General features: G+C 64.6%; 30 protein-coding genes, 1 tRNA gene and 1 pseudogene. 12 read left to right on the forward strand and 20 right to left on the reverse strand.

What is annotated here, in order from left to right:
• From LDN95_RS19445 to LDN95_RS19455, 3 genes are all read right to left on the reverse strand, one after another.
• The coding region (locus LDN95_RS19445; protein ID WP_226019226.1) for a sugar phosphate nucleotidyltransferase at window positions 1-389 on the reverse strand (389 nt) is incomplete at its 3' end.
• 117 nt (window positions 390-506) lie between these two features.
• A complete protein-coding gene (locus LDN95_RS19450) occupies window positions 507-1,694 on the reverse strand; it encodes a glycosyltransferase family 4 protein (RefSeq protein WP_226019227.1) in 1,188 nt (395 codons plus the stop codon).
• A 20-nt stretch (window positions 1,695-1,714) separates the two neighbouring features.
• Entirely contained in the window at window positions 1,715-2,107 is a 393-nt protein-coding gene (locus LDN95_RS19455; protein WP_226019228.1) for a hypothetical protein, read from the reverse strand.
• Window positions 2,108-2,624: 517 nt separating this feature from the next.
• On the opposite strand from LDN95_RS19455, the gene LDN95_RS19460 reads away from it, so the two are divergent.
• Complete coding sequence (locus LDN95_RS19460) at window positions 2,625-3,005, forward strand: hypothetical protein (protein WP_226019229.1); 381 nt, start codon at window positions 2,625-2,627, stop codon at window positions 3,003-3,005.
• A gap of 28 nt (window positions 3,006-3,033) precedes the next feature.
• Here the strand turns inward: LDN95_RS19460 and LDN95_RS19465 are convergent, their stop codons facing one another.
• Window positions 3,034-4,152, reverse strand: a complete 1,119-nt coding sequence (locus LDN95_RS19465) for a carbohydrate porin (protein ID WP_226019230.1) — start codon at window positions 4,150-4,152, stop codon at window positions 3,034-3,036.
• Between the two features lie 426 nt (window positions 4,153-4,578).
• On the opposite strand from LDN95_RS19465, the gene LDN95_RS19470 reads away from it, so the two are divergent.
• Window positions 4,579-7,929: a PAS domain-containing hybrid sensor histidine kinase/response regulator gene (locus LDN95_RS19470; protein ID WP_226019231.1), complete on the forward strand. Its 3,351-nt coding sequence runs from the start codon at window positions 4,579-4,581 to the stop codon at window positions 7,927-7,929.
• On the opposite strand, the gene LDN95_RS19475 is transcribed toward LDN95_RS19470, so the two are convergent.
• Window positions 7,903-8,526 carry a response regulator transcription factor gene (locus tag LDN95_RS19475; RefSeq protein WP_226019232.1) on the reverse strand — a complete coding sequence of 208 codons (624 nt, stop codon included), beginning with the start codon at window positions 8,524-8,526 and terminating at the stop codon, window positions 7,903-7,905. The genes LDN95_RS19470 and LDN95_RS19475 overlap by 27 nt on opposite strands.
• A 119-nt stretch (window positions 8,527-8,645) precedes the next feature.
• Window positions 8,646-10,595, reverse strand: coding sequence for an acetate--CoA ligase (gene acs / locus LDN95_RS19480; protein ID WP_226019233.1), 1,950 nt, complete (start codon window positions 10,593-10,595; stop codon window positions 8,646-8,648).
• 175 nt (window positions 10,596-10,770) lie between these two features.
• Here acs and LDN95_RS19485 point away from each other — a divergent pair, with 175 nt between their 5' ends.
• From LDN95_RS19485 to LDN95_RS19500, 4 genes are all read left to right on the forward strand, one after another.
• On the forward strand, window positions 10,771-12,279 hold the full coding sequence (locus tag LDN95_RS19485) for a DcaP family trimeric outer membrane transporter (RefSeq protein WP_226019234.1): 1,509 nt from the start codon (window positions 10,771-10,773) through the stop codon (window positions 12,277-12,279).
• 34 nt (window positions 12,280-12,313) lie between these two features.
• Window positions 12,314-14,062, forward strand: a complete 1,749-nt coding sequence (locus LDN95_RS19490) for an MFS transporter (protein ID WP_226019235.1) — start codon at window positions 12,314-12,316, stop codon at window positions 14,060-14,062.
• A gap of 99 nt (window positions 14,063-14,161) precedes the next feature.
• Window positions 14,162-16,045, forward strand: coding sequence for an AMP-binding protein (locus tag LDN95_RS19495; protein WP_226019236.1), 1,884 nt, complete (start codon window positions 14,162-14,164; stop codon window positions 16,043-16,045).
• A gap of 90 nt (window positions 16,046-16,135) precedes the next feature.
• The gene (locus LDN95_RS19500) at window positions 16,136-17,185 is read left to right on the forward strand and encodes a hypothetical protein (RefSeq protein ID WP_226019237.1); all 1,050 of its coding nucleotides are present in this window, start codon (window positions 16,136-16,138) and stop codon (window positions 17,183-17,185) included.
• A 46-nt stretch (window positions 17,186-17,231) separates the two neighbouring features.
• On the opposite strand, the gene LDN95_RS19505 is transcribed toward LDN95_RS19500, so the two are convergent.
• The 4 genes from LDN95_RS19505 to LDN95_RS19520 all read right to left on the reverse strand — a co-directional run bounded on the left by LDN95_RS19505 (window position 17,232) and on the right by LDN95_RS19520 (window position 21,962).
• The gene (locus LDN95_RS19505; protein ID WP_226019238.1) at window positions 17,232-18,299 is read right to left on the reverse strand and encodes a PotD/PotF family extracellular solute-binding protein; all 1,068 of its coding nucleotides are present in this window, start codon (window positions 18,297-18,299) and stop codon (window positions 17,232-17,234) included.
• A 50-nt stretch (window positions 18,300-18,349) separates the two neighbouring features.
• Window positions 18,350-19,708 carry a glutamine synthetase family protein gene (locus LDN95_RS19510; protein ID WP_226019239.1) on the reverse strand — a complete coding sequence of 453 codons (1,359 nt, stop codon included), beginning with the start codon at window positions 19,706-19,708 and terminating at the stop codon, window positions 18,350-18,352.
• A gap of 87 nt (window positions 19,709-19,795) precedes the next feature.
• Window positions 19,796-21,124 carry an FAD-binding oxidoreductase gene (locus tag LDN95_RS19515; RefSeq protein WP_226019240.1) on the reverse strand — a complete coding sequence of 443 codons (1,329 nt, stop codon included), beginning with the start codon at window positions 21,122-21,124 and terminating at the stop codon, window positions 19,796-19,798.
• 64 nt (window positions 21,125-21,188) lie between these two features.
• Window positions 21,189-21,962: an SDR family NAD(P)-dependent oxidoreductase gene (locus LDN95_RS19520; RefSeq protein WP_226019241.1), complete on the reverse strand. Its 774-nt coding sequence runs from the start codon at window positions 21,960-21,962 to the stop codon at window positions 21,189-21,191.
• 248 nt (window positions 21,963-22,210) lie between these two features.
• Here LDN95_RS19520 and LDN95_RS19525 point away from each other — a divergent pair, with 248 nt between their 5' ends.
• Window positions 22,211-23,956, forward strand: coding sequence for a DEAD/DEAH box helicase (locus LDN95_RS19525; protein ID WP_226019242.1), 1,746 nt, complete (start codon window positions 22,211-22,213; stop codon window positions 23,954-23,956).
• 83 nt (window positions 23,957-24,039) lie between these two features.
• On the opposite strand, the gene LDN95_RS19530 is transcribed toward LDN95_RS19525, so the two are convergent.
• A complete protein-coding gene (locus LDN95_RS19530; RefSeq protein WP_226019243.1) occupies window positions 24,040-26,532 on the reverse strand; it encodes a TonB-dependent receptor domain-containing protein in 2,493 nt (830 codons plus the stop codon).
• Between the two features lie 354 nt (window positions 26,533-26,886).
• On the opposite strand from LDN95_RS19530, the gene LDN95_RS19535 reads away from it, so the two are divergent.
• The 3 genes from LDN95_RS19535 to LDN95_RS19545 are packed head-to-tail and all read left to right on the forward strand — an operon-like array spanning window position 26,887 to window position 29,463.
• On the forward strand, window positions 26,887-27,669 hold the full coding sequence (locus tag LDN95_RS19535) for an energy transducer TonB (RefSeq protein ID WP_226019244.1): 783 nt from the start codon (window positions 26,887-26,889) through the stop codon (window positions 27,667-27,669).
• A 10-nt stretch (window positions 27,670-27,679) separates the two neighbouring features.
• Window positions 27,680-28,360 carry a Fe2+-dependent dioxygenase gene (locus LDN95_RS19540; protein WP_226019245.1) on the forward strand — a complete coding sequence of 227 codons (681 nt, stop codon included), beginning with the start codon at window positions 27,680-27,682 and terminating at the stop codon, window positions 28,358-28,360.
• Window positions 28,361-28,377: 17 nt separating this feature from the next.
• Entirely contained in the window at window positions 28,378-29,463 is a 1,086-nt protein-coding gene (locus LDN95_RS19545) for an alpha-hydroxy acid oxidase (protein WP_226019246.1), read from the forward strand.
• Between the two features lie 16 nt (window positions 29,464-29,479).
• On the opposite strand, the gene LDN95_RS19550 is transcribed toward LDN95_RS19545, so the two are convergent.
• Window positions 29,480-30,817: a glycoside hydrolase family 130 protein gene (locus tag LDN95_RS19550; RefSeq protein WP_226019247.1), complete on the reverse strand. Its 1,338-nt coding sequence runs from the start codon at window positions 30,815-30,817 to the stop codon at window positions 29,480-29,482.
• A 373-nt stretch (window positions 30,818-31,190) separates the two neighbouring features.
• On the opposite strand from LDN95_RS19550, the gene LDN95_RS19555 reads away from it, so the two are divergent.
• Window positions 31,191-32,681, forward strand: coding sequence for a glycosyltransferase family 4 protein (locus LDN95_RS19555; RefSeq protein ID WP_226019248.1), 1,491 nt, complete (start codon window positions 31,191-31,193; stop codon window positions 32,679-32,681).
• Window positions 32,682-32,687: 6 nt separating this feature from the next.
• On the opposite strand, the gene LDN95_RS19560 is transcribed toward LDN95_RS19555, so the two are convergent.
• The 4 genes from LDN95_RS19560 to LDN95_RS19575 all read right to left on the reverse strand — a co-directional run bounded on the left by LDN95_RS19560 (window position 32,688) and on the right by LDN95_RS19575 (window position 37,404).
• A tRNA-Val gene (locus LDN95_RS19560) sits at window positions 32,688-32,763 on the reverse strand.
• A gap of 183 nt (window positions 32,764-32,946) precedes the next feature.
• Window positions 32,947-34,266: an AAA-associated domain-containing protein gene (locus LDN95_RS19565; RefSeq protein WP_226019249.1), complete on the reverse strand. Its 1,320-nt coding sequence runs from the start codon at window positions 34,264-34,266 to the stop codon at window positions 32,947-32,949.
• A gap of 18 nt (window positions 34,267-34,284) precedes the next feature.
• Window positions 34,285-36,030 carry an ABC transporter permease subunit gene (locus LDN95_RS19570; protein ID WP_226019250.1) on the reverse strand — a complete coding sequence of 582 codons (1,746 nt, stop codon included), beginning with the start codon at window positions 36,028-36,030 and terminating at the stop codon, window positions 34,285-34,287.
• Between the two features lie 42 nt (window positions 36,031-36,072).
• Entirely contained in the window at window positions 36,073-37,404 is a 1,332-nt protein-coding gene (locus LDN95_RS19575; protein ID WP_370631720.1) for a carbohydrate porin, read from the reverse strand.
• A gap of 390 nt (window positions 37,405-37,794) precedes the next feature.
• Here LDN95_RS19575 and LDN95_RS19580 point away from each other — a divergent pair, with 390 nt between their 5' ends.
• The gene (locus tag LDN95_RS19580) at window positions 37,795-38,073 is read left to right on the forward strand and encodes a metal/formaldehyde-sensitive transcriptional repressor (RefSeq protein WP_226019252.1); all 279 of its coding nucleotides are present in this window, start codon (window positions 37,795-37,797) and stop codon (window positions 38,071-38,073) included.
• A 181-nt stretch (window positions 38,074-38,254) separates the two neighbouring features.
• Here the strand turns inward: LDN95_RS19580 and LDN95_RS19585 are convergent, their stop codons facing one another.
• From LDN95_RS19585 to LDN95_RS19600, 4 genes and pseudogenes are all read right to left on the reverse strand, one after another.
• Window positions 38,255-39,172: a helix-turn-helix domain-containing protein gene (locus LDN95_RS19585; protein ID WP_226019253.1), complete on the reverse strand. Its 918-nt coding sequence runs from the start codon at window positions 39,170-39,172 to the stop codon at window positions 38,255-38,257.
• Window positions 39,173-39,202: 30 nt separating this feature from the next.
• Window positions 39,203-40,432: a cytochrome P450 gene (locus LDN95_RS19590; RefSeq protein ID WP_226019254.1), complete on the reverse strand. Its 1,230-nt coding sequence runs from the start codon at window positions 40,430-40,432 to the stop codon at window positions 39,203-39,205.
• Between the two features lie 2 nt (window positions 40,433-40,434).
• Window positions 40,435-42,591, reverse strand: coding sequence for a TonB-dependent receptor (locus LDN95_RS19595; RefSeq protein WP_226019255.1), 2,157 nt, complete (start codon window positions 42,589-42,591; stop codon window positions 40,435-40,437).
• Window positions 42,592-42,756: 165 nt separating this feature from the next.
• Window positions 42,757-42,862 (reverse strand): annotated as a pseudogene (locus LDN95_RS19600) (IS5/IS1182 family transposase); the annotation flags it as partial.

The following is a 42,862-nucleotide window of genomic DNA, read 5'->3' on the forward strand; positions in this document are numbered from 1 at the left end:
GCGGCCAGCGCGGCCGCTGCCTGCGCCGCTGCGCGAAACGCCGCCGCATCGCCGATGTGGTGGTCGCTCGGACACACCAGCATCACCGCATCGGCAGGCAAGCGCAGCGCCGCCAGCGCGATCGCCGCCGCCGTATTGCGCCCTTGCGGCTCGACGATGATCCGGCTGTTGGCCGCATCGGGAACTTGCGCCTCGACATGTTCAAGATGCACCGCGCCGGTCACGATCACCGGCGCACCGAACCCGGCAAAACCGTGGCAACGCAGCAACGTCGCTTCGAACAGCGTCGTGTCACCCACCAGCGGCAGAAACGGCTTCGGCTTCACCTTGCGCGAACGCGGCCACAACCGCGTCCCGCTACCACCGCACAATACTACCGGGATGACCATGGCATTCACCTTGTTGTCTCCAATCGGGCTGTTTTCGCAGACCAGGCGGCGTGCGTCCCGATCCATTGTAACTCACGTTCTGTGATCAAGGGTGCGATCTAGAGTCCTTGTGTGGCACTATGCCGACTTGGTGAGGGACGGTAAGAGTTCGGGACGGTCAAGCAGCGCGCTGACTTCGGCCATGATCGCTTCCTTGAAGCTTTTCGGGCTGAACCGAAGCGCGTTCTTCCGGCAGTTTTCCTGCGTGAAGCGATCGGACGCTGCCTCGAACCGCGCGACGGCATCGACGATCGCGGGGACGGTCTGCTGGTTGAAGAACAGCCCGGTCGGTGCAGGCGCATCAAGCCCGCGCACGGTTTCAAGTGCACCACCGCGGCCATAGGCGATGACCGGCGTGCCACACGCCTGCGCTTCGAGTGGAACGATGCCGAAGTCCTCCTCGGCAGCAAAGACGAATGCCTTGGCCCGCTGCATGTGGTCGATCATGACCTGCTCGCTTTGATATCCCAGGATTTCGACGTTCGGTCCCGCCTTCGCGCGCACTTTGGCCATTTCCGGGCCATCGCCGATGATCACCAGCTTGCGGTCGGGCATGCTGGCAAACGCTTCGGCGATCAGCGGGATCATCTTGTAGGGAACCATCCGCGAAGCGGTGAGGTAGAAGTCGTCCTTGCCCGTGCCCAAGCTGAAGCGATCGATTTCGGCCGGCGGGTAGACAATCTTGGCCTCATAGCCATAAATCTTGCGGATGCGCCGCGCCACAAAGTCGGAATTGGCGAGATACCGATCGACGCCGTGCGATGTGCGAACATCCCACATCCGGAAATAGTGCAGCATGATGCGCGCCAACATGCCCTTGAGCCCCTTTTCCATGCGGGCTTCGCGCAAATAGACGTGCTGGAGATCCCACGCATAGCGCGCCGCGCTGTGCACGTAGGACAAATGCTTCTGGTCGGGGCCGGTCAGAACGCCCTTGGCAACGCAATACGAAGAACTGATCACCAGATCATAGCCCGACATGTCCAGCTGCTCGATCGCCAGCGGCATCAGCGGCAGATACGTCCGGTACTTGGTCTTGCCGAAGGGCAGCTTCTGGATGAACGTGGTTCTGGGCGTTTTTCCCCGCAGAAACGAGGCCTGTTCGGGGGGTACGTCATAAACCGTGGCATAGACGTCGGCGTCGGGGAACAGGTCCAGAAACTGGGCGAGCACGCGCTCTGCCCCGCCAAAAACCACCAGCCAGTCATGGATGATCGCGACTTTGAGCGGAGGGAGCGACGGTGAAGGTAGCGTCATGTCGTTCATGATGTCGTTTGTGCAACCTGTCATAATTGTGCAGCAAAAACGGCCTGAACGGCAAACGAACAATCGTCATTTACCTGTTGCGATGCAGCAAATCTAGCGGCGGCCACGCGAAATTGCCTTTGCGTTGCTTTCCAAAACTCCTTCACCAGCCGATCAAACGAGCGACCGGCGGCCAAGAAGTTGGCGGCAACGTCAAGGAGCATCGAACGTCTCACTACGATTTTGATGGCAGTAAATGCTGCTTTGCACAACCAGAATCTTCGCCGCGAACAGTGAGGAAAATCCAGCGAGGATCCCGTCGAATGTTCAACAACCGCGCGGCCGCTGATCGTTTGATAAAGGGCCTGCACATGCTTTGGCCCAAGCCCTGACCGGTGCTTGCGCGGCGCGAACTGCAATGGCCCGTCAAACATCGGTGCACCTTCCAGACTTGATGCTCGCGGTTGCTCTACTCTACGGCTGGCTAGCCTAAAAGGCTTGGTTAATCACGGTGATGCGACTGCCTCGCTGCCATCGCGGTCAGAAGTTTGGTGTCCTGACCGGTCAGACATGATTGTTTGATCATGTCCGGGCAAATGCGATTCGGACCAGACCAGTGGGGCGAAAACGCGGCTTGCCGGGTCGATTTTCGGACGAAGTGTGCACTTGCAGCATGAAATGGGCCGGGCAACGGCAGGCTCCGGTCCCATCCAGTCCGGGCTTTGCCGCGTGCCGGTCATGTCCCGATTCAGGGCGATGGGTTCGGTCGGTCTTCACCATTTATGCTGCGCGGGAGGTGCACTGCGGCAATTGCTGCTATGCAGCATGGTTACCGGGTGCGCAGCGTCCTGTTTCGGGAAATCCGAGGCCGCCGTTAATCTTGTTATTCCGTTTACGGCTCGGATAGGAATTGCGGATCGAAAAGGTGATTTCCTTATGTCGCAGGTTACCATGAAACGTATTTCCATTTCCGCGCTTTCGGTGTGCTTGTTCGTGCTGGCGCCCTTTACCGCGTTGGCTGCCGAAGTGGCTGCGACGCGCGTTACTGTCGTCCGGGCCGATGGGTTGGCTCCGGCCATTTCGCTCGAATGGGTTCATGCGCGGATGACCGACCATGGCGTTGCGGTGACCGGGCGTCTGCATCAGGGCGCCGGACGGGCCACGCGCGCCGGTGTTCCGGTCAGCGTCTCTGCAGGCGGCGCGAAGTCCGCTTCGGTCCGTTCGAGCGCATTCGCGGTCGGCGGTGGTGGCGCGACCTTTTCGGTCGTTCTGCCGGTCGAGCGGCCCGATGTGACCGGGCCCGTCACGGTCACCGTCGGCGCCATCGATTGAGTTGCGCCAGGCGGCCCTTTGGGGGTGGCTATTTTGCCGGCCATGACAGCTTCATCCGCAATCCGGCAACAAGCGCATCGGGGACCGTCGGATCCCACGACGGATGCATTACATATTGCAAGTCGGGCTGGAGCAGCAGGTATGGCCGCACGGCGCGCGCGGCGGTGAATTCGAAAACGGTTTCCGTCTTGCGCAGCGCCGGATCGTTGCCCGCTGCATCGCGAGCTGGGCGGCTCAATGCAGCGCGAGCCAGTGCTGCACCAAACGTCCAGCCCTTTTGCTCGGTCGTAAGGCCAAGGCCGACATAGCTTGCGATCGGGTTTGCGCGCTGGTCGGCAACGCCTACCCGCAGCCAAGCCGAAATGCCTTGCGTGACGGGGCCTTCGACCATCGCATAGGCCCCTTGTGATACGGCTGGCGCACCGCCTTCGGTCACCGCGTCGAAGTGGTTGGTGTAATGCCACCCGCCGAACTGCACCTGACCCTTGCCCAATGGCAGTTCGGCCTCTGCAACCAGCAGCGCGCCGGTCGTACCGGGCAGGCGCAATGCTGCGCGCAAGGGTTCGGCGCGCGATCCCGCCAGCGCATCGAACACGCCCAGTCGCAGATGCTTGCGACCGCTTTGCCCGCGCACGATCACGGCGGTCGCCGTGCGTGGAAAGATCGAAGGGCCATTTGCGCCGCTTTGCGAAAATTCGGGGCCGATGCCGTGTGCGCTGTTGAGGAACAAGCTGGCGGTTTCGGTCACGTCGAACTCGCTGTTGAGGTCGATCAGCCCGGCTTTTACCGCAAGCCCCGGCGTTGCCTGCCATTCGGCCCAGGCCTCGTTGAGGTGAGCGAAGGTTCCCGCCTCGACACTGCTGAGCACCTGATAGGTGTTGGCCTTTGCGCCGGAAAAGTCGGGCCCGTGGATGGCCATCGCGTCAATGTGGACGGTCACGCCTTCCAGCCCGAGCGCGGTGCCATCCACATCGATCCACGCATCGACGCGGCCTTCGGCAGCCTGTCCGCGCTGACGCCCGCCATCGACCACGCCAAGCAGATCGACGATGTAGGCGGCGCCTGCGTGCACGGGGCTTTCCGCATCCGCCTTGCCCGGCAAGGCAAGCAGCAGCAGCAACGGGATCAGGTGGCGCGGATGGGTCATGGTTGCCTGACCCTAACCTTGGCGTGCAAAGGTGGTGTTGCGCCGGTCCTACGCGCAAACGCCAAGGTGGGCGTGAAGATGTCGGCCACATCATCAGGGTGTGGCATTACCTGTTGCAGGTTGGCATCATCTGACAACTGACTTGCAGCGGCTTGCAGATTGGGACTGACGAGCAAAGTTCCATACGCTATTCGACGTAGACCGTCAGAGACGTTCGCCCGGCGCGGTCTTGGGAGAGGATGCGAAAAATCGCACCGCGCCGGGTGTTACTCTTGGTCCAGCCCCCATCGTGATGCGTCATGGCGCAAGCAGCGTATCGGCGCTGCGCGGCTGTCAAAGCGCCCGATATCGTGCCATCGTGCTGATCTGTCCGCGACTGGTGCGGCATGTGCGGGCGGCCATGATCGAGACGAGCGAACAATTGCGATGAGCCTGACCGTGGCAACCCTGCTGGCTTTGGCACTGGTAATCGTGCTGTTTGCCGTGGCGACCGCGGTCGACATGCGTGCGGTCAAGGCCGGGCCCCGCTTGCGCCAGTTCGCCTATGCGCTGGGACTTGGCGTATATTGCTCAAGCTGGACGTTCTATGGCGCGGTCGGCAGCGCGGTGCGCGAGGGCTGGAATTACCTGCCGATCTATCTTGCGCCGTGCCTTGTCCTGCTGGTCGCGCCGGGCTTCATGCGACGTCTGGCCGAGGCGGTCGAAGAGGAGCGCGCAGCCAGCCTGTCCGACTTCATCGCCGCGCGGTTCGGGCATGACCCGATGATGGCGCAACTGGTGGCGGTGACGGCGGTCTGCGGCATCGTGCCCTATGTCGCGCTGCAGTTGCGCTCGATCGGCTCGGCCATCGCGGTCGCCTCGCACCGCCCGGTCGAAGCGCCGGTGATGATCGCGGCATCGGTAGCGCTGGCAGGCTTTGCCATCCTGTTCGGCACGCGGCGTTATGAGATCGCCGGGCGAAGCGAGGGCATCCTGTTTTCGGTGGCGCTCGAATCGGTGATCAAGCTGCTGGCGATGGTGCTCGTTGCCGGGCTGGCCATCGTGATCGTCATGGATGCACCGCAGGCTCAGGTAACAGCCGGCTGGGACCGACTGGCGACAGCGTTCGCCCCGCAAGCCATGTCGATCCCCGATGTGATCGCCATCTCGGTGGTATCGGCGCTGGCCATGCTGGCTCTGCCACGCCAGTTCTACATGGCGTTCACGCAGGCGCGCGACACCACCGACCTGCCACGCGCTCGGCTGGTTCTGGCTGGCTATATCGCGGCCATGGCGGCGCTGGTCCTGCCGATTGCGCTGGCCGGACTGGCCATCCTGCCGCAACAAGCCTCACCCGATCTGTTCGTGCTCGAACTGCCCGAGGCGGTCGGCCAGCCGTGGATGCTGGTGTTCGCGCTGCTGGGCGGGATCAGTTCGGCCGCAGCGATGGTCATCGTTGATTCGACCGCGCTGGCGACGATGGTGTCGAACGACCTGATCTTCCCGGCGGTGCTGCGCCGCGCGCAGGACAATGAGGCGGCCGGAACACTGGGCTATCGCATGATGGCCGCGCGGCGGCTGGCGATCGTCGCGATCATCGGGCTGGCGCTGGCGTGGGGACTGCTGCTGCCATCGCGCAGTTCGCTGGCCTCGATCGGGCTGGTCGCGTTTTCGGCGATGGCGCAGTTCACGCCGCACCTGATCCTTGGCGTGCTGGCCAAGGGGCGCGACCCGCTGGCCGGGCGGATCAGCCTGGGAGCGGGGTTTGGGCTGTGGCTATGGACGCTCGCCTTGCCGCCGGTGCTGCCGCAGAGCTGGCTGGCGGCGTTGAGCGGCACGCCGTTCGACCCGCTGCACCTGCTCGGACTTGGCCATGCATCGCCATTGGTGCACGGCGTAGCGTGGAGCCTGACGATCAACCTGGCGGTTCTGACGCTGGCTTCGGCGCGGCAGGACCGGGCGATCCGTCTGCCGCGCCTGCTGCGCGGGCAGCGCCCGGTGCGCAATCAGGGCGAACTGGCCCGCCTGACCGCGCGCTTTGTCGGCGAAGATCGCGCGGACGTGGCGTTCCCGCCCGCGCTGCACAATGCTCCTGTCGATCGGATCGCGGCGCGGCGGGCGCAGGATCTGGTGGCCGAAGTGGTGGGGGCGGCCTCTGCCCGAACGCTGGTAGCATCGGCGCTGGCTGGGGGATCGCTGGGGATTCACGACATAGCCCGGTTGCTCGATGAAGGCGGGCAGTCCTTGCAGTTTTCGCGGCGGCTGCTGGCGGCGACGCTCGAGAATCTGCCTTCGGGCATCAGCGTGATCGACGCCGAGCTTAATCTGGTGGCGTGGAACGCGGCCTATATCGCGCTGTTCGGCTATCCGCCGGGCATGGTGCGGGTGGGCGTGCCGGTTGCGGACCTGATCCGCTTCAACGTGGTGCGCGGCGATTTTCCCGGACCGACCGATGCGCAAGTCGAACGCAGGCTGGCGCGGTTGCGCGATCGGCAGCCCTACGTATCCGAACGCATTCGCCATGATGGACGGGTGATCAAGTCGGTCGGCGGGCCGATGCCGGGCGGCGGTTACCTGACCTCGTTCACTGATGTGACCGGCGAAGCGCAGGCCCGCGCCGAATTGCAGGCGACGCTCGAGCAACTGGAAGAGCGCGTGGCCGAGCGCACGGTCGCCCTTTCGCAAGCCAACCAAATGCTGGCCGAATCGACCCGCGACAAGACTCGCTTCCTTGCCGCCGCCAGCCACGATCTGTTGCAGCCGCTCCATGCTGCGCGGCTGTTCACCGGGGCCTTGGCGCGCAAGGCGGACGAAGGCGTGCAATCGCTGGTGGCTGGCGTGGACCGTTCGATCACCGGTGCGGAGAACCTGCTACGCGCGCTGCTCGACATCTCGCGACTGGATGCAGGCGGTGTACGACCTGACCTGACGCCGGTCGAGCTTGGGCCATTGCTACGCGATATTGCCGAAGGGATGCGGCCTTTGGCTGCGAACAAGGGGCTGGCCTTGCGCACGGGGCCACTGCGCGGCGTTGTCCACACCGATGCCGGGTTATTGCGCTCGGTCCTGCAGAACTTCGTCTCGAACGCGGTTCGCTACACCGACCGGGGCGCAGTGCTGATCGGGGTGCGCCGACGTGGCGACCACTTGCGCATCGATGTGGTCGACACCGGGGTCGGCATTGCCGAGGCCGAACAGCGCGCGATCTTCACCGAGTTCACCCGGCTGGGCACGGTCGATGCCGAAGGGCTGGGGCTCGGCCTCGCCATCGTCGAGCGCATTGCGCGGCTGTTGGGCTTGTCGATCGAAGTGCGCTCGCAACCGGGGCGGGGCAGTCGCTTCAGCGTGCTGGTGCCGGTTTCAGTTGAGGCGGTCGCATCGGCGGCCGTGCCATCGACCAGAACCACCGCTTTGCCAGCAGCAAATGGCCTGCGCGTGCTGGTGGTGGACAACGAACGCGACATTCTGGACGCCACGGCGGCGCTGCTTGGGGAGATGGGACAAATCCCGATCGTTGCGACGACGATGGCCGATGCTCTTGCGGTGGCGGGGCGTGCCGACGTCGCGTTGCTGGATTATCACCTCGACCATGGCGAGGACGGACTGGATCTGGCCGATCGCCTGCGCGCTGCCCACCCGGCGCTGACGCTGGCGCTGGTGACCGCCGAGGGTGGCGCTGAACTGCGCGAGGCGGCCCGGCTTCGTGGCATTGCGGTGATCGTCAAGCCCGCAGCGCCGGCGGCCGTTGCCGCGTTCCTTGCCGAAGTCGGCTCACCGCGCGAGGTCGAGCCCCAGTGATCGCGCCACCAGCGCCGCCTGCGTGCGGTTCTGGACATCGAGCTTGCGCATGATCGCGGTCATGTGCGCCTTGACCGTCGCCTCGCTCATACCAAGGTCGTGGGCGATCTGCTTGTTGAGCTTGCCATCGAGCACGGCCAGCAGCACCTTCAATTGCGTGGGGGTCAGCCCGGCCACTTCGCCACGCACTTTGTCCACCGGCGAAGTTCCCGAGGGAGGCAGCGCCACACCGTCGAGCGCGGCGCGCATGGCATCCTCGATCCGCGACAGGTCGCTGTCCTTGCGCAGAAAGCCGACCGCACCGAAGGCGCGCGCTTCTTCGGCCGCGTTGCCGCTTTCAGTCGCAGACACGACCAGAATCGGCACCTTGGGCCGCTCGGCATGGAGCAGCGCGATGCCTGAATACCCGATTGCGCCGGGCATTTTCAGGTCGAGCATGATCAGCCGCAAGTCCTCGGCCTCGGCCGCAGCCTTGGCCGCCGCCGCCAGCGTACCGGCTTCGACTACGCGCGCCGCAGGGGCAACGGCGGCGAGCGCCAGCGCCAGCGCCTGCCTAAACAGTGGGTGGTCGTCGGCTATCAGGACTGATCCGCTCACTGTGCCTCCCGCCAGCAAATGTTGGACCGCTTGCCGGTTCTGTTGCCCAGACTACCGCACTGGCAGCGCAGGGCAACAACAACCGGGCAGGCGGTACGCCTCCGGCCTGCCGTTACAGGTCAGGCCGGAGCGAGTTGCGGACGATTGGCCAGCAGGTTGTCGACCACCGAAGGGTCAGCCAGGGTCGAGGTATCGCCCAGATTGCCGATATCGTTCTCGCCGATCTTGCGCAGGATGCGGCGCATGATCTTGCCCGACCGCGTCTTGGGCAGGCCGGGGGCGAACTGGATAACGTCGGGCGTCGCAATCGGACCGATCTCATGCCGTACCCACGCCACCAGTTCCTTGCGCAGCGCATCGTCGGGTTCGACTTCGGCATTGCAGGTGACGAAGGCGTAGATGCCCTGACCCTTGATCTCGTGCGGCATACCGACGACGGCGGCTTCGGCTACTTTCGGGTGGGCAACCAACGCGCTTTCGATCTCGGCCGTGCCCATGCGGTGGCCCGACACGTTGATCACATCGTCGATTCGGCCGGTGATCCAATAGTAGTCGTCAGCATCGCGGCGGCAGCCGTCGCCGGTGAAGTACAGGCCCCGGAAGGTGGTGAAATACGTCTGGAAAAAGCGCTCGTGATCGCCCCAGACGGTGCGCATCTGGCCGGGCCAGCTATCGGTGATGACCAGACAGCCATCGGCCGCACCTTCAAGGAACGCGCCGTCGTTATCGACCAGCGCGGGCTGCACGCCGAACATCGGACGGCTGGCCGAGCCCGGCTTGAGCGGGGTGGCACCGGGCAGCGGGGTAATCATCGCGCCGCCGGTTTCGGTCTGCCACCAGGTGTCGACGATCGGGCAGCGGTTGTCGCCCACCACCTTGTGGTACCATTCCCACGCCTCGGGATTGATCGGTTCGCCCACCGATCCCAGCAGCCGCAGGCTGGCGCGGCTGGTCTGCTTCACCCAGTCGTCGCCCTCGCGCATCAGCGCGCGCAAAGCGGTTGGCGCGCCATAGAAGATCTCGACCGCAAACTTGTCCACCACCTGCCAGAACCGGCTGGGATCGGGGAAGTTGGGCACGCCTTCGAACATCACCGTGGTCGCGCCGTTGGCCAGCGGGCCATAGACCACATAGGAATGGCCGGTCACCCAGCCGATGTCGGCGGCGCACCAGTAGATTTGCCCCGGACGATAGTCGAACACGTACTGATGGGTCAGCGAGGTCCACACCGCATAGCCGCCGGTGGTGTGCAGCACGCCCTTGGGCTTGCCGGTGGAGCCTGAGGTATAGAGGATGAACAGCGGGTCTTCGGCGCCCATTTCCTCGGGCGCGCAGTCGGGACTTTGCGCCGCGATGCCCTCGTGCCAGTCGATGTCGCGGCCTGCGACCACGCCGACGGCACCGCCGGTGCGCTTGAGCACGATCACGCTCGATACGTCGGGGCACTGTTCGAGCGCCGCATCGACGTTGGCCTTGAGCGGTACCTTGCGCCCCCCACGCAAGCCTTCGTCGGCGGTGATGACGATGCGGCTGTCACAGTCGGTGATGCGCCCGGCCAGCGCGTCGGGCGAAAACCCGGCGAACACGATCGAGTGAACCGCACCGATCCGCGCGCAGGCCAGCATGGCGACGGCGGCTTCGGGCACCATCGGCAGGTAGATCGTCACGCGTTCGCCGCGCTTGACGCCCTGCGCCTTCAACAGGTTGGCAAAGCGGCATACTTCCTCGTGCAGCGCGCGATAGGTGATGCGGCGCTCGGGCTCGTCAGGAGAATCGGGTTCCCACAGGATCGCGATGTCATCGCCGCGCGTGGCAAGGTGCCGGTCGAGGCAGTTGGCCGACAGGTTCAGCGTGCCGTCGGCATACCAGCGGATGCCGAAATCGGCTTCGTGAAAGCTGGTTTCCTTCACCGTGGTGAACGGCTTGATCCAGTCGATCCGCTGCGCTTCGTCGCGCCAGAACCCGTCGGGATCGCTGATCGAGCGCTGATACATCTCGTTGTAGCGCGCTTCGTCGATGAGCGCGTTTGCCGCCCACTCGGCCGGAACCGGATACACTGCCTCGCCCATCATGGCCTCCTCATGAATATCGTTTGATCGCCATCTACCGCAGATGTGGGCAGGCGCGCTTCTATACAATGGTCGTAGATGTAAGACGATCTTGGGGCTGGTTGCCAAGCCCCGATCCACCGAAGCTTGCCGCGAAAGGTGCCACAAAAAACCGGCACCGGGAGAGGTGAGGGCAATGAACGGCAAGATCAGGGGCGCATTGTGGCTGTTGTCTGCGTCGGCGATGGTGGCACCGGTGGCGGCGACGGCGGCAACAACCAGTCGCGCGGCACAGTTGGCGCAGCGGCTCGAAAAGCTTGAGGCCGAAGTCCGGCAACTGCACGATGACCTGCATACGGCGCGCGATCAGCAGGAGCACGACGTAGCCGCCGCCAATGCGCGCGCCGATCAGGCCATTGCGGCCGCGCAAGCGCAGATCGCGCTCGTCACCCGGACGGCCGAGGCAGCACAGGCCACGAGCGCCGAGACGTCGGCAAGGCTGGCCAGCGCGGTCGAGGCGGCGCCCAAGCAGGGCTTCCGCTCGGGCAATTCCAATGTCGTGCTGTCGGGCTATATCAAGCTGCTGGCCAGCAGCGCGCGCTACAGCGGGGGCGATGATCCCAGCAACACCTTGGGTCGCGATCTGTACCTTCCGCAGTCGATCCCGGTGTTCAATCCGGCCAGCCCGACCAGCCCGACCCACGTGACCGACTTTACCGCCAAGCAGACACGCTTCTGGGTCGACGCCAACACCAAAGTCGGCAGCCACGCGCTCAAGGCCTATATCGAGTTCGACTTCCAGGCCGCGCCGGGTACGCCGCAGGCGCTGGGACAAGGCACGCAGCGCACGACCAATGCCTATGACCTCGCGATGCGCCGCGCCTTCGTCCAGTTCGACCGCTGGCTGTTCGGGCAGGACTTCACCAACTTTTCCAATCCGGCGGTATTCCCGGAAAGCACCGACTATGTCGGCGGGGTGGATGGTCTGGTGTTCGTGCGCCAGCCGATGGCCCGCTACAGCCTGCCACTTGGCAAGGGGGTGACGCTGCACCTTGCCGCCGAAAACCCTGAAACCGCTTCGGCCAACGCTGGCTCGGCCGCGCTGATCGAGAACGGGCAGGATCATGCGCCAGACTTCACCGCGCGGCTGGAATATGGTGGCAAGCCGGGGTTCCTCTACTTCGCCGCGTTGGGGCGCCAGTTGCGCGTCGACAATGCCAAGGCCAATGCCGCCCGCATCACCGATTCCCGCTTCGGTTGGGGGGTGAGCGCCGGGGGCAAGCTTTTCCTGAACGACAAGCATTCCAGCGACCTGCGTTTTCAGGCGACATATGGCGAAGGGATCGGGCGTTATCTCGGCCTCAACTTCGGGCCCGATGCGGTGCTGCAGGCGTCCGGCCAACTGGGCCGGGTGCGCAACCTTGGCGCGTTCGGTGCTGCGCGCATTGCCCTTGGCGATCAATGGCGCGTCAACCTGATGGGCAGCTATCAGCACATCTCATACGCGGGCGACATCAATCGCACTGCCGCCGCCGGTATTGCGATGTACAACCGCGAAGGGTGGAGCGTGGCCGGAAACGTGTTCACTTCGCCGGTCAAGAACGTCGATCTGGGCATCGAAGTGCGGCATGGTGAGCGCCATCTGGTCAACGGGCTCAACGGCCATGTCGAGCGCTTCGACTTTGCCGCAAAGTACAGTTTCTGAATCATAGCAAAAAGCAGGGGAAGGATACCAGGCAATGGCCAGTTTACCGGACGGATTACCCAAACACCACCGGGCGACCGCGAGCGAGAAGCTCGTCATCGGTGCGTCTTCGCTCGGCACCGTGTTCGAATGGTACGATTTCTACCTCTACGGCCTGCTGACCGCGATCATCGCGGCGCAGTTCCTGACCGGGTTGAACGCGACCACCTCGTTCATTCTGGCACTGTTGATCTTTGCCTCGGGCTTCATCGTGCGTCCATTCGGCGCGCTGGTGTTCGGCCACATCGGTGACCTGTTCGGGCGGCGCTATACCTTCATCATCACGCTGCTGGTGATGGGCCTGTCCACGTTCCTTGTCGGCGTGCTGCCGACGTACAAGACCGCAGGCGTGGCGGCGCCGATCCTGCTGGTGGTGCTGCGCATGTTTCAGGGACTGGCGCTGGGCGGCGAATATGGTGGCGCGGCCACTTACGTTGCCGAGCACGCGCCCGAGGGCAAGCGCGGCTTCTATACAAGCTGGATCCAGATCACCGCCACGGCGGGGCTGGCCATGGCGCTGCTGATCGTGATCGCGGTGCGCTCGCCCGTTACCGGCGTGGGCGAAGAAGCGTTCAAGGCATGGGGCTGGCGCATTCCCTACCTCGCTTCGGGGCTGTTCCTGATCGTGGGTTTGTGGTTGCGGCTCAAGCTGCATGAATCGCCGGTGTTCCAGAAGATCAAGGATGAAGGCACCGGCTCGAAGGCCCCCCTCAGCGATGCGTTCGGCAAGTGGGAGAACCTCAAGATCGTGCTGATCGCGTTCTTCGGCGCCATCGCAGGCCAAGCCGTGGTCTGGTACACAGGGCAGCTTTACGCGCTGTATTTCCTTGAAAAGCTGCTCAAGGTCGATGGCCTTGTCGCCAACTCGCTGGTGATGATCGCGTTGCTGCTGGGCACCCCGTTCTTTCTGGTGTTCGGCACACTGTCGGACAAGATCGGGCGCAAGCCGATTATCCTTGGCGGTGCGGCCCTTGCGGCGCTGACGCTGTTTCCGGTGTTCCACGCGCTGACCGAAGCCGCCAACCCGGCGCTGGCTCATGCGCAGGCGACCGCGCCCGTCACCGTCACCGCCAACCCAGCCGAATGCTCGTCGCAGTTCGACCCTGTGGGCACCAACAAGTTCGACACCACCAGTTGCGACATCGTCAAGAACGCGCTGGCCAAGGCGGCGGTGAACTACGAGAACGTGGCTGCCCCGGCCGGCACGGTCGCGTCGATCACCATCGGCAACCAGACGATCCTCGCGCCCGATCCCGCCAGGCTGACCGGTGATGACCGCAAGGCTGCCATCGCCGCCTTCACCGCCACTGTGGTCGGCAGCGCCGCCACCCCGGCCAAGCCCGCCGCCGATGGCAAGCCTGCAGTTGCGGCCAAGCCAGCCGTCATCGGCGAACTGGCGAAGGTCGGCTACCCGGCCAAGGCGGACCCGGCGCGGATCGACAAGGTCAAAGTCGTGGCGATCCTGTTCTACCTCGTGCTGATGGTGACGATGGTCTATGGGCCGATCGCGGCGCTGCTGGTCGAGCTGTTCCCCAGCCGCATCCGCTACTCCTCGATGTCGCTGCCCTATCACATCGGCAACGGCTGGCTGGGTGGACTGTTGCCAGCGATCGGCTTTGCCATCGTGGCCGCCAACGGCAACATCTACTCCGGGTTCTGGTATCCGGTGATCATCGCGGCGTTTACCGTAGTGTTCGGCGCGATCTTCCTGCCCGAAACCTACAAGCGCAGCATTGACGACTAAGGTCTGGCTGGCGCGGCACTTTGCAGGGGCGCAAGGTGCCGCGCAACAGCCGGACAAACGGGGCCGGAACAACGGGGCCGGAAGAACGGGAACGGGGACATGACCGAAGCCTATACCACCGCGTGGCGCAACAGCGTTGGGGATACCGAGGCGTTCTGGCTCGACGCTGCCCGCGCGATCGACTGGAGCGCAGCCCCGCAGCGCGCCTTTGACGAAACGCGCGGCTGGTTTCCCGAGGCCACGCTCAACACCTGCCACAATGCGGTGGATCGCCATGTCGCCGCCGGTCGGGGCGAGAGCAAGGCCCTGATCTACGACAGCCCGGTCACCGGAACCAAGCGCACTTACACCTATGCGCAATTGTTCGAAGAGGTAGGGCGCGTGGCGGCGATGCTGCGCGCGCTGGGTACCGGCAAGGGCGACCGCGTGGTCATCTACATGCCGATGATCCCCGAAACGGTCTTTGCCATGCTCGCCTGCGCGCGACTGGGGGCGATCCATTCGGTCGTGTTCGGCGGTTTCGCGCCGCTGGAACTGGCCAAGCGCATCGATGACGCCACGCCGAAGCTGGTGCTGACCGCGTCGTGCGGGATCGAGGGCGCGCGGACCATCGCCTACAAGCCGCTGGTCGATGAAGCGCTACGTCTGGCCGACCATCAGGTCCAGCACGTCGTGCTGCTGCAGCGGCCGCAAGTGACGGGAACGCTCGAAGCCGGGCGCGACTTTGATTGGCAGGCGCTGCGCACCGCAACGCTGGCCGAACCGGTCCCCGCGCCGGTGGCGGTGGCGGCGGACGATCCGCTCTATGTGCTTTACACCAGCGGCACCACCGGCACGCCCAAGGGCGTGGTGCGCGAAAACGGCGGTCATGCCGTCGCGCTCGCATGGTCGATGGCCAACATCTTTGGCATCGGCGCGGGCGACGTGTTCTGGGCGGCGTCGGATGTGGGCTGGGTCGTGGGGCACAGCTACATCGTCTATGCCCCGCTGCTGGTGGGCGCTGCCACGGTGCTGTTCGAAGGCAAGCCGGTGGGCACCCCCGATCCCGGCACGTTCTGGCGGATCATCGCCGAACACGGGGTCAAGACCTTCTTCACCGCGCCCACCGCCATCCGCGCGGTGCGCAAGGAAGACCCGGACGCCACGTTCCTGCGCACGATCGGCACCGGCCAATGCCAGGCCATATTCCTTGCGGGCGAGCGTGCCGATCCCGACACGATCGGCTGGCTTGAGGCGCAATCGGGCCTGCCGGTGATCGATCACTGGTGGCAGACCGAACTGGGCTGGCCCGCCATCGCCAGTTGCGCCGGGCTTGGCGATCTGCGCCGCAAACGGGGCAGCGCGGGCTTTCCGGTGCCGGGCTATCGTTTTGCCGTACTGGACGAAGCGGGGCAGGCGGTTCCTGCGGGGCAAAGCGGCGCCATCACCATTGCCGCGCCTCTGCCGCCGGGCGCATTCCGTACGCTGTGGAACAACCACGCCGGTTATTCCAAGAACTTCGCGACCTTTCCCGGCTGGTACGAGACGGGCGATGCCGGGTTCATCGATGAGGAGGGCTTCCTTCACATCATGGGCCGCACCGACGACATCATCAACGTGGCCGGGCATCGCCTGTCGACCGGACAGATGGAGCAGATCGTCGCGGCCATCGATGGCGTGGCCGAATGCGCGGTGATCGGCGCCGACGATCCGATCAAGGGCATGGTCCCGGTCGCGTTCGTGGTGGCGCGCGCCGGGATTGCCGATCCCGCGACGCTTGAGGCCGCTGCCATCCGGGCGGTGCGTGCCGAACTGGGGGCGGTTGCCGCGCTCAAGACCGCACATGCCGTGCCGCAGTTGCCCAAGACCCGCTCGGGCAAGATTCTGCGCAACTTGCTGCGCAAGATTGTGAACGGCGAGGATTTCGTCACTCCGCCGACGATCGACGATCCCGCCGTGGTCGTGCAACTGCAAGCGGTATTGGGCCGCCACGAACCCGTCTGATTAGGGCCAAGACGGAGGCGATAGGGCTTTGCAGTCGGGCCGCTGCGCCGCCACTATGGGGGCGGTGCAGAGCGTGAGGCGCGGATGCGGATGACGGCAAGAGTGATGGCTTGGGCCAGCATGGTGCTGGCTGGTGCGTTGTTGTTTGGCGGGACGGTGGCGCTGGCTGGAGCTGGGGCTGGAGCTGGAGCTGGGGCTGGGGCTGGGGCTGGGGCTGAGGTCGCAGCGGGCCATGCCGCCTTGCCGGTCGATGCGGGGCGCCCGCTTCCACCCACCTTGCGGGGAATCACCGTCGATGCGGTCGAGCAGGCGGGCGCGGTGCTGGCGTCTGTCTCGGCACATCGCGCCGTACCCACGGTGCGGGTGGTGTTCGACCCCGGCAATGCACCCGCCTATTACGCGCCCACTATCGAACGGCTGCGACCGCAGGCTTACATCATGGGGCAACTGGTCGATTCCAGCGACATGGCCAAATACACCGCCGCGCAAGTGCAGGCCCGCGCGCGCAGCTATGCCGCCGCGCTGGGGCCGAAGGTTGACGTGTGGGAGGTGGGCAACGAGTTGAACGGCGACTGGGTCGGCTCCAGCCCGGCGCAGATCAATGCCAAGGCGCTGCGCGCTTACCGGGTGATCGCCAACGAGTTCCACGCGCGCACCGCTGTCACGCTCAACTATTGGGCCGGACCGCAGTGTTATGATCACAAGTGGGACGATACGCTGGCGTTCGCGCGCGCGATGCCCGCCGAGATGCGCACAGGGCTCGATTACGTGTTGCTGAGCATCTATGAAACCGCCTGCGATCCGGCGCAAAAGCCCACCGCAGCGCAAGTTGCGACCATGCTGAACGAGTTGGGCACGATCTTCCCCAAGGCGCGGCTGGGCATCGGCGAGATCGGTGCGCAGGGTCGGGCCGACGGGCTGCGCGCCAACCCGAGCCTGGCCGAAAAACAGCGGATCGCGCGGCTCTACTTCGGGATGCAGCCAACGCTTGCCGCGCAAGTCGGCCCGCGCTTCACCGGCGGATATTTCTGGTGGTACTACGTCGAGGATGCGGTGCCTTCCTCGCTCGCCCGCGTCCGAGCCCACACCAAAGCGAGATCATTGTGGCCGACGATCGACAACCTGCTGTTCAGCCTTTGAGGGGCGCGCCGCCCTGCATCCTTCTTGCCCAGCCGCGATGCGGTGATCAGCCCGCCCGTACCCGCGTCATCGCCTGTTCGTAGCGGGCGTTGATCTCCTGGCCGCGATAGCGCGAGTATTCGCACTTGGCCAAGGCGGCGGCGGGCGGAAAGATGGCGGCGTTGTCGCGGTAGTCCGGCGGCATCAGCGCCAGCGCGGCCTTGTTCGGGGTGGGATAGCGGATGGTTGTGGCGATGTCGGCCCCGGCCTTTGCCCCCAGCGCGAAGTCGATGAAGGCATAGGCCAGATCGGGATGACGCGCGCCCTTGGGGATGCACAGGCTGTCGCTGGCGATGATCCCGCCCTCGCGCGGAACGACAAAGCCGATGTCGGGATCGTCGCGCATCACTTGCGCGATGTCGCCATTGTATTCGATCACCAGATCGATGTCGCCGCCCAGCAGCAAGTCCTGCCCGTTGTCGTCGTGGAACACCTGGATGCTGGGCTTCTGCTTCAGCAGCATCGCTTCCACCCGCGCGATGGTCGCCGGATCGTCTGTATTCGCGGGCAGGCCAAGGTATTTGGCGCCGATCTCGAACAGTTCGCTGGCCTCGGCCAGCAGCCCGATCCGGCCCTTGTAGCGATCGGAATCGAGCACCCATTTCCAGCTATCGGGAACACCATCGACCTTGGATTTGCGATAGCCGATGCCGGTGACGATCCAGGTGTACGGAACCGAAACCTTGCGCCCCGGATCGAACGGCGGATCAAGCCATTCGGGCGCGATGTTCTTGAGATTGGGCAGCTTGGCGTGGTCCAGTTCGGTCAGCAGTCCGGCGGCGTGGAACCGTTCGACAAAATCGTTCGAGGGCACGATCACGTCGTAGCCCTGATTGCCGTTGCGCAGCTTGGCGAACAGTTCGTCGTTGTTGGCAAACAGGCTGATGTTCACCCCCGCGCCCGCCGCCTTGTTGAAATCCTCGATCGTGTGGGCGCCCAGATAGGTATCCCAGGTATAGAGGTTGAGCGCCCGCTCCGGCTTAGCCTTGCCGCAGGCCGCAAGACCCGCGGTAAAGCTCAATCCGATCCCGGCCAGGCCAAGGTCGGACAGGAAGTTGCGGCGGGTCTGCGCCATCGTGCGGCAAGCTCCGGGAGAGAGGGACACAACGCGCCTTACAGCCGAACTCAGGCCTTGAGCAACAAGTGGTCGCGCTCCCACGAACTGATGACCTCGTCATAGGCGGCCAGCTCGTTCATCTTGATCTGGTAGAAGGCGTTGATGAAGCTTTCGCCCAAAAGGTCGATGATCGGCTGGCACCCGATCATCTGCTTGAGCGCGCCGTCCAGATTGCGCGGCAAGGTGCGCGCCTGATCATAGGCGTTGGAGTGGATCAGCGGCAGCGGCTCCACTTTGTCGCGCAGGCCGATGTAGCCCGCAGCCAGCGTCGCGGCGATGGCGATATAGGGGTTGGCATCCGCGCCCGGCAGGCGGTTCTCGATCCGCGTGTTGCGCGGGCTGGAAACCGGGATGCGCAATCCGCACGAGCGGTTGTCGAGCCCCCATTGCACGTTGATCGGCGCGGAATGGGCCGGGCGCATGCGGCGGAAGCTGTTCACGTTGGGCGCGAACAGCGGCACGACCTCGGGCAGATAGCGCTGCAGCCCGCCGACGAAGTGGTGGAATTCGGGGGTCAGCCCCTCGGCGGTGCCGAACAGGTTGGTGCCGTCCTTGTCCTGCGCGGAAATGTGCAGGTGCATGGCGCTGCCCGGCTGGCTTTCCATCGGTTTGGCCATGAATGTGGCGTAGACCCCGTGCTTGAGCGCGACTTGCCGCACGATCCGCTTGAAGATCACCACCTGATCGCACAGCGCCACCGGCTCGCCATGGTTGAAGTTGATCTCCAACTGCGCGGTGCCGCCTTCGTGGATCATCGTGTCGAGTTGCAGCGAGGCGATTTCCGAGTTGTCGTAGATTTCCTCGATGATGTCCTCAAATTCGGTCACCGATTCAAGGCCATAGGGCTGGGGGCTGCTTTCAGCGCGGCCCGAACGTCCGCGCGGCGGCACGATTGGCAGATCGGGGTCGGAATTGACCTCGGTCAGATAGAATTCCAGTTCGGGCGCGACCACCATCTCCCAGCCCATCTCGGCATATTTGGCCAGGATGCGCTTGAGCACATAGCGCGGGGCGACCTCGAACTGTTCGCCGTTGCGGTGGATCGCATCGGCCACGACAAAGGCGGTCGGGGTGCGGAACCCCGGCGCAACGCAGATCGAGTTGATGTCGGGCACCAGCGTGACATCGGGGTCACGATAAAGGAAGTCGTCGGCGTCGGTATCGGCATAGTTGCCGGTAATCGTCACCGAAAACACGCTGGAGGGCAGGCGCAGGCTCATGTTGCCGACCGAGGCGATGAACTTGTCGGCGGGCCACACTTTGCCGCGCACCACGCCATTGATGTCGGGCACCAGGCATTCCACCTCGCCGATACCCTTGGCGCGCAGCCATTCGGCGAATTGGTCCTGTTCGGTCGGTACGGTCATCGGTTTGTCTTTCAAAGGGTTCGTCAACGGACCAGCCTTGCGATCGACAGACCATGCCACAGTCAGGCCACTGTTACAGGCGTTCGTTTACAGTCGATCGCGCAGCGCAAAGAAACTAAGGGCCGCCACCATGGTCGGCCAGCGCAGCAGCGGCCCCCCGGGGAAGCGGGGCGCGGGCAGCCGACGCAGACTTTCGAACGCCGCGCTCTCGATCCCGGCCATCGCTTCGCCCAGCGCTGCGCCAAGGTAGGGAGCCAACACCACTCCAACGCCCGAAAAGCCATTGCAGGCCCACAGATTCGGCTGCACTTCGCGCACATAGGGCAGGCGTTGCGGGGTGATCGCCAGTGTGCCTCCCCATGCATGGTCGATGGCGACGTCGTGCAACTGCGGGAAAATGCGCAGCATGTGCGGGCGGACGAAGCCGGCGATGTCGGCAGGCATGGCGTAGCTGTAGCTCTCACCCCCGCCGAACAGCAGCCGGTGGTCCGATGTGACGCGGAAATAATAGACCACAAAGCGCGAATCCGAAACCGCGCGGTTGCCCGCGATCAGCGCGGCGGCGCGCGCCGGGTCGAGCGGGGCGGTGGTGGCGATGTAGTTGTTGATCGGCAGGACGTGCGCATCGACCTCGCCGAGTAAGCCCTTGGCGTAGCCGCCGGTCGCCATCAGCACCTTGTGCGCGCGAATGGTGCCTTGCGGAGTGGTGATGCGCCACGCCTTGCCATCGCGTTCAATCGACAGGCAAGGGCTGTGCGGATGCAGCTTTGCCCCGGCTGCAACCGCTGCACGGGCCATGCCCAGCGCCAGCTTGAGCGGGTGAAGATGGCCTCCGCCCGCATCGACGCTACCACCATGGTAGTTGGCGCTGGCGACCAGCGTGCGGATTTCATCGCCATCGACCGCGCGCAGGGCGTCATAGCCGTATTCTTCGCGCATATGTGCGACGTGGGCACGGGTTTCGGCAACGAAGCCGCGCTTGTGGTCGGCGTGGATGTGGCCGGGGCGGAACTCGCAGTGATCGGGGTCGAGCGCAAGCAGGGTGTCGAGATTTGCGCGCGCCGCCAGCGCGATGTCCCACATCGCATGCGCGGCGGGCTTGCCCAGATGCTTTTCCAGCCAGGGCTGCTCCTTGTTCCAGCCGATGTGAACTTGTCCGCCGTTGCGCCCGGATGCCCCCCAGCCGATCGGCCCAGCCTCGATCAGGCGCACCTCCTTGCCGGACTGTGCCAGCCGCAGCGCCGCGCCGAGACCGGCAAAGCCCCCGCCCACCACACAGTATTCTGTGATCACGGATTCGCGCAGCGGATTGGCCGCAGGGGGGTGTGGCGCGGTGGCCGCATACCAGGATTCAGGATGGCGGCGCGTGTCCTCGCCGCTAGGGCCTGCCCTCTCGATGGAACGAGACGTCAACATTGTGATCACATATACCCCTCGCAGCGATGACGGTCAATCGCCTCCGCGCGAAGGTAGCGTGGGATCAGCGGGTTTGGCCGCCATCGACGGGGACCACCGCGCCGGTGATGAAACTGGCGCGCGGGCTGAGCAGGAAGGTCGCCATGTCGCCGATTTCCTGCGGGGTGCCGAAGCGGCGCAGCGGCACTTCGCGGCGGATCCAGTTCCACCATGCCTCGCCGCGTTCACCCTGTGTGCGCTTTTCCCACTCGCCATCGGGGAAGATGATGTTGCCCGGCGCCAGCGCATTGACGCGGACGGTGTCGCGCCCCGCGATCCGCGCCAGTTCCTGCGCCAGATGGTTCATCCCGGCCTTGGCCGTGCCATAAGTCAGCGGTGTACCCAGCGCGCCAAGGCCCGCGATCGAGGTTATCAGCACGATCGAACCTTGTTTGCGCGGGGTCATCACCCGCAGCAGCGCACGCGACAGCCGGAAGGCTGAGTCAAGGTTCTGGTTGATCCCGGCGTCCCACGTTTCGTCGTCCACCTCGAAGCCCGGCGGGCAGGGGTGAAGCCCGACATTGGCCACGCCGCCCCAGATCGGCCCGAGCGCGGCCTCGGCTCCTGTCACCATCGCCTCGATCGTGGCGGTGTCGCGCAAGTCGCCTGCCATCGCCCAGACCCGGTCGGCACCGTACTGGTCGGCCAGCCGGGCGCGCTGTTCCTCCAGCGCCTCGGCCCCGCGTGCGGCAATCGCCACCCGCGCCCCTTCGGCAAGGCAGGCCTCGACGATGCCGAGGCCGATGCCACGGCTGGCGCCGGCCACAAGGATCACCTTGTCGTTGAGTTGCAGATCCATTCGCCTATCCTCTCTTGCGGTTTTTCCCGAAGCTAGGGCGAACCTGCGCTAGCGGCAACGCCCATCATGCCAAGGCGCGCAGTGCGGTGGCTGCATTCGGCGCTGGCTTTGTCCGCAACAATCGCCTAGGGCCGCGCGTCCGGATTCTGATTCGCGCCATGGGTGCGAGCGCCTGTCCGGCTTGAAGCGTGCCGCTTTTTTGACGGCCGCCCCATCCCTGGCCTGCCAGCCCAGTTGAATCGAGACCGATGCCCTTTACCCGTTTGCCTTCGCCCATCGCTGCCGCGCTCACCGAACGCGGCTATGCCCAACCCACCCCCGTCCAGGCCGCCGTGCTTGAACCGCAGGCACTTGGCCGTGACCTGATCGTTTCGGCGCAGACCGGATCGGGCAAGACCGTCGCCTTCGGCATCGCCATGGCCGAAGATCTGCTTGCGCTGGTCGCCGAACGCGGCGATTTCGGTCCGCCGCTGGTGCTGGCGATCGCGCCGACCCGCGAGCTGGCGTTGCAGGTCAGCCTTGAACTGACCTGGCTTTATGCCACCGCGGGCTTGCGGATCGCCACGTGCGTCGGCGGCATGGACCCGGTGCGCGAACGCCGCACGCTGGAGCGCCGCCCCCACATCGTCGTCGGCACACCGGGCCGTCTGCGCGATCACCTTGAACGCAACGCGCTCGACCTGTCGGGCGTGGCCTTTGCGGTGCTCGATGAAGCCGACGAAATGCTCGACATGGGCTTTCGTGACGATCTGGAAGAACTGCTCGACGCCACGCCCAATGGCCGCCGTACGTATCTGTTTTCGGCGACCATGCCCAAGCCGATCCTGGCGCTGGCTCGTCGTTATCAGACCGACGCGTTGCAGATCACCACGCTCGATTCCAACCGTGGCCATGGCGACATCGCCTATCACGCGGTGGCGGTCGCTCCGGCCGATATCGAGCATGCGGTCGTCAACCTGCTGCGCTATCACGAAGCGCCCACCGCCATGCTGTTCTGTGCCACGCGGGAATCGGTCCGCCGGCTGCACGCGGTGCTGATGGAGCGCGGCTTTGCTGCCGTCGCGCTGTCGGGCGAGCATAGCCAGAACGAGCGCAACAGCGCGCTGCAAGCGCTGCGCGATGGCCGCGCCCGCGTCTGCGTCGCCACCGACGTTGCCGCGCGCGGGATCGATATCGCCACGCTGACGCTGGTGGTTCACGTCGAACTGCCGCGCGATGCCGAAACGCTCCAGCACCGTTCGGGCCGTACCGGTCGCGCCGGGCGCAAGGGCACTGCGGTGCTGATCGTGCCGATTCCGCGCCGTCGCCGGGTCGAGATGATGCTGCGCGGTGCCAAGATCGCGGCCGAATGGGTGCCGGTGCCCGGCGCATCCGACGTGCGCGAGCGCGACCGTGAGCGGCTGCTGGAACGCCTGTCGGCCCCGATCGAGGATGCCAGCGAGCAGGACCGTGCGCTGGCCGCACAGTTGCTTGAACGGCGCGATCCGGCCGATCTGGCGCTGGCGCTGGTGCAGGCGCACCGTCAGGCGCTACCCGAGCCCGAGGATCTGATCGATCTGGGCGGTTCGGCGGGGGCTGGTGCGGGCGAGCAACAGCACCGTCCGGGCTTTGAGGATGTGGTGTGGTTCCGCATGGATGTGGGCCGCCGTCAGAACGCCGATCCGCGCTGGATCCTGCCGCTGCTGTGCCGTCGCGGGCATATCACCCGCGATGCCATCGGCGCGATCCGCATCGCCGCCAACGAAACCTATTTCCAGGTGCCGCGCAATATCGAAGCCAAGTTCCGCGATGCGTTGCAGCGGACCTGGCGCGATGGCGACGAAGGCGAAGCAGGCGTGCGCATCGAACCTTCGCCCGAAGCGCCGCCGCGTCCGGCTGGCAATGCTGGCGGCGGTCGCGGTGCCAATGGCGCCGCTCGTCCGCAAGGTTATGCCCGTCCGCAAGGCAATGGTGGTCAGGGGCATCGCGGCAAGGGTGGTCCGCGGCGTCCTTGATCAGCAAATTAAGCCTGATCCACAAATTGGCTTGAAAAGATAAAGGACTGCGGGGCTCGATCGGCTCCGCAGTCCTTTTCCGTTCAGAACGAAACGTTCATCGTCGCGATGGCGGTGCGCCCGGTGGCCTGGCTGGCGAAGTGCGAGTTATAGGCCTTGTCGTAATAGCGCTTGTCGAACAGGTTGTTGATATTGGCCTGCAATTCGACGCGCGAATTCAGCCGCAGCTTGGCGTTGAGGTCAAACCGCCAATAGGCCGGTACATAGCGGTCGATCGGCTTGCTAACTACCAGCACCCCGCCGCTGACCGTGCGCAAGTCGGCATAGCCACCATAGACCTTGCCCATGTACGCGGCGTTGCCGCCCACGCTCAACGCCTCGCTGACCTTGTAGGTCGTGGCGGCGGTGAAGCTGTGCTCCGGCGTGTTGGGGAAGCGCTTGCCGTTGTTTGCAGCGGGCGCAAGGTACACCGTCGAGCCGACGGTCGTCGCGGTCATGCCGCCCGACACGATCGTCGAGTCCATGTAAGTATAGCCGCCGAACACGTTCCAGCGCTCGGTGATGTTCCCGCTGAAGGTGAACTCGATGCCCTTGATCCGCTTGTTGCCGATGAAGGCGACGGTGCCATTGGCATCGGTGGCGCGGGCATTGCTGGTTTCGGCGTGGAAAGCCGCCAGCGTCAGCGACAGGCCCTCGCCGAACAGGTTCCACTTCGTGCCGATCTCGTAGTTGCGGGTGCGTTCGACCTTCAGCGCGTCGGTAAGCGCCTGACTGGTGACATTGACCGCGTTGGATTCGCTGCCATTGGCCAGGAAAGAGCCAGGCGGGGTCGCGGCGGTGGAGGTCGAAACATAGACGCTGCCATTGGGGCGCGGCTTCCACGTCAGGCCAGCCTGATAAGTCCACAGGTTGTCGCGGCGGGTGTACCACACCCGGCCGCTTTCATCGGCGGCGGTGGCGGCAAGGCCGGGGCTGACGCGGGTGATGTAGCGATCAAACCGTCCACCGAGGTTGAGCAGCAGCGCATCGCTCAACGTCACGGTGTTGAGCACCGAGACCGCCTGCGTCAGCGCGCGCGCGCGGGTCCAGGTCTTTTCGGCTGAGCGCTGGATCGGGGCGAGGGTGGATGAGCCATCGGACAGATAGCTGACCCACGGATCATAGGGGTTCGGGTTGGTCAGCGAGGTGCAGTTGAACCGCGCCTGCGCCGCCGTGCCGCAACGTCCGCCGGTGGCATTGATCCCCGTCGCCAGCGCGGTGCCGGTGGCGGGATCGGCGACATAGGCACCCACGCCGACCTTCTCGCTGCTCAGTTCGGCGGTCACGGTGAAGCTGTTCTTCACTTTGCCAATGGCGAAGCTGCCGAACAGGTCGGTCTGGTTGATCAGTCCTTCGGTGCGGCTGTAGCGCGTGTTGGCGCGCCGCCAGACCAGCCCGTTGGCGACGTTGCCCTGGCTGTCGTCGGGCTGGGTCAGGACATAGCCCTGACTGCTGACGCCATAGCGCGTGGTGTTGCGCAAGGTCAGATCCTTGCCGAAATGGTGTTCGATCCGGGCGGTGCCGGTGTTGACCAGCGTGTCGCGGAAATCGCGCGCGGCAAGGCCATAGAACGTCCCGCGCGGCACGTCGGCTACCGTCGTTTCGGTCACGCCCGCAGGCGCGGTGGCCGGCGTATAGTGGTAGGGAATGCCCGAATCGGGCAATTCGTGGCCCTGCAGGTGGTAATAGCTGAGCGTCAGGCTGGTCGGACCCGTCAGGCCGACCTTTATCGAAGGCGCGATACCCCAGCGATCCTGCCACACCGCATCGCGGCCCGCCACCTTCTGATCGTGGTAGAGGCCTGCCACGCGCACCGCGATGTCGTTGCCCAGCGTCTGGTTCACATCCACCGTGGCGCGCTTGTAGGCGGCGGTGCCCAGCGCCACCGATGCCTTGGCGAAGTGGGCATCTTCGGGCAGTTTCGACACCAGATTGATCGCGCCGCCGACGTTGCCGCGTCCGCCCATGGTGCTGTCTGCACCCTTGACCACTTCGATGCTTTCGACCGCAAAGGTGTCACGCGACTGGGTGCCGATGTCGCGCACCGCATCGACGAACAGGCTGTTCTGCGAATCCGAACCGCGGATGAAAGGCCGGTCGCCTTGGGGGTTGCCGCCTTCGCCCGCGCCCAGCGTGATGCCCGGCACCAGCCGCAGCGCTTCGGTCAGCGAGGCAGTCGCCGTGTCGGCCAGCACTTGCGCCGGGATCACCGTGACCGCGCGCGGCGTATCGAGCAGGGGCGCTGTGTACTTGGGCGATGCCGCCTTGTCGGCCTTGTAGCTGCCGTCGGTGATCGCCGTATCGGTGACGGTCACAGCGCCCAGAACCTTGGCCGACGCTTCGGGTTTGGTGCCCGACGTCGCGTTGGAAGGTGAGGCTTGATCCTGCGCGAAGGCAGGCGCGCTGGCCGCGATCAGCCCGATGCAGCCAAGCGCCAGAAACCGCGCGGATGACGCTGCGCGCGGTGCGTCCTGCACGGCAGTGGTGGCCTGCGCGCGGGCAGCGGCTGGTGCGGCAGTTTCGATCGATTCCCTCACACTATGGTCCTTCGCGTCTGGGCGGGAGCATGTCTGCGGCAGCCCGGTCCCGCCGACCGTCTGCCTGCATGGCCTGTCTGCGCCGCGCGGGGGGAGCGGGTGACAGGCCGATTGTCTGAATGGGGCTTTAATGCGAGTCATTTGCAATAGCAACCCGGTCCCATGCAAAGGCAATGGTTTGTCACGCAAATTTCGGGCGGCTCGATTGCTTGACCCGGCAAACGGGCTCGATGCGCGCTTCGACGATGTCGTGCGTGACAATGAATTTGCGAACGCCTCTCGACGTCTGCACTCAAGTCGCGTATGAGAATGACTCTCAATAACGGTCTTTGCCAATTGGACAGGTCGCGAATCATGAGCAGTCTTGCCGTTCTCGCATCTCCGCCGCGCATGGCGCTGGCTCGTCCGGCCTCGCAGTCCGAGGTGCCGGTGCGCGTTGTCGTGCCTGCGAACGACGGTTGGGAACCGTCTGCCTACACGCCCGGTTCGCGCAGTCGGCTGGGAGCGGGCGCAGCGGCGCTGGCGGTCGTCGGCGGGCTGTTCCTCGCACTGATGTCGGCGGGCGTGATCGGCGGCAAGGCCGAGCGGACGGTGGTCACGGCGGTGCGTCTGTCGCAAGACCTGCCGCCCCCTCCGCCTCCGCCGGCAGAGGCAAGCGCATTGCGTCCTGACCGCCCGGTTTCGCCGCTCGCTGCGCCGCCGCCGCTGGTATCGTTGCCCGCCCCGGTCGAAATCGCAGCGCCAATGCCCGTCGCGCCTGCCCCGCAACCGAGTGCGCCCGCTCCGGTGCAGGCAGCCGCTCCTGCGCCGGTGATTGCACCCGCACCTGCTCCGGCCGCCGTTGCGACGATGGCGACAGGGCGCGACTTGACCGCCAACCTGATCGCGGCGCAGGCCCCGCGCTATCCCATCGATTCGCGGCGCAACCGCGAACAGGGTACGGTCGTGCTGCTCGTCACCGTCGGGCTGGATGGCAAAGTCGCGGCGATCTCGCTGTCGCGCAGCAGCGGCTTCGACCGGCTCGATCGCGCAGCGCTGGGCGCGGTACGGCAGTGGCGCTGGTCGCCCACGCGCGAAGCCGGGATCGCGATGATGGTGCAGGGACTGGTGCAGATTCCCTTCGTGCTGCAGGGTTGAGGCTGCGGCGATGATGCTGCGCGTGCCCGGCGTGCTGAATGCCGACGATCTGGCCGAGATGCGCGAGGCGTTGGCCCAAGCCGAATGGCAGGACGGTCGCGCCACCGCCGGGCATCTGGCGGTTCAGGCCAAGGCCAACCTGCAGTTGCCGCTCGATAGTCCGGTGGCCCACGCGCTTGGCCAGCGCATCCTGCAACGGCTGGGCGAGACCCCGCTGTTCATCGCCGCCGCATTGCCGTTGCGCGTGCTGCCGCCGCGCTTCAACCGCTACGAAGGTGGCGGCACTTATGGTTCGCACATCGACAACGCGCTGTTCCGGATGCCGGGCAGCGATACATATGTCAGAACCGACATATCCTCCACCGTGTTCCTGTCCGATCCCGACGAGTACGAGGGGGGCGAACTGGTGGTGCAGGATTCCTATGGGGATCATCGGGTCAAGCTGGCGGCGGGCGACATGGTGCTCTACCCAGGCACCAGCCATCACCATGTTACGCCGGTGACACGGGGCACGCGGCTGGCGGCGTTCTTCTGGACGCAAAGCCTTGTGCCAGCCGAAGCCGACCGCCGTAGCCTGTTCGAACTGGATCAGGCGATTCAGGCTTTGTCGGGCGATGCTCCCGATCATCCATCGGTTGCGGCCTTGACCGGGGTCTATCACAATCTGCTGCGGCGCTGGTCGGTCACGTGACCCCGGAGCATGGCCCGGTGCAAGCATTGCCGCCCGATCTTGCCAGCCTGGCCGACTACGAACGCCATGCCGCATTGCGCTGCGATCCGTCGGTTTGGCAGCATATCGCGCACGGTGCGGGCGAAGCCAATCGGGCCGCATTCGGACGCTGGGGCCTGCTTCCCCGGCCATTGGCCGATCCGGCGGGTGGATCGACCGCGACGACCCTGTTCGGACAGGCCCACGCCGCGCCGTTGCTGCTGGCCCCGGTCGCCTATCACGCATTGGTGCATCCGCAAGGCGAGCTGGCCACGGTGCGAGCCGCCACCGCACTTGAAACGACGACGGTGGCCAGCACGCTGTCGAGCGTCACGCTGGAGGACATCGCCGCCACTGCGCAAGCCGCGGCGGTGGAACTGCGCCGCACCGCACCGCCGCCACTTTGGTTCCAGCTTTATCTGCAGCCCGATTTCGCGCGCAGCCTGGCGCTTGTCCGGCGCGCCGAGCAGGCCGGGTATGGCGTGCTGGTGGTCACGGTCGATGCCGCGATCAAACGGGCCGAGTTCACTTTGCCTCCCGGCGTTCGGGCCGCTAACCTTGCCGACGAGCCAGTGGCGCCCTTGCACAGCGCAGCGGTCGGGGCAGGGGGCGTGTTCGGCAGCGCGCTAGCCGCTCAGGCGCCGACCTGGGCCACGATCGAGCGGTTGCGCGCGGAAACCGGCTTGCCGCTGGTGATCAAGGGGCTGATGCATCCGGCCGATGTGCTGCGCGCGCGCGATCTGGGTGCCGACGGCGTGATCGTGTCGAACCATGCCGGCCGGGTGGTCGATGGCGTGGCACCCGCTTTGACCCAGCTCGCCGTTGCGCGCGCGGCCGCAGGGCCGGACTATCCGCTGCTGTTCGACGGCGGGGTCCGCCGGGGCAGCGACGCGCTCAAGGCCATGGCGCTGGGTGCCGATGCGGTGCTGGTCGGACTGCCCCAGTTGCACGCACTGGCCGTGGGCGGCGTGGCCGGGGTGGCGCACATGTTGCACATCCTGCGCACCGAATTCGAGCTGGCCATGGCGCAATGCGGCCTGACACGCGTTTCGGCGATCAACCGGGATTTGCTGGTCGGCCTGTGATTGCCGCGCCGCGGAGTCATACCAGCGTGGCGACCAGTTCGTCGATGTCGACGCAGGCAAAGCCGATGGCGCTGTCCGAAATGCCATAGGGCATGAATAGCAGGTTCCCGACCGGTATTGCGCCGCACGTGTAGACCACATTCGGGACATAGCCGACGCGGTCCTGATCCTTGGCGGCCAGCAGCGGGATGGCGCTGCGGCCCAGCACGATCGACGGATCATCGCGGTCGAGCAGCAGCGCCCCGATCGAATACTTGCGCATCGCGCCGACTCCATGGGTCAGTACCAGCCAGCCGTGGCGGGTCAGGATCGGGCTTCCGCAATTGCCGATCTGGATGAACTCCCACGGGAACCGGGGTTCGAGCAGCAGAATGCCTTCATCGTTCCAGTGGTCGATGCGGTCCGATGACAGCAGATAAAGGTTCTTGCCGTCCTGCCGACCGAGCATGAAGTGACGGCCGCCGATGGTTTCGGGGAACAGCGCCATGCCCTTGTTGCGCCCGGCCCGGCCCGAGATCGGCTGCAAGGTGAAGTTGCGAAAGTCCTCGGTGATCAGCAGTTCCGACCGGATTTCGCGCCCGTTATAGGCCGTATACGTGCCGATCCAGCAATGCGCGCCATCTTCATCGGTGCAGCGCACCAGCCGCAAATCCTCAAGCCCGTTGCGCTGCGCGTCGGTCATCGGAAAGATCACCGTGCCCGACAACGTGCAATCGGCGTGGCGGTGGATGCGCACGGCATGATGCGCCAGCGGCTGTTCGGGGGCGTCGAGCGTGGCGGCGGTCGCGATCGGCGGCTGCGGCCACAGCGCGATGCCGGTGTGGATCGAGGCGATGCCCTCACGGAAAGCGATCGAACTGATGTGCCCTTCGCCGACCGCGCGCATCGACATGATGAAGCGCACTTCGCCTTCGCCCATGTCAGACTGATCGGGGTGAGGAACCACGCTGGGGTTCATCAGTGCCGCGGCGGCATAGCTGTATTCGTGGCAGAAATAGGCCCCGATCAGGCGGCGGCGGGCGGTCGAGATGAAATCCGGCACTTCGATGGCCGATGCCACCTCGGCGCAACGTTCCTCGAACACCGCTTCGATCTGCCAGTGGCGGACCGCGAAATCGTTGAGAATCCCGGCATATTCGGATTCGACCGTGGTCTCATCAAGGTCGAGGATGTCGGCAACCAGCTTTTCCGCGCGCGAGGTGTTGGCCGTCGTCGCCTGCCAGCCCAGATGGAATGGGCGGATCACCACGCGCGACGGGTCGGCATGAAGGCGCAGCGGGAACAGCCGCAAGATTCCGTCCGGACTGGGTTCCAGAGCATCGGCACGTTCGGTCAGGCCCACGATATGTGGCATGTATTCTCCATTTCCGGCGCACAAGTCGCCGTCGGGTCCGGGGGTGGCCCGCCTGTGATGCCGATCCCCGCCTGTTAATGTGCTGAATGGCGCGGTTGTTCCCGCAGTTCTGCCCTAAATCGCGCAGAGACCGGGCGCAAAGGCACACGAAAGCTGCCGAAGCGCAAGGTCAGAGGGGTTTCTATGCCGGGTTTATGCCGATTTGACAGCACTTTGCCGGTGTTTGGCGCAAGTTCGCAGCGGTTCGTCGCACAAGTCGGCATACTGCACGGAACAGTGCGCGGGGCGGCCCGTTTCCCAATGCAGAACAGCCGAACTGCCACCGCGCAATCGGGGTTGCCGCTCACGCCGCACAGCACAGGAACCAGACTTCATGCCAGCACCCGCGCCAGCCGCAGTCGCCAGCCGCCTTACCGGCCTACCTTGCAAGCCACAATCAGTTGGCAGCATCGCGCCCGCTCCGGCACTGGCTGACGAAGCGACTGCCCGCTCTTCCCTGTTTGCACGACCGGCGGCCTCGGCCGATCCGCATCCGCTGCGGGTGGCACTGGTCGGCACTTATGCGCCGCTTAAGTGCGGGATCGCGACATTCACGGCCGATGTGCGGACGCAGCTGGCGCGCTATCATCCCGAAGTCACGGTTGATGTCCACGCGCTGGCGCAACCGGGTAGCTCCATAGCCTATCCCGGCGCGACCGGCATCGTGGCCGGGCGGGAGCCTGCCGATTATGCATTGGCGGCGCGGCGCATCAACGAAAGTTGTGCGGATGTGGTATGGATTCAGCACGAATTCGGCATCTTTGGTGGCCCGGACGGAGCTTATGTCTGCGATCTGGTCGAGCAGATAATGGCGCCGGTCGTGCTGTCGCTGCACACCGTGCTGGCCGCTCCGGCGCCAGAGCAGGAGCATATCTTGCGGTTTCTGATCGGCCGTGCCAGCGCGATCATGGTGATGTCGCAGCATGGCCGGGACTTGCTGGTCACGCGCTATGGTGCCGATCCTGCGACGGTACGCGTGATCGCCCATGGTGCGCCGGACCGCCCCTTCGGACGTGAAGACATGTTCAAGGCGCGGCTCGGACTGGCAGGCCGCGATGTCATCACAACCTTCGGACTGATTGGTCCCGGAAAAGGTCTGGAACGGATGATCGAGGCACTGCCCGCGATCGTGGAGCGCCATCCGCAGGTGCTCTATCGCATCATTGGCGCAACCCACCCCAATCTGGTGGCGCATCAGGGCGAGGCCTACCGCGAGGGCATTGAGGCGCTGGCGCAGCGACTTGGCGTGGAAGATCACATTGCCTGGGACAACCGCTTCCTCGATACCGACGACCTGCTTGACCAGCTTGAAGCCACCGAGATCTACGTCACGCCCTATCCCAACCTGCAGCAATCGACGTCGGGCACGCTGAGTTATGCGGTCGCATTGGGCAAGGCGGTGGTTTCGACGCCATATCTTCATGCGCGCGAACTGTTGGCCGACGGTGCCGGAGTGCTGGTCGAGCCGGATTCGAGCGAGGATCTGGCGCGTGCGATCAACGCGTTACTTGATGACCGGGCATTGCTGATGGAAACGCGGCGGCGTGCCTATGCGGTCGGCCGTCGCACGATCTGGCCGGAATTCGCCCACGCCAGCGCCGATCTGGTCCGCTCGGTGGTCCCGCCTATGGAAAAGTCAGCTCCATTGCCAATGTCAGATTTGCGCGCAGCAGCAGGTCACGGGCTTGCCAGACGCGCAATCGCTACAAAAGCGCCAAGGTTCGCCACCAAACCGGCGCCGACCGGTGCGTTCCGAGGGGATCATTCCCCCGCGAACAAGCCGTTGTCGCCCAACTTGCTGTCGAACAGGGTTGCCGATGGCTGAAGGCGATGGTGGGCGGTGACGGGCTCGAACCGCCGACCCTCTCGGTGTAAACGAGATGCTCTACCAACTGAGCTAACCGCCCGCTTTCGCGGAAGCGCGCTATTGCTTGGTTTCGGGGCGATAGTCAATGCTGGCGTCGCGACCAGAAAAGGCACGAGTGATCCCCTGATCGTGCAGAGAGTCCTGACCTCGCCCCGACGGCCGTCTGGCGGTCAGACCTGCGGAATTTGTCCACGCCGCCTAAGGGGTGGGGTGGCCATGCTGCTCACTGTGGATCATCCAGACTGAACTGGTCGTCATCTTCGTGGTAGGTGAAGATTTCTGCGTAACGGCCCCAGTTGGTCACGGTCTTGAGCGTCTCGTCGGCAAAGTCCTCGCTCATGTGGTCTTCCAATTCGTCACGAAAGCGGCGCGCGGGGGCCTTGTGGCTGGTGCGTTCGTCAAGGATGCGACGGATGTGCTGGGCCAGTGGGACGTGCGCCAGCAGCGCCTCGCCGAACATGGCCTTGCGGGCGTCGACCTCAGCGCCTGCATAACGCCGTGCAGACGGCGTCAGCACCAGTTCGGCACCGCGCAGTTCGGCAAAGCGCAACAGTTGCAGCGTTTCGGCCATCGGAAACAGATCGTCGATTTCCAGATTCAGCGAGTCCGCCAGATCGGCCATGCTGGCTTGCCCGTTGAAGGGGGTGCCATCCACTTCTTCGATCAAGCCCGCCAGCGTGTTGGTCGAAACATGCGGAAATACCATCGCGATGCCCGTGCCCGGAAACACACCATCGCGTGCGGTCTGCGAGGAAGGCTGCTTTGCCGTCATGCGCGCGTAGATGTCATCGACCAGCGCGCGGAACGGTGGATCGAGCCGGTCGCGCGGGCGCGGGATCTCGACCTTGATTTCAGCCACCACGCGGCCGGGGTTGGACGAGAACACCAGAATGCGGTCGCACATCTGCACCGCTTCCTCGATGTTGTGGGTGACGATCAGGATCGACTTGATCGGCATGCGCCCTTCGGACCAGAGGTCGAGCAGATCGGTGCGCAGCGTTTCTGCGGTCAGCACGTCGAGCGCCGAGAACGGCTCGTCCATCAGCAGCAGCGAAGGGTTGACCACCAGCGCGCGCGCCAGCCCCACACGCTGGCGCATGCCGCCCGACAGTTCCTTGGGATAGGCGTTCTCGAAGCCATCGAGGCCGATCAGGTCGATCGCGGCCAGCGCGCGGGTGCGGCGCTCGTCGGCGGGTACTTTCTGCGCCTCAAGCCCCAGCTCCACGTTTTCCTGTACCGTCAGCCAGGGAAACAGGGCGAACGTCTGGAATACCATCGCCACCGACGGTTCCGCGCAATCCTGACTGGCGATGCGCCGCACTTCACCCGTCCGCGGGCGGATCAAGCCGGCGATCGTGCGCAACAGCGTCGACTTGCCCGAGCCGGAACGGCCAAGCAATCCCACGACCTCGTTCTGGTAAAGCGTGAGATCGACGTTCTCGAGCACCAGATGGCCTCCGGGTGGCGGCCCGTAATAATGGTTCAGGCCGCTGACCTCGATCAGTGGTTGGGTCGCTGCGCCCGAAAGTGCGTGAGTAGCCATGAGAAAGCTCCCGGAAGATCAGGACAGGCGCAGGCGGCGCTCGCCAAAGGCGTAAAGCGGTCGCCAGACCATGCGGTTGAAACCAAGCACGAACATGCTCATCACCCCGATGCCCAATGCCACCTGCGGATAATTCCCCGCGGTTGTGGCCTTGGCGATATAAGCACCAAGTCCGTGCGCCTCGAGACGGTGGCTACCCCAAGCCACCACTTCGGCCACGATCGAGGCGTTCCAAGAGCCGCCCGATGCGGTCAGCGCGCCGGTGATGTAATAGGGGAAGATGCCGGGCAGGGCGACCTGGCGCCACCATTGCCAGCCCTTGACCCCGAACATGCCCGCCACTTCGCGCAAGTCGTTGGGAATGGCGCTGGCCCCGGCGATGACGTTGAACAGGATATACCACTGCGTGCCCAGGATCATCAGTGGCGAGAGCCAGATGTCGGGAAGCAGGTTCCAGCGGACAATGGCAATGACCGCAAAGGGGAACAGCACATTGGCCGGGAAAGCGGCGAGGAACTGGGCGATGGGCTGCACCCGCTCGGCTAGGCGGGGCCTCAGGCCGATCATCACGCCCAGCGGTACCCAGATCACGCTGGCAATCACGATCAGCACGACCACCCGCACCAGCGTTACCAGCGCAAGACCAACGGCGGTGCCGATTTCGAGCAGGCTCAACGTGGTCATTACGTAATGGCCTGTCCAGCCAAGCGCCGCTGCGACGCCGATCCATATCAGCGTCTGCCACACGCGTTCGAACCACAGATGGGGGGCGCCTGCCTTGGCTCGTTTGTGTTCGCGCCGTGCCGGCTCAAGCGCCAGCAGCAACCGCCCCATCGTCGAAAACGGGGCGAAGAGCAGCGGCAGCGTTCTGGTGCGCCGCAGCAGATCATAGACCCAGCTTTCGGGCTGCTCGGTACTGGCGGTCTGCTCAAAGCGAAAGCGATCAGCCCAGGCGACGATCGGGCGAAAGAACATCTGGTCATAGCCAAGGATCACGAGCGCCATCATCCCCACCGCCCAGCCGACCGAGCGGAAATCCTGATGCTCGATCGCCAGCGCCAGATAGGAACCGATCCCCGGCAAGGTGACGGTGGTGTTGCCGACGGTGATCGCTTCGGAGGCAACCACGAAGAACCACCCGCCCGACATCGACATCATCGCATTCCACACCAGCGCAGGCGTGGCGAAAGGCAGATCGAGCCGCAGGAACCTGCGCACGGGCGACAAGGCAAAGCCTTCGCACACCTCTTCCAGATCATCGGGCAGGCCGCGCAACGACTGATAGAAGCTGAAGGCCATGTTCCACGCCTGCGAGGTGAAGATGGCAAAGACGCTGGCCAGTTCCACCCCCAGCACATTGCCGGGGAACAGATTCATGAAGAAGGTGACGGTGAAGGTCAGGAATCCGAGGATCGGGACCGATTGCAGGATATCGAGCGCGGGCACGATGATTTGCCCGGCATGCTTGCTGCGCGCCGCCAGCGTGGCGAACACCAGCGTGAACACCGTCGAGGCGAACAGCGCGGCGAACATGCGCAGCACCGTGCGCAGCGCATAGTAGGGCAGATTGGACGGATCGAGCGTGACCGGTTCGAGGTGCAGGGTCGAGAGCGGGGCTACCGCTCCCTCCGCCGCACGAAAGATCAGGACCGCCAGCCCTGACAGGATGATGAAGGCAATCGCATCTTCGCGGTTGGGGCGCGTCAGCCGCAATATCCGTGAGAAGGACGGCAGGATGGCAACGGGATGCTTGTCCGGGCTCATGCGCTTGCCTTGCTACTACGGGAGGGATCGACGTGCATCAGCTTAAAATCCTGCGTGAAAGCGGGCGCCGAACACATTGGCAGGTCCGCGATCCCGATTGTAGCCGGGGTTGGCGATGTGCTGATAATCAAGCGTGATCGCGGCCCAGTTCACCGGTCGGAACGCGTAGTAGGCTTCGATGATCGTTTCGCTGCCGGCATTGCGTAGCGCGCCATCGCCGACCAGCACACCCAGCCCACCGGCTGCCAGCCAGCGCTGGTGTGCGGCTGAAATGCCGTTGACCACCGCTGCAAATCCTACCGTATCCTGCAGGCGGCGCCAGCCCGCACCTTTCAGCGCACCGCCCACGGCAAGGCTGCGATCGATGTCGGTAAAGTCATAGGTTTCGATGGCGCCTTGTGTGGTGCCGGCACGCACGAACATGCCGAGATTGGCAGTCAGATCCTGTTCGGCGTTCACTGCAAGGCCGAAGCGATTCTGCTTGCGGCGTACGAGCGCAAGGTCTGGCGGGTTGCCAGAGGCGCGGGCCAGCGCAAGCGCATCGTCGAAGCGCGCGAACCGGCCGCGGTTGCGAAAACCCGTAACCCGCACCGCGCCATCGCGGTCGCCGATGTGCCAGCGACGTTCACCCTCGACGATCAGCGCATTCTGACTGAAATTGCTCTCCAGTTCGATGCCATTGGGCACTTTCGACAGGTTGTAGAGCCCCGTGCGCAGCGTCCACGGACCCTGATACCATTCGGCCGCGATGCCATAGGTATAGCCCCAAGCATTGGCAGCGTAGTCGAAGCTGCCGGTGTCGACCAACGACCAGTTGAGGAAATCGGCTCGCGGATCGTGGGCGAACCTGTTGGTGTCGAAGATGTCGCCCACACCCATCTTGCCTGCTGTGAGGACAATGCGGTTGGTTGACGTGGTTTCGCGCAACTGGTTGATCGTGGCATCCAGCCTCAACACATCGCCGCCCAGCGCGATCGTCTGGTGCACGAAGGCACGCTGCAGCTTGAAGTAAGGGCTCATCTTGCCGACCTTGTAGGCTTCGGCGCTGGGAAAGCCGCCCACGCCCAACGTGTTCGACAGGCCGAAACCCTGATCGATCTCAAGGTTCGCCCACACTTCGCCGCCCCGCCAGGGCTTTGCGCCCAGATAGAGCGTGGCATCGCTGGTCGATTTGACCTGATGCGGGGTGAGGCTGTTTTCTCCGACATAGGGCGAGGCAAAGCCGCCTGTTGCTTGGGCCACCGTGGTGATTTGGCCGTGCAGGGCATAAGTCTGGTCGCCAGCGGCCGCATCGCCCGCATGTGCTGGCGATGCGGCCAGACAGGCCGCAGCCAGTCCCGACAGCAACAGGGCACAAGTGGCGATGCGGGTCATCGTTGTCTCCCTGATCGGCGCAGTAGCGCCTCTGCGTGACAGATGCGTCACGACCGCAGGCAGATGAATTGTTGCACGATGCGTGCAGACGAACACGTTGAAAAACTTGGTCATCGGTTCCGATCCTCGGGCAGGGGGTTCCCACCGGGGCATCGGACCTGCGCGTCAATCCACGCCGATCGCAATCCGCGACAGGAAACCGGGCGCGCAGACGAAAGCGGCAAGCGGGCGATTGGCCCGACTGTCGCCCTCATCGGCGGCGGTGTTGCGACTTCGCGGCATTGTTGAGGGTTCCATTGGAAAATGGGGCTGCAGGCCGAGCCGGGACGACTCGACCGGGTGCTCCCTATACTCTAGGGGGGTATGGTATCAAGTTCAAAGGAGCGCGCATTGAGTCACGTCGCCGCCGAGAAGCAGAAGCTGCTCAATCGCCTGAAGCGCTTGCGCGGACAGATCGACGCGCTTGAACGCGCAGTTGATGCGGACGTGGAATGCGCGCGGGTGCTGCAACAGGCGACCGCGTGTCGCGGTGCGCTCGAAGGCTTCATCGTAGAAGTGATCGAGGATCATATCCGCGAACACATGATCGAACCCGGCTTGCCCGTGAACGACCCCAAGTTGTTGGCAGCAGAAGATCTGGTGGCGATCATCAAGGCCTACATGCGTTAGCCAAAAGCCGCCACTTCCGCTTTGGTTCGGCTCGGAATATCGGCATATTCCTTCCCTTCGCCTCCACGACTTGACGGCATTTGAATCCCGCCGTGGCCTTGTGGAACTTGTCCAGGCCGACTTTTGCACCGGGCGGCGGAGTAGGCGCCAACCGCCGGGCGCTTCCTTCGCCGGGAGCAGATCACTGGATGGTCTGTTCGTGCTGGCGGAAATCGCTGGGTGTGCGCCCGGCGTAAGCGCGAAAGGCGCGGCTGAAATGGCTCTGGCTGGTGAAACCGAGCGATTCCGACAGTGCCGCCAAGGTCATGTCGGTCTGCGCCAACAAGTGCTGCGCGCGATCGAGCCGGGCTTTCATCACGTACTGATGCGGCGAAATCCCGGTGGCCTTCTTGAATACCCGGCAAAAATGCGACGGAGTGACGCCCGCGGTCGCCGCCATCTGTTCAAGGCTGTGATCGTGCTCGGGATGATCGAGAATGGCGTTCATCACCTTGTGCAGCCGATAGGCCGAAAAGTCCGAGGTCGGGATATCCAGCGCTTTACCCTGCACGGGCACGCCCGACAAGATATGCGCCTTTAACGCACCGACCATCGCCGAGACATAGGACTGCCGCTCTTCGGCATGGGGGGCATAAAGCTCGGCGAGGATCTGGCGGGTGAGCGCGACGCCGAGCGGATCGGTGAAGGCAAAGCGCATCTTGCTGAACTGATCGCTTTGCGAAGCGGCCTTGAGTACTTCGGATGAGACACTGAGCGTCACCACGTCAAGCTCACCGTCGACCAGCCAGCCGGTCGGCATGCCTGCGGGCACGATCGTCGCGCAGCCGGGGATCGAATGCGTTTCGGTCCAGTTCCCGCGCTCCCAGGTCTTTACCCTTGGCTTGCCGGCGATGTGGACGATGAAGATCGGATCGGGCACCGGGGGCAGGGCATAGCTGCCGACGAACTGCCGCCAGCGGCACAGCGACCAGCCTTCGCCCAGCGAGCCAAGTTCCATTTCGGGCGCACGGCCGAGTACGTCGCAGATTATCGCCTTGTTGTCCCAGACCTTCTTGGGGCTGGCGGACGGGTCATTGTCGCCCGCTGGCTGATTCGGCATCGCTCTTCCCACTTCAAGCCTCTGTTGTTTTCAGGTGACCAGTCGCACGTCGAGGCGCTTGAAGCCGTTGATGAACGCAGATCGCACGCGCTGCGGCTGTCCCACTACTTCGAACGCCGAAACATGCCGCGCCAACAGGCGGAATGCTACACGCAATTGCATCTCCGCCAGTCGCGAGCCGACGCAAACGTGCGCGCCCGCCCCGAAGGCGACGTGCTGGCGGACCTGCCGGGTCACGTCGAACCGGTCGGGTTCGGCGAACGCGGCTTCGTCGCGGTTGCCGGCGGGGTAGAACATCACGACTCGCTCGCCCTTGCGGATCGTTTGGCCGCCAAGCTCGGTATCGTGCATCGCAGTGCGCCGCATGTGGATCACCGCGCTGGCATGGCGCGCCATTTCCTTGACCGCGCCGGGCAGGAGATCGGGGTTTTCGCGGATCATCTGCCATTGCTGCGGATCGCGGGCAAAGGCGATCATCGTGTGGTTGAGCGTGTTACGCGTCGTCTCGTTGCCCCCGACCAGCGCCAGCACGAGGTTGCCGACGAAATCGGGGAACGGCACCGGCTTGCCGCCTATCTCGCTGTTGGCCAGCAACGAGGCGAGGTCAGCCGTCGGCGCTGCCCGGCGGGTTTCGAACAAGTGCTGGCAGAATCCGAAGAATTCGCCCACCACTTGCTGCATCGCTTCGGGCGACTGGCGGAAATCGGGATCGTCCTCACCGATGAAGGCATCGGTCCAGCGGTGCAGATCGCGCCATGTCTGTGCGGGCACACCAAGCAGTTCGGCCAGCGTCAACAGTGGCAGCGGCACGGTGAAGAAGGGCAGGATGTCGATCGCCGTATTCAGCGGTACATCGGCCAGCAAGGCTTCGACCCGCGCCTCGATCCGCGTCTCGATCCCGTCGAGGCGCACCGGCGACAGCGCGGGTACCACGAATTTGCGGTACTGCGTGTGGATCGGCGGATCGCGCGAGATGAACGGCACGCCGATGCCGCTGTCTCCCGATCCTGCGAGCCCCGCCTCGTTCTCGTCGAAGATGCGGTGCCCGCCGTTCTCGTGCGCCGAGGAAAAGAGGTCGGATCGCTTGGAGACCTCCATGATCTCCGCGAAACCCAGCACCGCCCAGAATCCCCCGCGGTCCTCGGCCGGGGCATTCCAGTGCACCGGACCCATGCGCTGCAATTCGGCGAAAAGGTCATAGGGCATGCCCTGAACATAAAGCGAGGGATCGCCCAGATCCGGCCCGACATTGCTGGTCATGATCAGAATCCTGCGCGTACCGAGACCCCGAACGTGCGCGGTGCGCTGGGCACGAGGAAGTTGTAAGGGAAGCCCGCCCCGCGCAGGTCGAGGCCGTAGCCATAAGTCTTGCGGTCGAACAGGTTGTTGGCGAAGACGCGCAAGGTGATGCGCGCGTTGCTCCAGCTCAGCGCACCGTTGACTTTGGCGTTGGCGCCCTGTGCCAGCTCCGAATTGACTTGCCCCGACCCTGCGACGTTCACCGCGTTGAACGGCGAGAAGAACTGGCTGCTGGTGTAAAGGACGTTCGGCGAGAAGGTGATGCGGCCTCCGGCCACTTCCACCACATCCCAGTCCGCGCCAATCTGGCCGGTGAACTCGGGCGCGAACGGCAGGCGGTTCCCCGACAAGTTCGTGCCTTGCAGGGTCAGTTCCTTGTACTTCGAATGGAGCAGGCCGAGCGAGGCATTGATCCGCAGCCCCTTCATCGGGCGCAGCGTAGTTTCGGCTTCAAGCCCATAGACTTCGGACTTGGGCGCATTGACGAGGAATGAGACCGGGCCGGGCCGCGTGTCCTGCAACTGCTGGTTGGTGTAGTCGTAATAGAATCCCGAGACGGCGTAAGTCAGCAAGCGGTCCGCCGTGCGGCCCTTGACGCCGACTTCGAAGGCGTTGACCCGCTCGGGCTTGATATAGCTGATCCCGCTTGACGAGGTGTAGCCACCGCCATTGACTGCGCCTGCGCGGTATCCCCGGTTGTAGCTGGCATAGGCGAGCGCGCCGCTACCGAAGGTGTAGCTCAGTGCCACGCGACCGGTCAGTGCGTTGTTGCTGTCCTTCAGTCCGAAGCGGGCAGCCGGATCATAGGCGCAAGTGCCCGCGACGCCGGGGCAGGGCACGGTCGAAGCCAGCGGTGTATCGGCTGCACCTACCGCGCCGACGAAGAGATAGGCAAAGGCGTCGTCATAGCTCGACTTGTCGCGGGTATACCGCGCGCCAAGGGTCAGGTTGAGCGCGCTGGTCAACGCGATGTCAGCCTGCCCGAACACCGCGTAGGACCGGCGCTCCTGCCGGTAATGCTGAAAGAATCCGCCTGCCGGGGGCAGCGGCAGATTGAACCGGTTGTCGGTGATGTTGCGGTCAAAGCCATAGAACAACCCGCCGACGAAGGTCACGCCCTTGCCGGTATAGTTCGCGCGCAGTTCCTGGCTGAACTGACGGTAGTCCGACTTCCAGTTGATATCGAGGATGTCGAGCGGGGATCCGTCCGCCGCTTGTTGCAGATCCTGCGAGCCGCCATCGTACGACGTGATCGAGGTCACCGTGAGGTTGTCTGCCACATCGACCCCGATGTTGGCGCTGAAGCCCCAGGCGTCGGTGTTGTTGGATCCCACGCGGTTTTCGTTGGTCTCGAAAAAGCCTAGCCCGGTGCGGAATACGCCGAGGCCATGAACCGCCGCCTGCGTGCCCCGGTCGCGCCCGCCATAGGCGCGCAGCACGACATTGACACCTTCGCCGGGCTTGAGCCGCAGCGAAACGCGCCCTTGCAGCGTATCGGTCGAGGCCGGATCGCGCCCGCCCTGAAAGGTGTTGTGGATCTGGCCGTCGCCCTTGGCATAGTTCACTGCGGCGCGGATACCGGCAACGCCTTCTTTCAGCGTCGTTTCGACCGCCCCTTGCGCGGTGAAGGTGTTATAGTTGCCATAGCCTAACTGGACATAGCCTTCGCTTCCCGAAAGGTCCGGGCGGCGGGTGATGAAATTGATCGCGCCGCCAGTGGTGTTGCGGCCGAACAGCGTGCCCTGAGGTCCGCGCAGCACCTCGATCCGATCAAGGTCGAACAGCCCCATGCCGTGGCTGGTGCGCGGCGCCAGATAGACGTCATCGAGATAGACGCCGACCGGCGAGGCCTGATTGGAATTGTATTCGTTGGCAACGCCGATGCCGCGCAGCGTGAAGTTGGGCTGGGTGTTGCCATAGGGGCTGTTGATCTGGAGGTTCGGCACAGCCGCTCCCAGTTGGGCGGAATTGGTAATGCCGTGTTCTGCCAGCGCATTGCCCGCCAGCGCGGTCACCGCCAGCGGCACGTCGAGCAGCGACTGTTCGCGGCGCTGCGCGGTCACCACGATCTCGCCATCGCCCTGAGTTGCGCCGGATTGCGGCGTCTGAGCCTGGGCCATGGCGGCGGTTGATGTGGATGCGACGGCAAATGCCAACACCACGCGAACGAAACCCGTTCCTGCCATTGTACTCTCCCTTGTTACCGTTGAGCTCTCGTGGCTCGTCAGGGAGTTGTTCTAGGCGGTCAGACGCCAAAGGGCTTTAGAGCCCGATTCAAAAGTCTGTCATGCGGCTGAAAGTCGCGCAATTCTGCGGGTTAGCATCCGGATAGAAGCGATATTCGCCCACGCGGTCGAGCTCTCGATGGAGCGTTCCCAGTCTTTGGCGAGG

Source organism: Novosphingobium sp. FKTRR1, from assembly GCF_020404405.1.
GTDB lineage: Bacteria > Pseudomonadota > Alphaproteobacteria > Sphingomonadales > Sphingomonadaceae > Novosphingobium.

Excerpts from the sequence above, each read along its gene's own strand:
- LDN95_RS19555 (WP_226019248.1), top strand. The coding sequence starts at position 31,191 with ATGCCAGCACCCGCGCCAGCCGCAGTCGCCAGCCGCCTTACCGGCCTA.
- LDN95_RS19595 (WP_226019255.1), bottom strand. The coding sequence starts at position 42,591 with ATGGCCCAGGCTCAGACGCCGCAATCCGGCGCAACTCAGGGCGATGGC.
- LDN95_RS19485 (WP_226019234.1), top strand. The coding sequence starts at position 10,771 with ATGAACGGCAAGATCAGGGGCGCATTGTGGCTGTTGTCTGCGTCGGCG.
- LDN95_RS19495 (WP_226019236.1), top strand. The coding sequence starts at position 14,162 with ATGACCGAAGCCTATACCACCGCGTGGCGCAACAGCGTTGGGGATACC.
- LDN95_RS19510 (WP_226019239.1), bottom strand. The coding sequence starts at position 19,708 with ATGACCGTACCGACCGAACAGGACCAATTCGCCGAATGGCTGCGCGCC.
- LDN95_RS19590 (WP_226019254.1), bottom strand. The coding sequence starts at position 40,432 with ATGACCAGCAATGTCGGGCCGGATCTGGGCGATCCCTCGCTTTATGTT.
- LDN95_RS19570 (WP_226019250.1), bottom strand. The coding sequence starts at position 36,030 with ATGAGCCCGGACAAGCATCCCGTTGCCATCCTGCCGTCCTTCTCACGG.
- LDN95_RS19500 (WP_226019237.1), top strand. The coding sequence starts at position 16,136 with ATGACGGCAAGAGTGATGGCTTGGGCCAGCATGGTGCTGGCTGGTGCG.
- acs (WP_226019233.1), bottom strand. The coding sequence starts at position 10,595 with ATGGGCGAGGCAGTGTATCCGGTTCCGGCCGAGTGGGCGGCAAACGCG.
- LDN95_RS19575 (WP_370631720.1), bottom strand. The coding sequence starts at position 37,404 with ATGACCCGCATCGCCACTTGTGCCCTGTTGCTGTCGGGACTGGCTGCG.
- LDN95_RS19455 (WP_226019228.1), bottom strand. The coding sequence starts at position 2,107 with ATGTTTGACGGGCCATTGCAGTTCGCGCCGCGCAAGCACCGGTCAGGG.
- LDN95_RS19585 (WP_226019253.1), bottom strand. The coding sequence starts at position 39,172 with ATGCCGAATCAGCCAGCGGGCGACAATGACCCGTCCGCCAGCCCCAAG.
- LDN95_RS19465 (WP_226019230.1), bottom strand. The coding sequence starts at position 4,152 with ATGACCCATCCGCGCCACCTGATCCCGTTGCTGCTGCTGCTTGCCTTG.
- LDN95_RS19525 (WP_226019242.1), top strand. The coding sequence starts at position 22,211 with ATGCCCTTTACCCGTTTGCCTTCGCCCATCGCTGCCGCGCTCACCGAA.
- LDN95_RS19520 (WP_226019241.1), bottom strand. The coding sequence starts at position 21,962 with ATGGATCTGCAACTCAACGACAAGGTGATCCTTGTGGCCGGCGCCAGC.
- LDN95_RS19450 (WP_226019227.1), bottom strand. The coding sequence starts at position 1,694 with ATGAACGACATGACGCTACCTTCACCGTCGCTCCCTCCGCTCAAAGTC.
- LDN95_RS19550 (WP_226019247.1), bottom strand. The coding sequence starts at position 30,817 with ATGCCACATATCGTGGGCCTGACCGAACGTGCCGATGCTCTGGAACCC.
- LDN95_RS19565 (WP_226019249.1), bottom strand. The coding sequence starts at position 34,266 with ATGGCTACTCACGCACTTTCGGGCGCAGCGACCCAACCACTGATCGAG.
- LDN95_RS19460 (WP_226019229.1), top strand. The coding sequence starts at position 2,625 with ATGAAACGTATTTCCATTTCCGCGCTTTCGGTGTGCTTGTTCGTGCTG.
- LDN95_RS19515 (WP_226019240.1), bottom strand. The coding sequence starts at position 21,124 with ATGTTGACGTCTCGTTCCATCGAGAGGGCAGGCCCTAGCGGCGAGGAC.
- LDN95_RS19535 (WP_226019244.1), top strand. The coding sequence starts at position 26,887 with ATGAGCAGTCTTGCCGTTCTCGCATCTCCGCCGCGCATGGCGCTGGCT.
- LDN95_RS19540 (WP_226019245.1), top strand. The coding sequence starts at position 27,680 with ATGATGCTGCGCGTGCCCGGCGTGCTGAATGCCGACGATCTGGCCGAG.
- LDN95_RS19505 (WP_226019238.1), bottom strand. The coding sequence starts at position 18,299 with ATGGCGCAGACCCGCCGCAACTTCCTGTCCGACCTTGGCCTGGCCGGG.
- LDN95_RS19470 (WP_226019231.1), top strand. The coding sequence starts at position 4,579 with ATGAGCCTGACCGTGGCAACCCTGCTGGCTTTGGCACTGGTAATCGTG.
- LDN95_RS19490 (WP_226019235.1), top strand. The coding sequence starts at position 12,314 with ATGGCCAGTTTACCGGACGGATTACCCAAACACCACCGGGCGACCGCG.